Raw genomic sequence first — 54114 nt, 5'->3', positions numbered from 1 at the left:
GTCTCGCCCGCATAGGGAACGGGTGCGTTGCCGTTCCGGTAGAACGGAACCTTCTCGTGCTCCGTGCCGACGGCGAAGCTCTCGGGCGGTTTTTCGCCCTCGGCGAACCACGCGATCAGTTCGTCCCGCTTCGTCAGCGGTGTCGTGTCGGACGTATCGCGCGCCATGCGCTGCCTCGTGATGAAGGTCGTGTGTGGTGAGAGGCAGGCCGGACCGCAGCGGAGGAGCCCCTTTGAAGATGGCGACTCCTTAGTCCAGCCGCGAGCCATGAACAACGCGGCGTGGTGGGGAGCTCATCAGCGTGTGTCTCCCAGCACAGACTGCACCAAGGTGAGAGCCACCACGGCCGCCGTATCCGCCCGTAGGATCCGAGGTCCGAGGGATAGCGCGACCGTGTTGGGCCGCGCAGCGATCATTTCCCTCTCCTCTGGCGAGAACCCACCTTCAGGCCCGATCAGAACCGCCAGGGGCGGCGCCGCCGCCGGGTCGGCGGCGCTGCGCAGGGCCGCGACAGGATCGGCCACCGCGGCGTTCTCGTCGCAGAAGACGAGGAGGCGTTCGGGCGCGAGTTCCGCGAGCGCTACGGGGAGCCGGACCGCATCGGGAAGTTCGGGAATCGCCAGGATGCCGCATTGCTCAGCTGCTTCAATGGCGTTGGCGCGCAGGCGATCGAGATTGATACGCTCGCCTTGCGTGTAACGGGTGAAGACCGGCCGGATGGTGCCGGCTCCCATCTCCACGGCCTTCTGCGCCAGATAGTCGAGCCGGGCGGTCTTCAGTGGCGCGAAGAGGTAATGCAGGTCGGCACGTTCGGGTTGAGGGCGTACCTGCTCGACAACGATCAGTTCTGCGCTCTTGCGCCCGCTCTGAGCGATGCGGGTGCGCCATTCGCCGTCGCGGCCGTTGAAGACGAGGACGGAATCGTCCGGGCCACGCCGCAGGACGTTCAGCAGGTAGTTCGCCTGGGCGCGTTCCAGGGGAAGGACAGTGCCTTCACCAAGGCCGGATTCGACGAAAAGGCGGGGGGCGGTAAAGTCGTATGCTGCCATGGGTCAGCGTGGTCGCCCGCGTCCGCCGGCCTGTCAACGCCAGCGTCCGATTGCGGGTGATGCGCTGGGGCAACAGTGCTGGATTTTGTCGAGTTTCCCCAAACGCAAACCTTACCGGCCATTTACGTCTTGAAAGACGCCACATTCCTATGGCGAGACGTCAACGAGGTTCGGCAATCGCTCCGGCAGCCACGGCAAGGCACCGGTGTAGATTGGGGGAGAGGGAAATCCAACTCATGTCATCGAAGATCATCGCGGCCGTCGCCGGAGCCGCATTAGGCTCCGTTCTCATCGCTGGTCCCGCCTTCGCGCAGAACGCGGAATGCGGTGAGATCCAGAAGACGCTCCAGTCGCGCAAGGATCTCGTGGCCAAGGCGAATGCCGCGTCGAACTCTAAGAAGAAGATGACCCCCGCCGAAGCCTGCGCGCTGTTCGGCAAGCTGCAGACCAACGGCAACGAAGGCGTGAAGTGGATCGCCGCCAACAAGGAATGGTGCTCCATTCCCGATTCCTTCGCCGAAGGCTTCAAGGCCGACCATCTGAAGGTCGCCGGCATCCGCACCAAGATCTGCGGCGTCGCCGCCCAGGCCGCGAAGATGGAAGCCCAGGCGCGGGCGCAGGCCCAGAACGGCGGCGGCGGTAGCGGTGGTGGCATGCTCGGCGGGCCAGGCCTGACGGGCAGCTTGAAGATGCCGCAGGGCGCGCTCTAGGCCTTGGCTGCCATTTCGGTCCACGGTTGCGCCCGCCCATGGCGGGCGTGACCTCGCCAGACGGCGCAGACGGGAAGGTCGCGGATGCTGTCGTCGGCCACTGGGTCGATCGTCTCGCCCCGCGCGGCCTCCGTCCCTATCTCCGCCTCGCCCGCATCGACCGGCCGATCGGCTGGTGGCTACTGCTCCTGCCGTGCTGGTGGTCGGCCGCCCTGGCGGCGCTCGCCGGTCACAAGCCGTTTCCGGACCCGGCGCATCTGCTCCTGTTCCTGATCGGCGCCATCGCCATGCGAGGGGCGGGCTCGACCTACAACGACATCGCCGACCGTGATCTCGACGCGCAGGTGGAGCGCACGCGCTCGCGCCCCCTCCCCTCCGGGCAGGTGAAGACGCGGTCCGCCGCCATCTTCCTCGTGATGCAGGCGCTGGTCGGTCTGGCCGTGCTACTGCAATTCAACCCTACCGCCATCTGGGTCGGCATGGCGTCCCTTCTACCAGTGGCGATCTATCCGTTCATGAAACGGGTGATGTCGATGCCCCAGGCGGTGCTCGGCCTCGCCTTCTCGTGGGGAGCGCTGATGGGCTGGGTCGCCGCCTTCGGCACTCTCGGTGCGCCGGCCTTGGCTCTCTATGTCGGCGCGTTTGCGTGGATCGTAGGCTACGATACGATCTATGCGGTTCAAGACATCGAGGACGACGAGATTGCCGGAATCCGCTCGTCGGCCCGCCTGTTCGGCCGCGGTCTGAAGCCCGCCATCGGCCTGTGCTACGCGATCTCGGCAGCAGCCATTGCCACAGCTGCGGCACTGGCTGGCACGGGCCCTGTCGGGTTTCTCGGCGTTGCCTTGTTTGCCACCCATCTCGGATGGCAGGTTTTCCGTCTGAAACCCGGTGACGGGCGCGGGGCATTGCTGCTCTTCCGCTCTAACCGCGATGCCGGGTTGATACTTTTCGCTGGCCTATCAGCCGATGCCCTGGGGCAGGCCCTCTTCTGAGGCCGGTCCGGCTTCAGGACAGCGCGCCTCCGACGATCTCGCTCTCACCGCGATAGATGAGGGGACGCACCGGCAGCACGCCGGTCTTACGACGGACGAGGAAGCGCGGGCGGCGGCCATTGAGCAGGCCGTGACGACGGCGGGTGCGGGTCGTTCCGAGAGCGACACGGCCGATCTGGCGCGACACGGTTGCGAGGGTGCCGTCTTCCCGCACGATCATCCGCGGCAGGCCGGTCCGGGCCGAGCAATCACGCCAGATCGCGACCACATCGTCATCGCCATAAGGTCCAAGACGACCCAGCGTGGCGCCGGTCTCGTCCACGAGCAAAAGGGCGAAGCGATCCTCGTCGCAGGCATCGGAATCCTCGGAGGCGAAGGCCAGGGCGACACCGATGGCCACGGTACCACCGGCGACGCGGCCGGTGATCGGCAGAACCGAAGCAGTGAAGGCCACGGAGCTCAGCGCGACGCCATCCTGCAGGCAGTGATCGGTGGCGATGCCGACGTTTGTCTCGGTTGGATTCATGTTTGAGAAAGTGTTCATTGGTCCGACGCCCTGTTGGTGTGATCGGCCTCTGTCGGGCCGTCTCTTATGACAAGCAGATTTGCGTCTAAGCTCCTCAAACCGCCTTAATAGCCACAGTTAAGCGATCGTGGACGGCGGGGAAGCGATTGGGATGCTCAACACTTCCTTGCTTCATTCCTCAGGATCGCGGTGCATCTCCGGATTCTCGATCCTTGTGGGCATGGGATGCCCGCCCTACAACGGTATCAGTCTCTTCCCGCCGCAGGGCGCGGAAAGGCCCGATTCGCATCCCTTCTCGAGAAAACCCGAAGATTCGGAGACGCATGTCCGACACGATGTCGATCGAAGCCGCCAAGGCCCTCGTCCCTGATCTGCGGGCGGCGATCCGCGAAGCTGCCTCCCTCGCCCTTCCCTACTTCCGGGCGGACGGACAGACGACGGCCCGGACATGGTCGAAGGCCGGTGGCTCTCCGGTGACGGAAGCCGATGTGGCGGTGGATACGTTCCTGAAGATCAGGCTGAGTGCTTTGCTGCCAAAAGCCGCCTGGCTTTCGGAGGAAACGAGCGACGATCCAATTCGCCTGGGCTCCGACCTCGTCTGGATCGTCGATCCCATCGACGGCACCCGTGCCTTCCTCACAGGCCATCCCGATTGGTCGATTTCGGTGGCGTTGCTCTCGCAGGGGCAGCCTGTTCTCGGCTTCGTCCATGCTCCCGTCAGTGACAAGTTCTACGAGGCGGTGGCGGGTGCTGGCGCGACGTGCAACGGCGTTTCGCTGTCGGTCTCGCGACAGGCCGGGCTCGCTGGTGCGCGGGTGACAGGACCGAAACCGATGGCCGATAAGCTTGCACGGGGCGGCTCCGTTGACGGAAAAGCTGTCGATTTCGAGATCGTCCCGCGTGTGCCGTCCCTTGCTTTGCGGGTGGCCAGGGTCGCGGAGGGATCGATCGATATCGGCCTCGTTTCGTCCGACGCGCGCGACTGGGACCTCGCCGGGGCCGACCTGCTCCTGCGCGAGGCGGGAGGATCGGTGAGCGACCTGCGGGGAAATCGCACGACCTACAATAGACCAGATCCCGTCCACGGGGCCCTGATCGCGATGTCGGACACCCTGCGCGACGATGTCGTTGCAGCCCTGACGCGGGTCTGAAGCGTTCGTCATCGCGACGACGCGTCATTCCCTTCGCAGCCTGGCGAAGCGTCGATTGTGTGTGGATGCGGCGGTGAAATCGACCGGAATCGAGCCGGGTTTCGACCGCCATCGGCGAGGCTTTCGAGGTCTCCGGACCGATCGGCAAATCCGGTCGCGTTGCGGTGCTCCGTGGCGCCATCGACCGAGCGTTCACCCTGGTAAGCGCGGGCATCCGGCGAGGTGCGGGACACCCGATGGTCGAGACGACCGAAGGTGATTCTCCCCCGCCCCCGTGCCGGCGCGATGGGCCCGGACACGCAAACGCCGAGCCCTGTGAGGAACTCGGCGCGAAACGTCCATCAGCGCGGGGACGATGCCCTCGACGCAGGATAAGCCCGATCAGGCGTGTTCGCGAACCGCGACCACTTCGGGAGCCACTCCGAGCCGCTCGGCGAGGTGCCAGCGCAGTTCACGGGGCGAATGGTAGTTGTAAGAGGTGTCGATGAGGTGGCTGAGATCGATGTCCTGCGCATCACGCGACGTCGTCTGCTTCAGCTTTCCTACCTTGAATGTCGCCGCATCGGTGATGGGCGAACGGACGCCGCGGCGCCGGGTGTATTCGAACAACATGTTTTCTTGTGATCTTTCAGATTTTCTTGGTGTGCAGAACAACGAGCTTAGCTCCGTGTTCCGTAAGTCAGAGGTTTGATGGGTGGGAGGGATGCCATCCTCAGCGAACTCGTCTCCCCAGTAGAGATCGTCGGGATGGCGGCGGACACGGCGCTCTATGGCCGATGGTGACGCCAGCCCCGAGGGCTGGCGCCGGGGGCGTCAAGCCGCCTGGAGGTTACCAGCCGAGTCCTTGCCGCTGCGCTTGTCGGTCTGGATCTCGTAGGAGACCTTCTGACCTTCAATGAGATTGCGCATTCCCGCGCGCTCGACGGCGGAGATGTGAACGAACACGTCCTTGCCGCCGTCATCGGGCTGAATGAAGCCGTAGCCTTTGGTTTCGTTGAACCACTTAACAGTGCCGGTATTCACGAATAGAACCTCGTATCGTTCGTTGACCAAAGACGTGCATCTGCTCGAGATACCCGGCGCCGGTCCTCTTTTACATTTGACGGGATCAGCAGGTCGTGAGACGTGCGATGCACGTTGCGTTCGGCTCACTGATGCCCGCTGTCCTCCATGTAAGCTGATTGTGCGGCGGCAACAAGGCACCCGGCTCGATCTTGCCTGCCGCACCGGCACGCCGCACTCTCATGGGACTCCGAGCGGACCCCGTGTTTTTCGGTCCGCGACATGCATATATGGGACCTGTTCCAGGCAGTTAGGCGACGCAATCAGGCGGTTCATGGCGGGCATCTCGGTTTCCCTCGAAGGCGCGAACATCCAGCTCTCATTCCAGAAGGACGATCAGGCCACGGCCGTCGTCATGGATGCGCGGGCGGCCCGTGCGCTCGTGCGTGCGGTGGGACAGCTGCTGACCGCGATCGACGAGCCGGACGATGTCGACCTGCCGGACGATCTGAGCGACGAGGATATCGCCATGCTCGAAGTCACCTCGTCCGCCATCGAGGTCGGCACCGACGAGCAGGGACAGGCCGTAGTCGCCTTGCAGGCCGGAGCGCTTCCCCCCTTCCAGCTACGCCTGACGGACGAAGAGGCCCGCCACGTGGTGACGAGCCTCTCTGAAATCCTCAGTGCGCCCCGGGACGTGCGCGCGTCACACGGGGATCACTAGACCCCTCGATCACATCCTGACGCCGGGGTCGGTCGGTCCGCCCGGCAGATAATCGGGCTCGGAGCCGGGTCCCTTCGGCTCGTCGACGCCGGGATCGTCGACAGGATACGGGGTCCGTGGTCCGGTCGGGCCGATATCCGGCCCTTCATCGGGCGGCAGCGGCGGCGGTGGCAGGTCACCGGGGATTCCGCCCGGCAGCGGCTCGGGGATCGGTAGGCCTGGATTGGCCATTCAGCGTCTCCTTCGCTTCTAGGTGGATCGCGCTTCTAGGTGGATCGCCTTCCGACGTTAAGTCGGTCGTCTGTCGGACCAACCCGCCCCGATCCTCGCCAGTTCCAGCAAAGCATGAATTCGAGCCTTGTGCTGCCGCCTTGGCTGCATTGCGCCTCGGCCCGCCCAGGAACCTGCCCCAGCCGCCACCGGTTCTTCCGCTACCTCTTTGAACACATGCGGAGATCTGCCATGGCCGACATCAAGCAGTCGAAGGTTCTCATCGTCGCGACAGACGGTTTCGAGGAAACCGAGCTCACCGTTCCGCTGCAGAATCTCAGGGGGGCCGGAGCGAGCGTCGTCGTCGCATCGCCCAAATCACGCGAATCGCGGGAATCCATTCGCGGCTGGGACAAGACGGATTGGGGCAAGAACGTTGCGGTCAACAAGGATCTCGAAGACATCGACCCGGCCGATTTCGACGCGCTCGTCCTCCCCGGCGGTCAGATCAACCCGGACAAGCTGAGGCTCGAGCCGAAGGCCCTGGAGGTCATCAAGGCCTTTCTGACGTCCGGCAAGGTCGTGGCCGCCATCTGCCACGCGCCCTGGCTGTTGATCGAGGCCGGTGCCGTGAAGGGCCTGAACCTGACCTCATTCTCATCGATCAAGACGGACGTCATCAATGCCGGCGGCCAGTGGCACGACGAGGCGGTGGTGACCGACAAGGGGATCGTCACCAGCCGCAATCCGGGCGACCTCGACGCGTTCTGCGCCAAGATCGTCGAGGAGATCCAAGAGGGTAACCACGGCGCTCGCCAATTGGCCGCCTGACACCGGGCTTACGCTCCGCCCGCCCCGAAACGGGCGGGCTGTCCGACTCAGCCGCGCGATGACCCGACTTCGCCGGTGACTTCCAGCACCAGGCCGGAGGAGAGCGGACGACCATACTCGTCCTCGACATCCACGGTGATGCGGTGACTTCCGGCCGGGATGTCCCCGTCGAGACGTGCCACCCAGATATGGCTCGAAGGCTCCGCCTTCACCCAGGGTTTCTTCGCCTCGGGATAGCGGAGGTAGACCTCGTTCACGAACGGATCGGGGCGTCGCGTCCGCACCATCGCGACGGCCGGGCCGCTGCCGATCCGATAGGAGACCCGCATGCGCGGGCCGCCGTCGAAGACGTTCACCACTAGATTGGTGGCGGAGAGGCTCTCTCGCGGCACCGGCGACCGCAGGGTCTGCATCGGCCGGTAATCGCGCAGGACCTCGCCCGCGCCGCCGCGATACTGGCTCTCCAGTACGATCCGCATCCCCTCGTCCGGCTCGCCCTGGGCCGGGCGGTAGCGGGTCGTGTAGCCGGCGCCGTCCACCGACAGGACATGGAAGCCATTCGGTGTTCCGTCGCGGCTGTCGGCCGAGGGGATGCCGGTGCGGGAAGAGGGGCCGCTCCACCACGAGCCCGAGACAGCGGTGAGGACGTGGTGATGGTGGCTCCCCGCGCCGCCCGCACGGGGATAATGATGCTCCGTCGTGTGGGTATGGCCGGCGAGGCTCAATACCGGGCGGTCGCCCAGAAGGTCCAGCAGGCGCTCGCGGTCCATCACGTTCTGGCGCGGATCGTCCGGGTTGAGGTCGGTGTAGAGCGGGATATGCATCGCGATGACCACGAGGCGATCCTTGGGCGTCTGCGCCAGCATGTTGGCGACAAAGGCGATCTGGCGTTCGCCGATGCGCCCTTCGTAGCGCCCTACCCCATCGCCCGCCCCCGATGCGGCGCCAAGATAATGGACGGTGTCCAGCATCAGGAACAGCGCCTTGCCGTGGTGGAAGGCGTAGTACGGCGCTCCGTAGACCCGCTTGAAGGTCTCGCGGCTGTAGCGTGCATCGGGCGCCTCGAAATTGAGATCGTGATTGCCGCCGATATGGAACCAGGGAATGCCGATGCGCCCCATGATGCGGTTCGAGCGGCCGTAGAACGAGAGATCGTCGAACAGGATGTCGCCCGTGGTCATGCCGAAGGCGGCTTTCGTCCCCAGGACGCGCGTCACCGCCGTATCGCGGACATGGCCGAGTTCCACCGGGCTCTCGGGCTGCGGATCGGTGAACAGGATGACGTCGAAGGCATCCGGTTCCGCCTGGCGCGACAACGCGAAATCGATGGAGGCGGGAAGCGGTCCCGTCGGGTCGATGCCCCGATAGCGCAGCCGCAATTCGGGGGGCGTCCCTTGCGGTTGGTGGAGGTAGCTGAAGCGCGGGATATTGTTTTCGTCGCGCGGCAGGGCAAAGCCCGACGGCTTGACCACGAAGACGGTGTCGCCATCCGACACATCGAGGCCGTAGCGGCCCTGACGATCGGTGAGGACCACGTCCCGGCCGTTGGAGACGGCGACATCCGGGATGCCGATCCGTTCGCCGGAGACACTCTCGTAGACTATGCCCGTCGCACGCTCCGACGCCCGGGCGGAACTGGCCGACAGCGCCAGTGCGGCGGCGCCTGCCATGGTCTGGCGGCGGGTCAGAGCGGATCGGTCCATCATGCGAAAGCCTGTTGCAACGGGTCGGCCACACCGAACCACGTGCCTTTGACCATCGCGTGACGCTTCCGGCGAGCGTCGCCCGTTCAATGCGTGGCGACGGTCTTCTCGACTTTGGGCTTGGTCACGGCGGCCCCGGAGATCAACTCGCCGAGACGCTTCTGGTCGAGCCCGCGTGTCACATCCACGAGGCGATCACCGGCGGGGGATTCGACGGCTCTCACGGGGATCGACCCCGTCGCCACCGGGTCCTTCATCGCTGCCACCGGCACGGCGGACAGCGCGGGCTCGCGTTGGAGGCGCATGGCCCAATGGGCGGCGGTGGAAAGCGCGGCAATGGCGACGATCGCCTTGGTGCCGTTGGTAAGAAGGCGGCGCATGAGGAGGAGCCCGAGACTACGCGGAGGAACCTGGCCGGTTCCCCGGCCCGTCTCACTTGTGCGTGAAGTCGGTAAACCAATCCGCTCAAGCACTCGTCCGGCACTTGTCCTGAAATGGCTCGACAAGCTGAGCGCGCAATGAGCGTGGGCCATCAGCCACGGCGACGGTTCCTGTTCCCCGCACTCGTGACACACCTGACGCGACCCGGCCCACCAGGCCTCACAGGATCGACGCAGAGAACTGGTCCGCATCGCCCCGTCACGGCAAGCCCTGCAGCCACGCAAGTCCGAGAGGGTTCGCGAAACCGTCGAACGCATTAGCCGCGGGGACCGCCGATGTAGACATCCTACACCGAGCCGGCAACCGATCCGGCTGCATAGGGCCCTTCCGCCGCAGGCTCGTCCGCTGGCGGAACACGGGACAGGATGGGATCGGCCTCGGCGAGGCTCGTCCATGCCGGCATTCCCGGCTCACGCCGGGGACAGTGTCATTGCAGGTCGGAACGGTGAGGATATTCCCACCGCTCCGATCGAAGCGGGTTTCGACCGCGCTGCCTCATGGCACCGGGTTGGTGTTGGTCGTCGCTCGACGTCTCAGCTCAGCGAGCCGCAGAAGCGCTGGATGCGGGTGCAGGCCTCTTCCAGCGCGGTGTTCGACGTGGCGTAGGAGATGCGCAGGTTCGGTCCGAGGCCGAAAGCCGAGCCGTGAACGGCGGCGACACCCTCGGCCTGGAGCAGTTCCAGCACGAAATCCTCGTCCGATTCGATGACCTTGCCCGAAGGCGTCTTGCGCCCGATCGTCTCCGCGCAGGACGGGTAGACGTAGAAGGCGCCTTCCGGCGTCGGGCATTTGAGGCCCTTGGTCTGGTTCAGCATGGAGACCACGAGGTCGCGGCGCTCATGGAAAGCGGCGCGGAAACGGGCGAGATGCTCCTGCGTGCCGTCGAGGGCCGCCACCGCCGCCCATTGCGAGATCGAGGAGGCGCCGGAGGTCTGCTGGCCCTGGACGAAATCCATCGCCTTGATGAGGTGCTCGGGACCGGCGGCGTAGCCGATGCGCCAGCCGGTCATCGCATAGGCTTTCGAGACGCCGTTCATGGTCAGCGTCCGGTCGTAGAGGCCGGGCTCGACCTGGGCCGGCGTGACGAACTCGAAATCGCCGTAGCAGAGGTGCTCGTACATGTCGTCCGTGAGCACCCAGACATGGGGGTGGCGCATGAGGACGTCGGTGATCTTCTTCAGCTCGTCGCGGGCATAGGCCGCGCCGGAGGGGTTCGACGGCGAGTTGAGGATGATCCACTTGGTCTTCGGCGTGATCACCCGCTCGAGTTCTTCCGGCTGGAGCTTGAAATCATGCTCCATGTCCGTCTCGGCGAAGACCGGCGTGCCGCCGCACAGCACGACCATCTCCGGATACGAGACCCAGTAGGGGCGCGGGATCACCACCTCGTCGCCGGGGTTCAGCGTGGCGAGAAGGGCATTGTAGATAACGTGCTTGCCGCCGGTGCCGACGATGGTCTGCGACGCCTTGTAGTCGAGGCCGTTCTCGCGCTTGAACTTCCGCACGATCGCTTCGCGCAGAGGCACGATCCCGGAAACCGGCGTGTACTTGGTCTCGCCGCGACGGATCGCGTCGATCGCCGCTTCCTTGATGTGGTCGGGCGTATCGAAATCCGGCTCGCCCACCGACAGGCTGATCACGTCCATCCCGCCGGCTTTCAGCTCACGGGCCTTCTGCGTCATCGCGATGGTGGCGGACGGCTTCACCTTGGACAGGGCGTCGGCGAGAAAGCCCATGATGGTCTACTCCGATCACGTCAGATGGGCGCCGATACGCGCCTCTTCAAAAAGCGCGCGGACCCTAATCCCGGAGCTGTGAGCCGGCAAGGCTGCCGGACACGTCAAAGCGGCCACCCCTGGCGCGATGACGCTCCGGGATGGCCGCTTCGTATTGATGAGGACAGATTTGCCCTGAGGTCAGATGCCGCCGAAGACCCAACGGAGCTTCGACAGGAACCCTCCGCCGGATTTCGCAGCGCGGGTCGCCTCCGGCTCGTCCTTCTCCGCTGCGGAGGCCTTGTCCGCATGGATCAGCCCGAGGGCCGCCGTATCGGTGGTCTCGCGGTCGATGAGGATGAACCCGCCGGTATCGCGGTTCGCCGCGTAGGCATCGATGGCCACGGCGCGGTCCAGGCTCAGGGTCACGTCCGCGATGTCGTTCGCCACGAGGCGGGCGGCCGGAACGGGATTGCCGCTTTCCGGATCGATCCGCGTATGGATGGTCGTGACGGTGGCGTTCACCGTCACGGTGCCGATCTTCGCGAGCAGGGTGGCGCCGGGCAGGAGTTCGGTCTCGGCCGCCCAGAAGAGACGGGCGTCGAAACGGTCGCTCACCCGCATCGGCGCATCGGCCGTGACGATCACCGAACCGCGCGAAGCGTCGATCTCGTCGGCGAGGACGAGGGTGACGGACTGACCTTCTACGGCATGCGGCAGGTCGCCATCGGCGGTGTAGATGCGGGCGATGGTGGAGGTCCGGCCCGAAGGCTCGACGATGATCGCGTCGCCGGGGGCGACGCGGCCGCTGGCGATCAGGCCCGAGAAGCCGCGGAAGTCGGAGTTCGGACGGTTCACCCACTGGACCGGAAGACGGAACGGAGCGGCCTGCTCCTCGACCCGAACCGGCACTTCTTCGAGGTACTGGAGGAGCGGGGTTCCCGTGTACCAGGGCACGGCGGCGCCGGGCAGGACGACGTTGTCGCCGTTCTTGGCGGAAAGCGGGATGGGCCGGATCTCGGTGAAGCCGAGGGGCGCGGCGAACGCATCGAACGCCGCCGTGATCTCCTCGAACTTGCCCTGCGACCAGCCGACCAGATCCATCTTGTTCACCGCGAGGGCGACGCGCTTGATCCCGAGCAGCGAGACCAGCAGCGCGTGGCGCCGGGTCTGGCGGGTGAGACCCTGCCGAGCGTCCACCAGGATCACGGCGACATCGGCCGTGGAGGCACCGGTCGCCATGTTGCGGGTGTACTGCTCGTGACCGGGCGTGTCGGCGACGATGAACGAGCGCTTGTCGGTGGAGAAGAAGCGATAGGCGACATCGATGGTGATGCCTTGCTCGCGCTCGGCCTGGAGGCCGTCCACGAGGAGGGCGAGGTCGATCTCGGCGCCCTGGGTGCCGTGCTTGCGCGAATCGCGCTGCAGCGCCGTCACCTGATCGTCGAAGATCTGCTTGGTGTCGTGCAGGAGGCGGCCGATCAGGGTCGACTTGCCGTCATCGACGGAGCCGCAGGTGATGAAGCGCAGCACTTCCTTGCTCTGGTGAGCGGCGAGGAAGCTGTCATAGCCGAAGGCTTCGGGTGACTGATGGATCGTCATCTTAGAAATACCCCTCCTGCTTCTTGCGCTCCATGGCGCCCGATCCGTCCTTGTCGATCACGCGGCCCTGACGCTCGGAGGTCCGGGCGGCCAGGGTCTCGCCGATGATCTCGGGCAGGGTCGCGGCATCGCTCTCGACGGCGCCGGTGAGCGGGTAGTCGCCAAGCGTCCGGAAACGCACGGACAGGTTCTGCGGGGTCTCGCCGGGGTTCAGGGGAAGGCGGTCGTCGTCGACTAGGATCAACTGGCCGTCGCGCTCCACGACGGGGCGGGGCTTGGCGAAGTAGAGCGGCACGATCGGGATCTGCTCCTGCTCGATGTAGAGCCAGACATCGAGCTCGGTCCAATTCGAGATCGGGAAGACGCGCAGGGATTCACCGCGCTTCTTCTTGAGATTGTAGAGGTGCCAGGGCTCGGCGCGCTGGCGCTTCGGGTCCCAGCGATGCTGGGCCGTGCGCAGGGAGAAGATGCGTTCCTTGGCGCGGGACGCCTCCTCGTCGCGGCGCGCGCCACCGAAGGCCGCGTCGAACTTGTGCTTGTCCAGCGCCTGACGCAGGCCCTGCGTCTTCATCACGTCGGTATGGACTTCGGAACCATGGCTGATCGGGCCGATGCCCCGGGCCAGGCCGTCCTGGTTGGTGTGGACGATGAGATCGAGACCGAGCTCCTTGGCGCGCTGATCGCGGAACGCGATCATCTCCTTGAACTTCCACGTCGTATCGATGTGCATCAGCGGGAACGGCAGACGGCCCGGTGCAAAGGCCTTCAGCGCCAGATGCAGGAGCACCGACGAATCCTTGCCGATCGAATAGAGCATCACCGGGTTCTCGGTCTCGGCGACCGTCTCCCGCATGATGTGAATGCTCTCGGCTTCGAGACGCTGCAGGTGAGTCAGACGCTCGGGCAGCGTGGCGGCCAGGGCGGTGGCGGCGCTCATCGGGCCATCTCCAGATTGCTGTTGCGGGGTATGGATTCGAAAGCGGCGGCTTCCTGGCCCGGCTGAACGTTCGCCTCGGGCTGGTGCACGTGAAGGCCGCATTCCTTCTTGGATTCCTGCTCCCACCACCAGCGGCCGGCGCGTTCGGATTCGCCGACCTTGATGGCACGCGTGCACGGGGCGCAGCCGATCGAGGGGAAGCCGCGATCGTGCAGGACGTTGTAGGGGATGTAATTGTCGATCACGAAGCGGTCGACATCGGCTCTGGTCCAATCCGCGAGCGGATTGATCTTGATGAGACCACGCGCCTCGTCCGCCTCCGCCAGGGGCGTATCCGCGCGATTGGCGGATTGGCCAGCCCGCAGGCCCGTCAGCCAACCGGCGGCGCCGTCGAGGGCCCGGCCCAGCGGCTCGACCTTGCGGAAACCGCAGCAGGCTTGCCGGGCGGCGACCGAGTGGCGAAAGCCGTTGATTCCCTCGTCGCGGACGAACGCCTCTTCGGCGAGCCGCTCCGGCGCATAGGCCTGGATGCGGATGCCGTAGGCCGATTCGGTCTCCGCCCATACATCGTAGGTCTCGGGAAAGAGCCGTCCGGTATCGAGCGTGACGATCTCCGTCCTCCCTTTGGCCATGGCGAGGGCGTGGGTCAGAGCCTGATCCTCGATGCCGAGGCTGGTCGTGAAGACCAGTCGGCCGGGGATCGCGGCTTCGATCGCGCGGATCCGGCCCCGCAGATCGAGGCCGGCCATCGTGGACGCGAGGTCCCGCGCCGTTCGTTCCAGGGAATTGCTCATCTGCGGTGCTCGATACGACTGCCTGAAAGATGCCTGCTTGTCTGGCGCCTGAAATGTTCGCTATAACGAACGCTGTCAAGGCATAGCGGCCATCGCGGCGCGGCATTCCCACGCGGACGCCGCTATGGTTTGCAAAGGCGCGGCGACCGGATTGGTTGCCTGTCGAAGGAATATCCTTCTCAATTCGCCGGTCGACGTCGTGCCTCCGCGCACCTCGGCGCCGCCGATCGGAACTGCTTAGCGAGGTCAATATGGACGCGATCGATCTGAAGATCCTGGCACTGCTGCAGAACGACGCCACTCTGTCGATCGCGACGATCGGAGAGAAGGTCGGCCTGTCTCAGACGCCGTGCTGGAAGCGTATCCAGCGCCTCGAAGCCGATGGCGTGATCGACCGCAGGGTCGCGGTTCTCGATCCCGTCAAGCTGGGTCTCGGCCTCACCGTCTTCGTGTCCATCGAAACGTCGGACCATTCCCGCGATTGGCTCGAGCGCTTCGCCTCGACCGTCGCCGCCATGCCCGAAGTGCTGGAGTTCTACCGCATGGCGGGGGATGTGGATTACATGTTGCGGGTCGTTGTCGCTGATATGCAGGCTTACGACACATTCTATAAGCAGCTCATCGCCACCTTGCCGCTCAAGAACGTGACGTCGCGCTTCGCCATGGAAAAAGTGAAGTCGACAACGGCACTTCCGCTGCCGGCCGCTCCCTCGAACGGTCGTTTCACGCCAACCCTCTCGGTCGTGGCGGGAGAATAAAATTCTATATTGCGCTGCAAGGATAGGCAGCTCCTTCTACCCCGACGTCGTTCTGTAAAACGGACATCCCGTTGACAGCCGGCCTCTCAGGACGACATGGCTTACCGATGGCACGACAAGCGATCCTTCCCCAAACCGCCCCGTTCAACGACAGCGAACGCGCGAGCCTCGACTCGGTCCTCGGCGGAGCGACGCCGATCCAACGCGCTTGGCTCGCGGGCTTCCTCGCGGGGTTGGATGCGGCCGGCGGCCAGAATGCCGTGGCACCCGCAGCGCCGCCGAAGGCATCCGAGCCGTTGACGATCATCTACGCAAGTGAATCCGGCAATTGCGAAGCCCTGGCCGGCACCGTGGCCAAGCTCGCCAAGAAAAGCGGCTTCAAGCCGAAAGTGGTGGATTTCGCCGACCTCGACATCGCGACGCTGCCCGGCGCGAAGAACGTGATCGCCATCGCCGCCACCTGGGGCGAGGGTGAGCCTCCGGCACGCGCCACCCGCGCCTATAACGAATTGATGGCCGACGGCGCCCCTCGCCTCGACGGCGTGAATTTCGGCGTGCTGGCGCTCGGCGACACTTCCTATGTGGAGTTCTGCGCCATCGGGAAGGCGCTCGATGCGCGGTTCGAGGCGCTGGGCGGAAAGCGTAGTGTGGACCGCGCCGATCTCGATCTCGATTTCGACAAGCCCGCCGCCGATTGGATCAAGAACACCCTGAAGGCTCTGGCGCCCGCGCCGAGCGCCGACAACGTCGTGGCGGTCGATTTCGCCGGCCGCGCCGCCGTCGAGGACGACGATGCCGAGCCGAGCCGCGAACCGGTCGTGGTCGAGGTGGTGGATCACATCAACCTCAACTCGTCGCTTTCGGACAAGGAGACGATCCACCTCGCGCTCGAATTCCCGGACGGTGCCCCCGCCTACGAGCCCGGCGATTCGCTGGAGATCTACCCGGAGAACGATCCGGCCCTCGTGGAGGAGATCCTGAAGGCGACGAATCTCGCAGGGGACGAGAGCCTGCGCAAGGCGCTCCTCGCGGAGCGCGACATCACCACGTTGTCGGCCACCACGGTGGAGCGATTCGTGAAGGCGACGGGCCATTCCGAGGCGCAGAAGCTCATCGACAGCGGTGAGGTGAAAGCCTGGATCGAGGGTCGCCACCTCATCGATCTCATCGAGACCTTTCCCGCGACGTTCTCGGCCGAGCATCTCAACACCATCACGCGGCCCTTGCCACCACGGGCCTATTCCATCGCTTCCTCGCGCAAGGAAGTGGGCGACGAGGTCCATCTCGCCATCGTCGCCGTTCGTTACGACAGCCATGGCCGCTCCCGGTCGGGCGTCGCCTCGGTCCATGTGGCCGACCGGATCAAGAACGGCGCCAAGCTGCGGGTGAAATTGAAGCCGAACCGGCATTTCCGCCTGCCGCAGGACCCGGCCACGGACATCATCATGGTAGGCCCCGGCACCGGCGTCGCCCCGTTCCGCGCCTTCGTGCAGGAGCGCCGCGCCATCGAGGCCACCGGTCGCTCGTGGCTCTTCTTCGGTGACCGCCACTTCACCCACGACTTCCTCTACCAACTCGAATGGCAGGACGCCCTGGAAGACCGCTCGTTGACGAAGATCGACGTCGCCTTCTCGCGCGACCAGCCCGAGAAGATCTACGTACAGGACCGCATCCGCCAGCACGCCAAGGAAGTGGTGGAATGGCTCGATGGCGGCGCCAGCTTCTATGTCTGCGGCGACGCGAACCGGATGGCCAAGGACGTGCGCAACGCCGTCGTCCAGGCCTATGCCGAGGTCAAATCGCTGAGCGACACCGATGCCGAAGCCGCGGTGGCGGCTCTGGAGCGGACCCATCGCTACCAGCAGGACGTCTACTAGGGCGCGTTGTTCCTCCCCCGCTCAAATGGGGATGCGCTTGCGGCGCCCAAAAATGAATTGAACAAGACCGGATCATCGCCATGGACGACCTGACTCCTCCCCGCACCTACGAGACCCCGCCGACGACCCGTCCGATCGACGAGGCCGACGCGGCCCGCGAGGCGGGCCTCGCGCATAACGAGCACATCAAGATCGCGAGCGGCTTCCTGCGCGGCACCCTGGCGGATGGCCTGCTCAAGCATGCCACCGGGGCGATCTCGGAGGATGACGGCCAGCTCGTGAAGTTCCACGGGATGTACCTGCAGGACGATCGCGACCTGCGCCCCGAGCGCACCAAGAAGAAGCTCGACAAGGCCTACAGCTTCATGATCCGCCTGCGCATTGCCGGCGGCGTCGTCACGCCCAAGCAATGGCTCGTCCTCGACAACATCGCCACCACCTACGCCAACGGCACGTTGCGGGCGACGACCCGCCAGACCTTCCAGTATCACGGCGTCATCAAGTCGAACCTCAAGCGGACCATGGCCGCCATCGACGCAGCCCTGCTCGATACCATCGCGGCGTGCGGCGACGTGAACCGCAACGTCATGGCCTCGACGAATCCGGCCCAATCGGGTGCCCACAAGGCTGCATACGATCTCGGCAAGGCGATCTCCGACACGCTCCTGCCGAAGACCAATGCCTGGCGCGAGATCTGGCTCGATGGCGAGAAGGTGATCGGCGGCGAACCGGAATTCGAGCCCGTCTACGGCAAGACCTACCTGCCCCGTAAGTTCAAGATCGTCATCGCGGTGCCGCCGTCGAACGAAGTCGACGTCTTCGCCCATGATCTCGGCTTCATCGCGATCCTCGACAAGAAGAACGAAGTCACCGGCTGGAACGTCACGGTCGGCGGCGGCATGGGCATGACCCATGGCGAGCCGGACACGTTCCCGCGTACCGCCGATGTGATGCTGTTCTGCAAGCCGGACGAGGCGGTGCGGGTCGCCGAGGCGGTGATGACGGTCCAGCGCGACTGGGGCAACCGCAAGAACCGCAAGAACGCCCGTCTGAAATACACGATCGAGCGCTACGGCCTCGCCGCCTTCCGCGCCGAGGTGGAGAAGCGCTTCGGCAAGCCCCTCTCCGACCCGAAACCCTTCACCTTCACGGGCAACGGCGACCGCTTCGGCTGGACCGAGGGTGACGATGGCCGCCACCACCTGACCCTCTACGTCCCGTCCGGCCGCATCAAGGACGATCTGGGCGACGGGCCGAAGCTTCTGGCGGGCCTGCGCCGGATCGCGGAGATCCACGAGGGCGACTTCCGCCTCACCGGCAACCAGAATGTCATCATCGCCAACGTGCCGTCCGAGAAGCGGGCGGAGATCGAGGCGCTGGTGGACGAGTACGGGATGCAGAAGGGCGCAAGCGCCCTGCGTCGCAATTCCATCGCCTGCGTCGCCCTGCCGACCTGCGGATTGGCGCTCGCCGAGAGCGAACGCTACCTGCCGGATCTGATGACGGAACTGGAGGAGAGCCTCGCCTCGCACGGGCTGCAGGACGACGAGATCACGATCCGCATGACCGGCTGCCCGAATGGCTGCGCCCGGCCGTTCATCGCCGAGATCGGCTTCGTCGGTCGCGGCCCGGAGCGCTACCACCTCTATCTCGGTGCCGCCTTCGATGGTTCGCGCCTCGGCAAGCTCTACGCCGAGGATGTGAGCAGCTCCGAGATCAGGACCATCCTCGATCCGCTCTTCGCGGCCTATGCGCAGGGCAAGACGGCGGGCGAGCGCTTCGGCGACTTCCTCATCCGCGCCGGCTATGTCGAGAAAACCTTCAACGGACCGGACTTCCATACGAAGACCGGCGCCCTGAAGGCTGTTGCCTGAACCGAACTTCCTCCGTGCATTGCTTCGGCAATGTTGCAGTGCACGGGGGTTTGTCTTTACGGCCAAGCTCGAGTGGGGACCGAATATAAGTTCGAGACGCCTGAACTCTGACGCGGCTTAGCGGTTGATCTGGAGAATCGACCGGAGGCTGCGATGGCCAAGCACGAGATCCTGAATTTCTTCGAACATCGCCGCGACGGCGCCTGGATCTGCGTGAAGCCCTTCACGCTGACGACGAAGCAGACGAGCGTCGATATCCGACAGGGCATGCGGTTCGATTACGGCAAGCGTGTCGGCGGCGTGGACCTGGCCGAGTATCTGGAACAGCTCGGATCGCAGTTCGGCTCGTAAACCCACACCCGCTTGCTGTCGGTGTTGTGAGCGTCCGCTTCGGCCACGGCTCATGTGTATCGTGAGCCCGACATTCGTTATTGAAGTCGCCTTCGCCTCATCTCTTCGCGGGAACGGAGGCGGTCACGGTTGCCTGTCCTGAATGTCGTATCACTGACGGCACGTTGACCGCCCCGCAATCGTGGATCGTCGCCGTCAGCGATCCGTGAGCGGTAGAGACACGGGGGGCTCCGGACATCCCACGCGGTGTCCCAAGGTGCGCCGGCCGCTACTTCAAATCGTTCGCTCGTGATGGTCCGACGAGACCTTCCGCCGACCTCACCGTCTCCTGGACGAGCCGCTTCGATTCAGCGCTGGGATCATTCCTGCACCGTTCATCTGTTCCGTGCGATGATCCACTGTTCAACGCCGTGTTTTTGACGGCTGGAGGCAGGAGATTTAGGGTCCGTTTATGACAATCACCGTCGACCCGTTGCAGGCGAGCCTGGAAGACGCGGCCCCCACGACACGATGCAGGATTCTGTCGACGGCCGAGCGTTTCTTTCGCGAGATCGGCTACCAGAAGACCACCGTCTCCGACATCGCCAAGACGCTCCGGATGAGCCCGGCCAATGTCTATCGGTTCTTCGAATCGAAGAAAGCCATCAACGAGGCGGTGGTCGAACGCGTCACCCGTGAGGTCGAGGCGCTGATCGCGGGCATCGCCGTGGCTCCTGGCCTCAGCGCGGACCAGCGGGTCGCGGAAATCATCCGGGAGCTTCACCGCGACTGTATCGAACGCTGCAAGGACAACCCGCGCATCCATGAGATGGTGGAAGCCGCCATGACGGAGAGTTGGGGGGTGTGCCGGCACCATATCGACCGGATCGGCGCGGCATTGGAGCGGGTGGTGACGGACGGTGTCCGCAGCGGCGAGTTCCAGGTCGAGGATCCCGCGACCACCGCCGCGTGCCTGCACGTGGCGATCACGCGCTATTGCCATCCCGTTCTGGTCAGTCAGTACCCCAATGCGCCGGCGCCACCCATCGATGCGATGATCGCCTTCCTGTTGCGGGCGCTCCACGAACCCGCCGGGACCACCACCCCGGTCAAGGCCAGGGAACCGGCCGAGCCGCTGTAGCGCGCCGAGATCATCAGCCCATCTGAGCGAGGATCGCCTGCGCCGCGGCGCGAGGATCGGCGCTCTGGGTGATCGGCCGGCCGACGACGATGTGATCGATCCCCACCGCCATGGCGGCCGCCGGCGTCAACACGCGCTTCTGGTCGCCGAGATCGTCACCCACCGGGCGGATGCCGGGCGTCACGACCAGCCGCGACGGGCCGATGGCGGACCTTACGGAGGCTGCTTCGACGGCACTGCAGACGATGCCGCCGATCCCGGCCTCGGCCGCCTGCCTTGCGCGCAAAGCCACCAGATCCGCGATGGGCATGGCGTAGCCCGCCTCGTCCGCATCGGCCTGATCGTAGGAGGTGAGCACGGTGACCGCGAGGATCGTCGGCCCGCCCCGGCCGGCACCCCGAACGGCGGCGCGCATGGTCTGCGGATAGGCATGGACGGTGAGGAAGGTCGCGCCGAGGTCGGACAGCGCCCGAACGCCGTCTTCCACGGTATTGCCGATATCGTGCAGCTTCAGGTCGATGAAGACCTTCAGGCCCGCTCTCGAAAGCCGCTGCACCAGGGGAAGGCCGCCCGAATAGGCCAGCCGGTACCCGATCTTGTAGAAGGTCGCGGCATCGCCGATGCGGTCCACCAGCGCCTCGGCCTCGGCCACGCTCGGCAGGTCGAGGGCGACGATGAGGCGGTCTCGCGGATCGTTGGCGGCGTGGGACATGGAAGGCTCCGGGGGATCAGGTGACGGATCGCCGCCACGGCGCTCCATGTCAACGCGGGCGGCCCTGTCACCCACGCGTCATCACCCGGGAAACCTCCTCCTTCAGCACCGGCAGCAATTCGGCCTCGAACCACGGATTGGTCCGGAGCCAGCCGTTGTTCCGCCAGGACGGGTGCGGCAAGGGAAGCACGCGCGGCCGGCGCGGCTCATCGAGAATGGTTCGCCAGTTGCGCACCATGGCGGTGAGACCACCCTCGACCCGGCCGAGATGCCAGGCTTGCGCGTATTGGCCGATGACCAGGATGAGCTCCATCTCGGGCAGGCCCTCGAACAGCGTGTCCCGCCAGCGTTCGGCGCATTCACGACGCGGCGGCTTATCGCCCCCCTTCGCGTCGAGGCCAGGGAAACACGCGCCCATGGGCACGATGGCCAGCCGCGTGGCGTCGTAGAAATCCGGCTCGGAGAGGCCGAGCCACGACCTCAGGCGGATGCCGGACGGATCCATGAACGGGACACCGCTCTTGTGCGCCCGGTTCCCCGGAGCCTGGCTGGCGATGCAGAGACGCGCCGAACTCGAGCCCTGGACGATGGGTTTGGGCTCCTGCGGCAGGGGCGCGCCATAGAGCGGCGCGTCGCGGCACAGGCGGCAGGCGCGGAGGGACGCGGCGGTCGATTCGAACGAGGTCATGCGTCGTGACAGGTAGTGTGAACACGGGATCCTGGGAGTACGGGACGTGGGAACGAGAGGCCGCACCCCGCGCTTGAATCGTCGGAGGAGCCCACGACGCCGGCCTCCCCCGCGAGCACGCCCTACCGAGGAACACAGGGAGCACCCCATGGCCTTCATCACCGCGCAGGACGGCACCAGCCTCTACTACAAGGATTGGGGTCACGGGCGGCCCGTCGTGTTCCTCCACGGTTGGCCCCTCGACGCGGATATGTGGGAATATCAGATGGTGCCCGTGGCCGAGGCGGGCTTCAGGACCATCGCGTATGACCGCCGTGGCTTCGGACGCTCGGAGCAGCCGTGGCAGGGCTACGATTACGATACGTTCGCCGACGACCTGAAAGCGGTGCTGGACGCCCTCGACCTCACCGACGTGACCCTGGTCGGATTTTCCATGGGGGGCGGAGAGGTGGTGCGCTACCTGTCGCGGCACGGCAGCGCCCGGATCTCACAGGCGGTCCTGATCTCGGCGGTGACGCCGATGATGCTGAAGACCCCGGACCATCCCGACGGCGTTGATGCCAGCGTGTTCGAGGAGATCATCGACGGGCTGAGGATGGATCGGCCGTCCTTCCTCGCCAATTTCAACAAGGGCTTTTTCGGTGCCGGCATGTTCACCTCGCCGGCATCGCCTGAGATGATCGCCTGGGCCGGGCAGGTCGCCATGCTGGCCTCGCCCAAGGCCACCATCGCCTGCGTGAAGGCCTTCTCCGAGACCGATTTCCGTCCCGACATGGCGAAGGTGACGGTGCCCTGCCTGATCATCCATGGCGATGCCGACCAGACGGTGCCGATCGACGTCAGCGGAAAGGTCGCGGCCTCAGCCGTGCCGAGCGCGGAATTCGAAATCTACGAGGGGGCTCCGCACGCGATCCCGCTCACCCATCACGAGCGTCTGACGACGGACCTCATCGACTTCCTGAGGCGCTGACGCCGCCGCGATTGGCGGAGGCGCGCTCGCGGTCGAGCTCAGACCCCCTTCAACCCGCTCAGGTCGAGGGGAAGCGAGCGCAGCCTCTGGCCTGTCGCGGCAAAGATTGCGTTCGAGATCGCCGGGGCGATGACGGGCACACCCGGCTCGCCGATGCCGGTCGGGGCAACGTCGGAGGCCACGATATGGACCTCCACCACCGGCATCTCGCTCATGCGCGTCGGCTCGTAGGCGTCGAAGTTCTTCTCCTGCACCACCCCGTCCGTCAGCGTGATCCTGTTGCGCAGCACGGAGGAGAGCGCGAAGCCGACCGATCCTTCCACCTGGGCGCGGATCACGTCGGGGTTGACGGCGATGCCCACATCCACCGCCGCGACGATGCGGTTGACCTTCACATGGCTCCCATCCGCCGTGATGTCGGCCACCATCGCCACGTAGGAGCCGAAGGATTCGTGCGCCGAGATGCCGAGGCCCTGCCCCTTGCCGCTACTGCGCTTGGCCCAATCCGCCTTCTCGGCGGCGAGCTTCAGGACGGCGGAGAGGCGCGGCGCGCCGCCGAGCATCCCGAGGCGGTAAGCCAGCGGGTCGGCCCCTGCGGCATGGGCCAGCTCGTCGATGAACACCTCCATCGCCTGCGCCGTATGGGTGTGGCCCACCGAGCGCCACCACAGGACGGGAACGCCCTCACGGGCGTTATGGACCTCGAACCGGTAGGCCGGGATGGCGTAGGGCGTGTCCGATGCGCCCTCGACGGTGGTGGAATCGACGCCGTTCTTGACCAGCATCGCCTCGAAGGGCGAGCCGATCATGATCGATTTGCCCACCATCCGGTGCTGCCAGCCGGTCACGGCGCCCTTGGCGTCGATCCCGGCCTTGAGGGTGTGGAGCACCATCGGGCGGTAATAGCCGCCCGCCATGTCGTCTTCGCGGGTCCAGACCAGATGGACCGGCGCCTTGCCGCCGGTCGCCTTCATGATCGAGGCCGCCTCGGCGATGTAATCGGCCGTCGGCGTCGCCCGTCGCCCGAACGATCCGCCGGCCCATTGCGTGTGCAGCCTGACCTTGTCGGCCGTCACGCCGAGGGTCGCGGCGGCGACTGCCTGTTCGATCGTCTGGAATTGCAGGCCGGCATAGATGTCGTAGCTGCCGTCGGATGCGCGCTCGATCGTGGCGTTCAGAGGCTCCATCGCGGCGTGGGCGAGGTAGGGGAAGGTGAATTCCGCCTCGATGACCTTGGCCGAACCGGCGAGAGCGGCGGCGGGATCGCCCTTCTCCGACGCGACGATTCCGGGGCGCTTGGCCGTCTCGCGATACTCGGCGAGGATCGTGTCCGAGGAGCGCTTCTCCGCAGCGCTCTCATCCCAGGTGACCGAGAGAGCGTCGCGGCCCTTCATGGCCGACCACGTATCCTTGGCGAGAACGGCGACGCCCGTGGGGATCGTCACCACGTCGATGACGCCCGGCACCGCACGCGCGGCCTTGTCGTCGACCTTCGCCACAATGCCGCCGAAACGCGGGGCATGTGCCACCACTGCAGTCACCTGGCCCGGCCGGCGGATGTCCATGGAATAGATCGCGGTGCCGTCCGTCTTGGCAGCGGAGTCGAGGCGCGGACGCTTCTTGCCGATATGAACCCATTGGCTCGGGTCCTTCAGCTTCGGCTGCTGTGGCACGGGCACCGCCGCGGCGGCTTCCGCCAGGGCGCCGAACCGCTCCTCGCGCTTCGAGGCGAGGTGGCTGACCGTGCCGTTCGAGACCGTGATCTCGGAGGCCGGGACGGACCATTTCTCGGCCGCCGCGGTGACGAGCATCGCGCGGGCGGCGGCACCGGCCTTGCGAAGCTGGAACCAGGAATTGGCCACGGCGGTCGAACCGCCGGTCCCCTGGATCGGCCCCATCAGCAGATTGTTGTAGAGCTTCGCATCGGCGGGAGCGAAGGCCACGCGCACGCGCGACCAGTCGGCATCGAGTTCGTCGGCCAGGATGGTGGCCAGACCCGTCGTATTGCCCTGCCCCATATCCAGATGCTTGATCAGCACGGTGACGGTGTCGTCGGCGGCGATCCGCACGAAGGCGTTCGGTTGAGCCGGGGCGGAGGAGAGATCGGGCCCGGCCGCCGCGCGCACCGGCTTGGCGGGGTCGAGGGTGAAGCCGATCACCAAGGCGCCGGCCGCGACGCCGGCTCCGCCAAGGAAGGCGCGGCGCGACGGACGGGGGGCGGCCGCCTCGGATTTGGTCTGACGGACCTTCAGCATGGCTTCCTCCAGGGCGACGACGGCGGGCATTGCATGGGTTCAGGAGAGTGCCGGCCCTTGGGCCGGCCTTCGGTGCGGATCAGGCGAGGGAGCGCGCGGCTTCGTGGATCGCGGCGCGGACACGCTGATAGGTGCCGCAGCGGCAGATGTTGCCGTCCATGGCACTGTCGATCTCGGCGTCGCTTGGCTTCGGCGTGGTCGAAAGCAGACCGATGGCCGACATGATCTGGCCCGATTGGCAATAACCGCACTGGACCACATCGAGGCCGCGCCACGCGGTCTGGACCGCCTCCGCCACCCTCCCGGACACACCCTGGATCGTCGTGATCTTCGCCTCGCCCACATCGCCGATGCGGGTCTGGCAGGAGCGGACGGGCTGGCCGTCGAGATGCACCGTGCAGGCGCCGCATTGAGCGATGCCGCACCCATATTTCGTACCGGTCTTGCCCAGATGATCGCGCAACGCCCAGAGGAGCGGCATGTCGGGATCGGCATCGACTTCATGCGACGCACCGTCGACATTCAGCTTCAGCATGACATCTCTCCGACTTTAAGTTCGACTACTTCTAAATACTGAATCGACCTGGGAAATGTGCGCTTTCGCACACCAGGCGGGCAGCCGGATCGGGGCCTGCATAGGTGCCAGCGGAGTGAAGCCACGCGATTTAGAGACAAGTGTTCGAATCGCGGCAGGCCGTTCTTAACGTATCTGGCGCACCTTGGCCTTGTCGCTGCACCGACAGGCCGAGGTCCTTTCGACCTCCGTTTTCCCTCGCAAGATCCCCAAGACGGTGATGTCGGACCTGACAGCGGAGATGGTTCAGCGTGGACGCGGTCCTTCGGCACCGGAATCCGTTCGCCGCCGCAAAGTGGCCCGAGACATCCGTTCGGCACGCGAGCGGCTGACCTCGACGAACGGGCTCGAACGCGCCTTCGATTACGAGCTGCTCCGGATCTATGCCGAGTACCGTTCGGGGGCCGGGCTGACCCATGCCGTCCTGGGGCTCGTCATCGCCGGGGCGTCCTCCCTGTGGGTGCCGATTCCCGTCGCCCTGTCCTGGGCCGTCTGCCTGATCTGCGGCGTCGGCCTTTCGATGGGATTGACCAAACATTTCCTCCGGCAATCGGCGGACACCGTCTCGGTGAGACGCTGGCGCAGCGCCTTCATGCTCAGCGAGATCGTCCAGAGTTCGGCATGGGCCCTGATGATCCTCGTGGCCGCGCCCAGCGCCCGCATTTTCGTACTGTTCGGCCTCGTCATCGCCGCCGCGGTGGCCGCGATGCTGGCGGCGACACTGCCCGCCGCCGCCGCCGCCGCGCTGCTCCCGCTGATCCTGGCGGCGCTCTCCCTGCTGGCGTTCTCGCAGGACATGGACACGATCCTGCTCGTCACCATGGTGGTCGGATCGCAGATCTTCTTCCTCGGGCTCGCCCGCCGCGTCTACGCGTCGGCCGTGGGGGCGCTGAAATCGCAGGCGGAAAAGGACGCGATCTTCATCGAACTGGAACAGGCGAAGGGCAATTCCGACGAGGCGCGGCGACGCGCGGAGGAGGCCAATCTCGCCAAGTCGCGTTTCCTCGCGACCATGAGCCACGAATTGCGGACGCCGCTGAACGCCATCCTGGGGTTCTCGGAGGTGATGAAGAACGAGGTTTTCGGCGCCCACGTGGCTCCGTCGTACAAGGAATATGCCGGCGACATCCACGATAGCGGGATGCACCTGCTCAACCTCATCAACGAGATCCTTGACCTGTCGCGCATCGAGGCAGGGCGCTACGAGCTCAACGAGGAGGCGATCCAGCTTGCCCATGCGGTGGACGAGTGCCGCCACATGGTCGCCCTACGGGCGCGTGGAAAGGGTCAAGCCTTCCACGAATTCATCGATCCCGCCCTCCCCCGCATCTGGGCGGATGAGAGGGCCTTGCGCCAGATCGTGCTCAACCTCCTGTCCAACGCGGTGAAATTCACGCCGCCGGGCGGCGACATTACGATCAAGGTCGGGTGGACCGCGTCGGGCGGGCAATATGTCAGCGTGAAGGATAGCGGGCCGGGCATTCCCGAGGACGAACTCGGCACGGTCATGTCGTCGTTCGGTCGCGGCTCCCTGGCGATCAAGACGGCCGAACAGGGGTCGGGTCTCGGCCTGCCCATCGTGAAGGGGCTGGTCGACCTGCATGGCGGCAACTTCCACCTGAAGTCGAAGCCGCGCGAGGGGACGGAGGTCGTGGTGATCTTCCCGGCGAGCCGCGTGATGGACACGCTGCCGGCCCTCAACCTCCCCGAGGAAACGGATTCAGGGACGACCTTGCGCGGTCGCCGAAGCGCGGCCCGCGCAGCCTGAACCGGGCTGGAGCCGCGCGAAGTCGAGATCCGCGCGGCGGGTCGCGCCGGTTTATGCCTCGCTGCGCCCCGATACCCCCGCCTGGGCGAAGGTCGCCATGTCGCGGTGGCAGGCGAGCGCGCCTTTCAGGAGACCGATGGCGAGGGCGGCGCCCGACGCTTCGCCCAGCCGCATCCCAAGAGCCAGCAGCGGCACCAGTCCGAGGCGTTCCAGAACTTCCGCATGGGCCCCCTCCGCCGAGACATGGCCGGCGAGGCAATGGTCCAGCATCGTGGGATCGATGGCGTGGAGGATCGCTGCGGCCGACGTCGCCACGTAGCCGTCGATGACCACGGGGATGCGTTGCATCCGCGCTGCCAGGATGGCGCCGGCCATCGCGGCGATCTCGCGGCCTCCGAGGCGCGACAGCACCTGAAGCGGGTCGTCGAGATGGCCGGCATGGAAGGCCAAGGCGGCCTCCACGGCCGCGACCTTGCGCTCGATCCCGGCCGCATCGACGCCGGTGCCACGCCCGACCCAATGCGCCGCCTCGCCACCGTAAAGCGCCGCGTAGATGGCCGCCGCGATGGTGGTGTTGCCGATCCCCATCTCGCCGAGGCCGAGGCAATCCGTGCCGGCGGCGATGGCCTCCATCCCGAAGGCCATGGTGGCCACGCATTCCTTCTCGGTGAAGGCCGGGCCTTCGCAGATGTCGCCGGTGGGAAGATCGATGGCGAGGTCGAAGACCTTGAAGCCGAGGCCGTAGGCGGCACAGAGCTGATTGATCGCGGCACCGCCCGCCGCGAAATTGTCGAGCATCTGGCGGTTCACCTCCGCCGGGAAGGCGGAGACACCGCGCTTGGTGACCCCGTGACTGGCGGCGAAGACGCAGACGAGAGGGCGGTCGAGGCTGGGCTGGCCCTTGCCCTGCCAGGCCGCGAGCCATTCGACGAGGTTCTCGAGGCGACCCAGCGCACCGGCCGGCTTCGTCAGCAGCGCATCCCGCTCGCGCACCATCGTGACGGCATCCCGGTCCGCGCCCGGCACGGAGGCGATCAGGCGGCGGATGTCGGAGAACGGCGTCTGGTCGGAATGATCGTTGGTCGGGGGTGTCTGGGTCATCGCGCGAAACTTGCCTTGGGTCTCGGCGCGTCCGGTATGGCGGCCTGCCTGTGGGGCGAGCTATAACCAACGGGGCGCGAACGGTGAAGGCAGGCCTCCATGACACAAGGCCGGGATCTGGAACCGGAAGACACGTTTCCCGGCGCTTCGTTGGCCTACGATCTCGCGGCGTGCCTGCGGTTCTATTCGAGGCTACCGGTGCCGCGCCTTCCCGGCGAGGGCGACCCGCATCGCTTGCCCGACTTCCGCACCCTGCCGCGGCTGCTGCCCGTGGCGGGTCTCATCCTCGCCCTGCCCTCCGCGCTGATCCTGCTCGTCGCTTGGGGGCTGGATCTCGGGCCGTTCCTGGCGGCGACCCTCGCGGTGGCGGTGGGGACGCTGGTGACGGGGGCGCTGCACGAGGACGGTCTCGCGGACGTGGCGGACGGGTTCGGCGGCGGCGCGACGCGCGAGCGCCGCATCGAGATCATGCGCGACAGCCGGATCGGCGCCTATGGCGGCGTCGCCCTCGTCCTGACCCTCGCCCTGAGGATCGGCGCATTCGCGACCCTTCTCGATCGCACCGGGGCCATGGCGGCGATGGCTCTCCTGCTGGCCGCGTCCCTTTCGCGCAGCGCCGCGCTCGCGCCGATGGTGCTGCTCGGCCCCGCCCGTCCCGGCGGGGCGGGCGCGTCGGTGGGCGTGCCCGATCGCCGGACCATCGCAATCGTCGCGTCTCTCACCCTCGTCTTCGTCGCGATTGGCTGGATCGCCGGCTTGCCCGTCCTCGGCATGGTGCTGATGCCCGCCCTGGCGCTGGGAGCATCCCTCGGCCTCACCGCCCTGGCCCGCGCCAAGATCGGCGGCCAGACCGGCGACGTCATCGGAGCCTGCCAGCAGGTGGCGGAGATCGCGGCGCTTCTCGGCCTCGTGGCGACGGTCCCGCGCTGACCATGGCACTTTGGCGCTTGATCGCGACCCACGCCTGAGGGCATGGAACGGCCATGACCCAGCCTGTCGCCCCGAGGGCTTCGAGCCCCTGCACGAAGCTCTGCATTCTCGACGCGGCGACCGGGCTCTGCGAGGGCTGCGGACGCACGCGCGAAGAGATCGGGATGTGGGGCTCGCTGTCGGAGACGAAGCGGCAAGCCATCATGGCGACCCTCGGACATCGCCTTCGCGCCGCTTATCCCCTGCGTGGGAAGGCCGTGGCCGGGCCATGATCTACGCCGCCCTCGCGATCCTTCTCGGCATCGTCGCCTTTCTCGTCCTCTCGGATGGTGAGAGCACGGTGGCCGGGCTGGACAAGGACCAGCTCGCACGCCTCGCCTTCAGCGGAACCCTGCTGACGATCTTCCTCGCCGGGTTCTGGCATCGGTTCAGCCAACAGATCGGCACCAACCTGAAGGCGCTGCTGTTCTGGGCCGCCCTCACCGTCGCCCTGGTCGCGGGCTACGCCTACAAGGAGGAGGCCGGGGATGTCGGCAATCGCCTTGTCGGGACGCTGCGGCCCGGCAGCGCCGTCACATCCGGCGATGGAAGCGTCACGATCAACCGCCGGGCGGACGGGGCCTTCTCCGTGCGGGCAGAGGTGAACGGCCGCGCCCAGGTCTTCCAGTTCGATACGGGCGCGAGTTCCGTCGTCCTCACGGCGGAGAACGCGGCCGCCATCGGGATCGCGCCGCCGGACTCCGACTTCTCGATCCGGGTCTCGACCGCCAACGGCACCGCGATGGCCGCCCCCGTCTATCTCGACAGCCTCACCGTGGGCACGATCACCGAACGGCGCGTCTCGGCCCTGGTGAGCCGCCGCGGCGCCTTGTCGGGCAACCTCCTCGGGATGAGCTTTCTCGACAGGCTCGGCTCCTACGAGGTGCGGGGCGACCGGCTGGTCCTGCGCCCGGTCCGATAGGGCGGCCCGCGCGATATCGACTCCAGCCCTGGCTTCGCGTCAGCCGTTCGAGGATGCGGACGCGCTCGACGACGGGAATGCGTAGCGAAGGTAAGCCTGGACGAAGTCGGGCATCGACCGGGGGTCGATCTCGTCGCTGGACGCGACCGTGATGAAACCAGCCAGTTCCGGCTCGATTTCGGCGAGGCGATGGCGCTCCATGTCCTGCCGCAGTGTGTTTGCCTGATCGGGGAACGTCACGGGCCGCAGAAATGCCGCTTGGCTCTTTCCGCGAAGCAGAAGCCATTGGTTCTGCGCACCGGCCGGAAGTGCCATGCCGGTCTCCTCGACGAACTCGCGCTCCGCGCTTCCGGCCAGATCGACCGTGTCACCGTCACGCACGTCATCGAGATCCGGCGTGCCGCAGGGGAAATAAGCCTGCCCGGCATTGGCCGTGTGAGCGCCCATGACACCGAGAAGCACGACGCCATCCGACCCGTGAGGGGCAATGGCCGCGAAGGCGTTCAGAACGGTGGGGTCGTGGGAGCCCAGGTCCTTGTGGGTGATGAAGCTCGCGTAGGACGTCTCGAACAGTTCGACGGAACAGAATGCCCCCTCGAGCCGGCACGATTTCGCGAGGAGGACGCGTCCGTCGAACAGCCCGGACCGTGCGGCGCAGCGCCGACGCCAGTTCTCGGAGATGAGAGCCGCGTTGGCCTGCGCCCATTCCCATGCGAACGGCACCAGCCGCGCCGTCACCCCCTCGATCCGCGTGAGGGTGAAGCCATCAGACAAGCAGGGTCCCCTCACTCATCACCACGGCCGAACCACCGATCTCGACGGATTGGAGGGCTCCGGATTCGATGACCAGTTGGAGCGCGATCTCGCTCGGACGGCCCATGGCGACGCCCTGGCGGATCAGGACATCGTGCTCGCCGTCACCGAGAGGCTCGAACTCCATCATCACGCCGGCGAAGGCCGCGGCGGCGGACCCCGTTGCCGGGTCCTCCGTCACTCCGAGATGAGGCGCGAACATCCGGGTCTGGAAGCGGAGGCCGAGGCCCTCCGGGTCCATTGCGTAGAGGTAGAGCGCCGTCTGAGGATCCAGGGTGGAGAAGGCGGCGAGGTCCACACGCGCCGCGTCGAGCTTCGCCCGCGTATTGACCGGCACGAACAGGAAAGCCGGCCCTGCCGTGTGCCGGCTCGGCACGTGGCGCCCGAAGCCGATATCCTGCGTCTCCAACCCGATCATCTGCGCGAGGAGCGTCGCGTCCGGTCCCTCGCCATCGTATTGCGGCAGGATCGGGAGCTTGAAGCGCCCACGGCCGCGCCCCTCGCCCGCTTCGACGACGCAGGCCACGGTGCCGATCGTCTCTTCGAGACCGAAGGCGGTGGCGTCGGTGAGTCCGGATTTCGCATCGTGCAATGCCAGCAGGATCGCCGCCCCGAGCGTCGGGTGGCCGGCGAACGGAAGCTCGCGCGTGGGCGTGAAAATGCGGAGGCGGGCCTTGTGGCGTGCTTCCGTCGGCGGCAGCACGAACACCGTCTCGGACAGGTTGAACTCACCCGCAATCCGCTGCATCGCCGCGTCGTCGAGCCCTTCCGAATCCAGCACCACGGCCAGCGGATTCCCGGCAAAGGGCGTGTCGGTGAAGACGTCGAGGGTGACGAAGCGGCGGCTCATCGGCTTTTCCTTTTCGTTGACCATCAGATCGGCTCTACGGGAAACGTCTCGCTGGGTGCCACGAACTCGTCCTGCGCGTCGACGGTGAGGATCTCGCGCGAACCCGCCTCGGCCGTGCGGCGCAGGAGCCCGTAGACCGAAGCACCGGCCATGCCCAAAGCCAAAGCCGCCGAGCCGGTGCGGGCGTAATGGACGAGGAACAGGGCCGCGATGGCATCGCCCGCTCCGTTCACGTCGAGGGCGAGGCGCGGGGTGCGCAGGCGCCAGAACAGGCCGCCCTCCCCCGCCATCAGGTCGATGGACTCGGACGGGGTGTCCTCGGTGACCAGGGACGTCACCAGCACGACGCGCGGCCCCAAAGCCTGGATCGCCGCCACCGCGGCCTTGGCCTCGCCGAGGGTGCCGGTGGGCAGGCCCGACAGGAAGTTCAGCTCGAACTGGTTCGGGGTGACGATGTCGGCGGCGGGCAGAGCCTGATCCCGCAGGAATTCAGGGATGCCGGGGCGGACATAGATGCCTCGCCCGGTATCGCCCATCACCGGATCGCAGCAATACAGCGCCTTTGGGTTGGCGCTCCGCACCGCCGCCACGGCCCGCACGATGGCGGTGCCGATATCGGCCGAGCCCATATAGCCGGACAGGACGCCATCGCATTGCCCGAGCATGCCGCGCTCCGCGATACCGAGCACGAGGTCCTCGATCATCGGCCCATCGAACACACGGCCGCGCCAGGCGCCGTAGCCGGTATGGTTGGAGAACTGCACGGTATGGATCGGCCAGACCTCGACGCCGAGCCGCTGCATGGGAAACACCGCCGAGGCATTGCCCACATGGCCGAAGGCGACGTGCGATTGGATCGATAGAATTCTCATCGGCGTATTCGGCCTTGCTTCGACGGGTGCGAGCGCGACGGGCAGCGTCGTAGCCGGTTTTGTCCCACGGTGCATTCACAACCGACGTGAGGCCCCCTTCGTGACGAGATCGACCCTTGCCGGAATCGCGGCCTTCCCGCACATCGGGCGCGACGAGCAGGGGCATCCATGGATTTCGAAGCGCTGAAGACCACGATCCTGACCTTCGTGGAGACGCACAAGGAATGGGCACCCCTCATCATCGCGGTGCTCGCCTTTTGCGAATCCCTGGCCTTCCTGTCGATCCTGGTCCCCGCCACGGTGCTGCTGGTGGCCATCGGCGCGCTGATCGGTGCCAGCGGCATCCCGTTCTGGCCGATGGTGATCGCGGGCGGTATCGGCGCCGGGCTCGGGGATTGGGTGTCCTACGAGATCGGCCGCTACTTCCAGCACGGCGCCAAGTCGATCTGGCCGATGAGCCGCTATCCGCAGATGGTTGCCAAGGGCGAGGATTTCTGCCGGCGCTACGGCGCCTGGGGCATCGTCATCGGCCGGTTCATCGGCCCGGCCCGCGCGGTGGTGCCGCTCATCGCCGGCATGTTCGAGGTGCCGCGCCTGCCGTTCCAGCTGGCCAATTGGAGTTCGGCCTTCGTCTGGGCCTTCGTCTGGCTCGCGCCGGGCGCGGGCGTCATCAGCTTCTTCAACTCCTGACGCCGGATGCGCCGGTTCCCGCCCGAACGCATCGTCTGCCTCACCGAGGAAACCGTCGAGACCCTCTATCTGCTGGGTGAGGAGGACAGGATCGTCGGCGTGTCCGGCTATGCCGTGCGGCCTGCCCGCGTCCGCAAGGAGAAGCCGCGCGTCTCGGCCTTCACCAGCGCCGACCTGCCGAAAATCCTCGCCCTGCAGCCTGATCTCGTCCTCGCCTTTTCCGACATGCAGGCCGAGATCGTCGCCGACCTCGCCCGCGCCGGAATCTCGGTCCATCTCTTCAACCAGCGCGACGTCGCCGGCTGCCTCGCGATGATCCGTACCGTGGGCGCTCTGGTCGGGGCCAGCGAGAAGGCCGACGCGCTGGCCCAGGGTTACGCCCACCGCCTCGGCGCCGCCGCCCTCGACAATGCCGGCCCGCCCCGCCTGACAGTCTATTTCGAGGAATGGGACGAGCCGATGATCTCTGGCATCGGCTGGGTCTCCGAACTCATCGGCTATGCCGGCGGCGACGACGTCTTTCCCGAACTCGCCCGCCAGCCGGCGGCCAAGGACAGGATCGTCACCTCCGAACAGGTGATCGCCGCGCAGCCGGACGTCATCCTCGCCTCGTGGTGCGGCAAGCGGGTGAACATGGCGCGGATCCGCGAGCGGCCGGGCTGGGATGTGATCCCCGCCGTGGCGGCGGGGCGTATCCACGAGATCAAGTCGCCTCTGATCCTGCAGCCCGGGCCGGCGGCGCTGACCGACGGGTTCGACGCGATCCGCGCCGCACTGGCGGGCGGGCAGGCTGCCGCAGGTGACAAGGGCGGGCCGACCTGATTCCCTGGCGGACCAGTCGATTCGAGACAGCACTCTCCCCAAGCGAAGCCATTCCCAAGCGAAGCCATGTCAGCAGCCCTCGCCCATCTCGTCCTGCCGCCGGACCGCCGGCAATCGGCGACCGCGCTCCAGGTCCAGCGCGGGGTCCGCCGGCTGTTCGCCGACCTCGGCCATGTGACGATACCGGAATTCTCCCTCGCCAATGGCAGGCGGGCGGACATCATCGCCCTGTGCCCGGCCGGCCGGCTGACCATCGTGGAGATCAAATCCAGCGTCGCCGACTTCCGCGCCGACAAGAAGTGGCCGGATTACCGGGACTATTGCGACCGCTTCTATTTCGCCGTTCCCGATTCCCTCCCCGAAGGACTGACGCCCGACGAGGCCGGGCTGATCATCGCCGACGGTTACAGCGCCGCGATCCTGCGCGACCCGGTCGACCATGTGCTGAGCGGCGCCCGCCGCAAGGCGGTGACACTGCGCTTCGCCCATTCCGCCGCGCGGCTGCTTCACTCGCTCGCCGATCCGGGGGCGGTGCGGGAGGGGGCGCTTTAACCAAGCAGGAAGCTGCCCCAGTCTTGTCAGCCAGTTTCCCCCGGGATCGGCCTACCGCCCGCTTCGCCGCGCCGAGACCAGCGCCAGGGCGGCGAGATCCTTGTCGCCGTCGCCGTGGCTGACGGCGTCGATGAGGTTGTCGCGCAGCACGCTGGCGAAAGGCATCGGTACGCCGGTCTGACCCGATGCCGCGAGGGCGAGGCCGATATCCTTGAGCCCGAGCCTCAAACCGAAGCCCGGCGGTTCATAGCGCCCGGCGGCGATGGATGCGCCGTAGCCCTTGTAGACCGGCGAGGCGAACAGCGTGTTGGTGAGAAGGTCGAGGAGATCGGCACCGGCGACGCCATGTCCCTCGGCGAAGGCGACGGCTTCGCCCATGGCCTCGATGGCCGCGATCAGCATGAAGTTGCCCGCGAGCTTCACCGCATTGGCCCGATACGGCTCGGTTCCGAAGGGCCAGGTCTTCGTGCCGAGGGCGTCGAGCAGCGGTTGCGCCTTCGCGATGACGGAAGGGTCGCCGGCGACGACGATATTCAGGGCACCGTTCTGCGCCACGTCCGGCCTGCCGAAGACGGGGGCGGCGATATAGGGCACGCCGGCCCGCTCGTGGATCGCGGTGAGCTCCTGCGCGAGCGCCACCGAGATCGTGCTCATGCTGAGATGCAGGCCGGGCCGCGTGCCGGAATCGAGAAGCCCGCCCTCCACGATCACCGAACGCAGGGCCGCGTCGTCGGCGAGCATGGTGATCGCCGCATCCCCGGTGAAGGCGTCGGCCGCGCTATGCGCGACCGTCACCCCATCGAGACCGTCGGCGGCGGATGCGGTCCGGTTCCAGACTCTCACCCGGTGACCGCCCCGGACGAGGCTCTGCACCATGCCCCGGCCCATCCGGCCCAACCCGATCACTCCGACATCCATCCGAGGGCTCCCTGTGTTCGTCCCGGTTCAATGGCCGTTGAGAAATTCGAGCGTCGTGGCGTTGAAACGATCGGTCGCTTCCATATGGACGAGGTGGCCGACGCCCTCGAAGACGACCGCGCGTCCGTCCGGCATCCGGGCCGCCAGGCTCTTGGCATGGCCGGCATTGTCGCCCATGGCGGCACGCAGGTTCTCGGGTGCGAAGGGCTTGCCCGGTGCGTTGCGATCGTTTGCGCCCATGATGAACAGGGTCGGCGCGGCGATCAGCGGGATCTCGTGCACCACCGGCTGGCCCCAGATGATCTGGTAGGAATTGACGAAGGATTGGAGCCAGCGCGGATATTCGCCCGAACCCTTCATGCGCTCGCGGATCGCCACGAAGGGCTCGATCGCCGTGGAGGGCAGCGACAGCCCGTAATTCGTCATCAGCTGGCGCCGGTAGACGTCCGCGGTGACACCGCCCTCGATGCGGAGAAGCGTGTCGTTCGAAACGGGCGGGACGGTAAAGCGATAATCCTCGAGACCGATCGGCGCTTCGAGGACGAGGCTGTTCACCCGGTTCGGCGCGTTTCGGGCAAGTCGGGCGGCCAGCATACCGCCCATGGAATGCGCGACGACATCGACGCGCGGGAGATTGAGCGCATCGAGAAGCGATACGGTTTCCGCCGCCATCACGTCGAAGCTGAACGGTCCCACCGGTTTCGACGATTTGCCGAAGCCGAGCTGGTCGGGGACGACCACGCGGTAGCCCGCCCCCGCCAGGGCACCGATCACCGGCTCCCAGTAACTCGACGGGAAATTGCGGCCGTGCAGCAGCAGAACGGTACGTCCGTTCGGTGTCCCGGTCGGCGTGACGTCCATGTAGGCGAGGCGCTGCCGCTCGTTGTCCCGCGTCAGGTCGAGAAACCAGACGGGGTGGGGATAGGCAAAGCCCTCCAGGCCAATCCCCAGAGGCCCGGCATCGTCGGCTCTCGTGAGAGAGGGCGTGACCGCGAGAAGGAAGCCGAGCAGGAAGGTCGCCAGACGCATGTGATCCCCGGTGGAACGCCTCGATGATGTCTTTGCGATCGATGGGTGACATAGGGCACTTGCCGAAGCGAGCAGGGATCGTTCACGGCTCTGTGCGATGACGCACGAGGCAGACCCTCTCAATAACGGTGGAGCCGTACCGCGGCCCGGCGCGAAACCCATGGATGGTCTGCCGGTGCGCGAGCGCATGCTTGCGCTTCTCGCCATCGGACTCGCCATGACCATGGCGGTACTGGACGGGGCCATCGTCAACGTGGCGCTGCCGGCCATGGCGAAGGATCTCGGGGTCAGCCCCGCTTCCGCGATCTTCGTGGTCAACGCCTTTCAGATCGCCGTGACCGCGTCGCTGCTGCCGCTTGCCTCCCTCGGCGACATCCTGGGCTATCGGAAGGTCTATCTCGCCGGACTCGTCGTGTTCGTCGCGGCCTCCCTGGCCTGTGCGCTGTCGACCTCCCTGCCCGGGCTCATCGTCGCCCGGATCGCCCAGGGGCTCGGTGCGGCCGGCATCATGAGCGTGAACATCGCCCTGGTGCGCTTCATCTATCCGCATCGCATGATCGGCCGGGGGGTCGGCAACGTGGCGCTCATCGTCGCCATGGCCTCGGCGACCGGCCCGACCGTCGCCGCCGCGATCCTCTCCGTGGCGACCTGGCCGTGGCTGTTCCTGGTCAACCTGCCCGTCGGCCTCGTGGCCCTGGCGGTGGCCGCGCGGACCTTGCCGGTGACGCCGGTGAGCGGGGCGCGTTTCGACGTCCCGAGCGCGCTCCTCAACGCCCTCACCTTCGGCCTTCTCATCATCGGACTCGATGGAATCGGCGAAGCGAATGGGCGCTGGCTCGCCCTTGCGGAGATCGCCGCCGGGCTCGCGGTCGGCACCGTCTTCGTCCTGTATCAGGCCCGGCTCGCGACACCGCTACTGCCGGTGGACCTGCTGCGCATTCCCGCCTTCGCCCTGTCGATGGTGACTTCCATCGCCTCGTTCGGGGCGCAGATGATGGCCTATGTCGCCCTGCCCTTCTATTTCCAGGACGCGTTGCACCTCTCCGCCACCGAGACCGGTTTCCTGATGACGCCCTGGCCCATCGCCATCGCGATCACGGCGCCGATCTCCGGCCGCCTCGCCGACCGGTACGCGCCGGGTGTTCTCGGCGGCATCGGCCTGGCGCTCATGGCCGGGGGCATCGCGGCGCTGGCTTTGCTCCCCGCCGCCCCAACGCTGGTGGATATCGCCTGGCGGCTGACCGTCTGCGGAATCGGCTTCGGATTGTTCCAGGCGCCGAACAACAAGGTGATCGTCACGAGCGCGCCGCGTTCGCGCAGCGGTGGAGCCAGCGGCATGCAATCGACGGCGCGGCTGACGGGGCAATCGCTCGGCGCGGCCCTCGTCGCCGTCATCTTCGGGCTCACCCATGCCAGCGGTACGGCCGTCTCCATCGGGGCAGCGCTCTGGTGCGCCTGCGCCCTGTCAGCGGCCGGTGCCGTCTCCAGCATCATGCGGCGCCAGCCGACGGGCTGATCCCCCGAACGCAGCCACCCATCGCCTGAGGCGTTGATCGACGAGGCTGCCAACGGAGGAAGACATTCATGGACATGAATCTGAAAGGGCGGCGCGCCCTGGTGACCGGCTCGACCGGCGGCATCGGCTACGGCATCGCCAAGGCCCTCGCCGGAATGGGCGCCACCGTCGCCGTCAACGGGCGCACACCGGACCGGGTTCGGGCGGCGATCGGGCGCTTGACGGAGGAGACCGGCACGACGGCATTCATCGCGGCCCCCGGCGATATCGCCACGGCGAGCGGCGCGGAGGCCGTGGTGAAGGGTTTGCCGGAGGTCGATATCCTGGTGAACAACACCGGCATCTTCGAACCGAAGCCGTTCTTCGAGATACAAGACGACGATTGGCTTCGCTTCTTCGAGACCAACGTGATGAGCGGCATACGCCTCTCGCGGGCCTACACGCCGGGCATGGTCGAGGCCGGATGGGGTCGGGTCGTCTTCATTTCCAGCGAGTCGGGCCTGAACATCCCGGTCGAGATGGTCCATTACGGCATGACGAAGACGGCGCAGCTCGCCGTGTCACGGGGCCTCGCCGAGACGGTAGCCGGAAGCGGAGTGACCGTGAACAGCGTACTGCCCGGCCCGACCCTGTCGGAGGGTGTCGCCGACTTCATGGCGAAAATGGCGAAGGATACCGGCGAGGTCGATCTCGACAAGCTGGGACGGGACTTCGTCGCCGAGCACCGCTCGACCTCGCTCATTCGTCGCTTGGCGACGGTCGAGGAGGTCGCCAGCATGGTCGCCTACATCTGCAGTCCGGCCGCCAGCGCCACCAGCGGTGCGGCCCTACGCGTCGATGGGGGAGTGATCCGTCACATCGCCTGAGCGCAACGCTCTCGGGTCGCTAGCGGACGCGCCGGAACTGACAGAGAGCCTGCCCGGCGCTACTCGAGCGCCGGGCCGCACCGGCATCAGGCCGACTTGAGATGGGCAGCGAGGTGCTTGTTCATCTCGAACATCGTGCACTTGTCCTTGCCGAAGACCTTCTTCAGCTTGTCGTCGGCCAGGATCTCACGCTTGTTCTCGGGATTCTGGAGATTGTGCTTCTTGATGTATTCCCAAACCTTGCTGACGACCTCGCCGCGCGGAAGCGCTGCGGAGCCGACGACGGCCGCGAGTTCCTCGGAGGGCTTCAGCGGCTGCTGCAGCGCGTTGGGCTTAGCGGCGCCTTCAGCCTTCGGAGCAGCGGTCTTCTTGGCAGCGGCCGGCTTGTCGGCTGCCTTGGTGGTGGTCTTGGTTGCCATGAGTTCCTCCGGTTTTTGGCTTTGAGCGCCGTCACGCCCACGGCCAAGGGCCTCGGAGCGCATAGCTGCAACAACTAAGCGGTGCTGAGAGCGTTCCAAGAGGGAATCACGTAGACCCACCGCCCATCCACAGAAGGGACGGGGATAGCGGGGATTTTGCAAGCCCACGAAGGCGGGAGCACGGACTTCCGTCCCGATGCGATCCGATCCGCATGACGGCCGCTCCCTCTATGATCGTCATCAGGGACGACAGAGCGGCCCGGCGGCATCGGAACGGGCATCGTCCGAAAAACCTGTCGTCCGACAATGCGTTAGGAAGACGGTTGAGCCGTTCCGAGGCATTCGCTGTGCGGTTCGCGGGAGAAGCGCCGCATGATCCAGTGGTAAGGAGAGGATCGGGTCTGCGCCGGGTGGCAGGACGGTAGGTCGCCCGACGACGCCGCATCGCGGGAGCGTGCAATCTTTTTTCGTTCCTCCCCCGGAATCGTCGCATGTGCGCGATCTCGGAACACCGCCCAGACGCGCCGGGGAACGATCCCTTAAGCGCGATGAGGAACACTGAGGGCATGTTCATCGCAGCCATTGCCCTCGCCCTCGTCGCTTCCGGCGTGCTCCTCGCTGGCCTGACGGGACTCGTTGCCGCCGAAGGTCGGGTCGACACCGACACGCGTGGTGCCGATCTCGTCTGACCGGCATCGTCGCCCTCACATACGACAACGCCGCCGATGGGGGCTCCATCGGCGGCGCTTTTAGAATCCGTCAGTCGCGTCGCGCGGTTCTAGAATTTCCCGCCGAGGCCGACACTGCCGCCCGACCCCATCTGCGGGGCGAGCCCGCCGGAGCTCGAACGGCTGGTCGTTTCGCCCTCGATGTCCTCACGGCGAATCCGGCGCTCCGCCTCCGCCTGGGAGCGGGTCTGGCCGCCGGCCGATTTCGGCAGGTCCAGGCGCCGCGTCGGAGCCGTCTGGAGCGGCGCCCCATCGGGATCGACCTCGGCCGCCCGTGCGCGCTGAGCGCCGGGCACAGCACCGCGCATGGAGGGCGGAGGACCGACTTCGCTCTCAGGCATGACGCCACCGCCGCCGGACAATGCCTGGCAACCGCCCAAAGACGCTGCAAGAAGCGCCAGAGCGCAGGCTTTCGACGGGATACGCATCGACGAGTTCCTCAAAAGTATTCCACCTCAGTTCGCGCGGGTGGTTCGGCACGCTTGCGCGCATCTCTACGATGCACAAAAGGCGAAAACCAGACGATCACAGGGCTTTCGTCATACCTCACGCGGCTGACAGGGAAAAATTCCGGGTCGGCGGGCGCCGGTTCGCCTGGACAGCTTCCGCGCTGCACGCCACCATGACCGCCACGGTCCGGTTCTTGCCAATCCGTGATCGGGACGAGCCGCTCCTCTGCCGATCGGTTCGCCGTCATCCACAACTTCGCCTTGGTCCGCTCTCATACGCCTTCCCACTCCATGCCAGGCGAGAACGTCTCGGGATGGCCGAGGTCGAGCGGGAGCCGGCGACATGCTTCTTCGGGGAACGCACGTGTTCAGAACTGTCCGGCTGGTTGCCGCCGCGTCGATCACCCTTTGGGCCGCAGGAGCCGCAGCAGAGGGAACCGCTCCGGCTACCGGTGCGGCGAGCGACGCGTCTCCGGCCGCGCCCGCGGCACCCGCAACCCCTGTCTCGCCGCCGGTGCCGCCACCGCAGATCACCGCGCCGGCACAGCCGGCGGCTGCCCCCCCCGTACCGGCCACAGGGACACCCGCGACGGTTCTGGATACCCAGGATTACGAGGGCGTGCTCGGCAAAGCCGTGCGCAGTTCCACCGGCGAGGATATGGGTCGGATCATCGACATCATCCTCGACAAGGATGGTCGGCCACGCGCCGCCATCATCGATTTCGGCGGCTTTCTCGGCGTAGGCTCGCGCAAGATCGCGGTAGACTGGCGCGCCATGCGTTTCTCGCCGGATGGCAAGCCGAGCCGCCTCGTCCTTCAGCTGAGCCGGAACCAGGTTCGCGTCTCGCCGGAATACAAGCCGGGCGATCCCATCGTCGTCCTCGGCCCGGCGAGCCCGAGCGTTCCGCCCGACGGCGACGCGGCGGCCGGCCAAGCGCCTCCGCCCGCTCAGGTGGCCCCTGCACAAGTCGCTCCCGCGCAAGTTCCGGCAGCGCAGCTCCCTGCGGTTCAGCCCCCCGCCGCACCGACTCCGGCGGCTCCGGTCCAGGCTCCCGTCACGCCTCCGTCGACCCCTGCGGCCACTCCCATGCCAGACAAGCCGGCTGAGAAATCGCCGGACAAATGACGGCATCCCGCTCGCAGAATCGACGCGTCATCAAACCCCGCGAAGTGCCCCGGTCGGAATTTCGACCGCGAGGGGTTCCCCGGCGTGACGCCTATGCCGAGATGCCCGGAGAGGCTTCGACCGACATGCAGGCCGTTTCGGTGAGAAGCAGCCGCGGGCTCGACGCCTTCGCGTTCTTCGTCGCGAACCTCCAGACCGGGTTCGGTCCGTTCCTCGCCGTGTACTTCACGCAGGCGCAATGGACGCAATCCGACATCGGTTTCGCCCTCACGGTGGGCAGCCTCGTCAGCCTGCTCGGTCAGGTGCCGGGCGGTGCTTTCGTCGATGCCGTTCGTTCGCGACGCTTCGCGGCGGGGCTCTCGGTCGTGGCGATCTCGCTCAGCGCCTTCGCCCTCGCCATGTGGCCGAGCTTCCTCATCGTTCTGCTCGCCATGGCGGCCCATTCCGCCGCGAGCTGCATCCTGACGCCGGCCATCGCGGCCATCAGCATCGGGTTGGTGGGTCATAAACGTGCCGGTGAACGGCTGGGGCGCAACGCGAGCTTCTCGGCGCTCGGCAATGCGGTCGCGGCGGCGTTGATGGGAGCCTGCGGCTACTACCTGTCGAACGACGCGGTGTTCTACCTCACTGCCTTCCTCATGATCCCGACCCTGATCGCGCTCTCGTTCATCCGTCCCGGCGCGGCGCCGCTGCAGGCCCGCCAAGCCGAGGCGGTGGAGTCGGGACCGAAGGAAAGCGCGCTGAAGGTCATCGTCACCAATCGCCCCCTTCTGTGCTTTGCCGCCTGCATGACCCTTTTCTTCCTGGCCAACGCCGCCATGCTGCCTCTCGTGGGCAGCATGTTGACCCTGCGGGCCAGCGAAACCGCCACGGCGCTCATCGCCGCCTGCATCGTGGTGCCCCAGGTCGTCCTGGCGATTTCCGGCCCTGCGGTCGGGCGGGCCGCCGAGAAATGGGGCCGCCGCCCGCTCCTTCTCATCGGCTTTGCCGCCCTCCCGATCCGCGGCCTGCTCTTCGCCTATACCGACAGCCCCGAACTCCTCGTGGCGATCCAGGTCTTCGACGGCGTCTCCGCGGCGGTGTTCGGGGTCATGGTTCCCCTCGTCGTGTCCGACGTCACGCGCGGCACCGGCCGGTTCAATCTCGCCCTCGGTGCGGTGGGAACCGCCATGGGCATCGGCGCTGCCCTGTCGACGTCGCTGGCCGGAATAATGGCCGATCACCTCGGCAGCCACAGCGCCTTCCTCGGCCTCGCCATCGTGGGTCTGGCGGGCTTCGCCCTCCTCGCCCTGATCATGCCGGAGACCCGTCAGGTGGAGGCGACCTGATGGGGTTACGGCATCGAATTCGCTTGCCGCTCAAGACCCGTTCAGGTTTCCTCGGTATAAGAGCGCAAGCTTGACGGCAGCCTGCAACGCTTGGACGAGATTTGCGTTGCGACCTATAGGTTCACGGTTCCGTGCTGCCTGCTTGCAGGGTCACGTCAGAATCCGACAGTTAAGAATGAGCACCGGGATGGTCACCCATATGGAAGACCTCTGCGTCTATGCCGACAGGCCCTTCGCCTTCGTCTCCCGTTACCTGAAGCGGCGGGCCCTTCCCCATCTGGTCATCCTCTGCGCTGTCCTCGGAGCCGTCGCTTTCTCCGTGAGCACGGATTACGCGCTGAAGGGCGTCGTCGATGCTTTGAGCAAGGGGCCGGATGCAGGCCTGATCTGGGGCGCACTGGCCGTCCTCATCGCCTTCATCGCCGCCGACAACATGCTCTGGCGCGTGGCGAGCCTCGTCGGATCCTTCACTTTCGTCGGTGTCACGGGTGATATCCGCCGCGACCTGTTCCGCCACATGACCGGCCATTCGCCGTCCTTCTTCGCCGACCGGCAGCCGGGCACCCTGGCCTCGCGCATCACCGCAACCTCGAACGCGATCTTCACGGTCGAGAACATGTTCGTGTTCAACGTGATGCCACCTTGCGTCGCGGCCTTCCTGTCGATCGTCTATATCGGCACCGTCAACCTCACCATGGCGGGCGTCCTGGCCGGCATCTTCGCCGCCGTCGTCATCCTGATGTTCAAGATGGCGGCAGCCGGAAAGCCGCTCCACCACGACTTCGCGGCCAAAGCCGCGAGCGTGGATGGCGAGATGGTGGATCTCGTCGGCAACATGCCGCTGGTCCGCGCCTTCTCGGCGTTCAAGCGGGAATACAAGCGCTTCGACGGCACCATCGGCGTCGAGATGCGGTCGCGCCGCTCCTCGCTGCTCTACCTCGAGAAGCTTCGGATCGTTCACGCGATCCTCACGGTCTTCGCGGTACTCGGCCTGCTCTACTGGGCCATCACCATGTGGGAAGCGGGCCAGGCCACGAACGGACAGGTGGTCCTCGTCTGCACCCTCGGCATCCGTATCCTCGCCGCCACGCGCGACCTCGCCGTCGCCTTGGTGGATGCGACCCAGCATACGGCCCGGCTGTCGGAGGCCCTGCATACCCTGCTTCAGCCGCACGACCTGATCGACCATCCCGAAGCAATGCCGCTTTCGGGCACCGGGGCCGAGATCGAGTTCGATCACGTCGCCTTCTCGTATCCCGATGGTCGCGCGGTCTTCACGGATTTCAACGTGAAGATCGAGGCCGGGCAGCGCATCGGTCTCGTGGGCAAGTCGGGTGGCGGTAAATCGACCCTCTTCTCGCTGCTCCAGCGCTTCTACGAGGTCCAGAGCGGGAAGATCCTGCTCAATGGTCAGGACATCAACCGGGTGACGCAGGATTCCCTGCGCGAAGCCATCACGGTGGTGCCCCAGGACGTGTCGATGTTCCACCGGACGCTGCGCGAGAACATCCGCTACGGCCGGCCGGACGCGTCGGACGAGGATGTCTGGAAGGCCGCCGCGGCGGCGCATTGCACCGACTTCATCGAGGCGTTGCCGGAGGGCTTCGACACGATCGTGGGCGACCGGGGTGTGAAGCTGTCCGGCGGTCAGCGCCAGCGCATCGCCATCGCCCGCGCCATCCTGAAGGATTCCCCGATCCTGCTGCTCGACGAGGCGACCTCGGCGCTGGACGCCGATTCCGAGGAGGCGATCCGGCACGCCCTGGCCAATTTGATGAAGGGGCGGACCGTCATCGCGATCGCGCACCGTCTCTCGACGCTGAAGGATTTCGACCGGATCGTGGTGCTCGAAGGCGGGCGCGTCATCCAGGACGGCTCGCCGGACAAGCTCACCCATCTCGACGGGTTCTATCGCGAGTTGATGAAGAAGGAATCGATGTCGATGGCGCTCGCCGCCGCCTGACCGATCAGGTGGGTGGGGACACGCCGAACCCTTTGATCGCGCGGATGACCGCCGCCGCGCGATAGGGCTTCGGAAAGAAGACCGCGCCGCCTACCATCCGGGGCGGGGTGTGAGAGAAGCCGGTGGCGTAGATCACCGGAAGGGCGGGACGGATGTCCCGCGCGGCTTCGGCGAGCTGCCATCCATCCATCGCACCCGGCAGACGGATGTCCGTGAACAGGATGTCCACCGGGTCGCCACGCTGCAGAATATCGAGGGCGATTTCTGCGGTGACAGCCGGGATCACGTCATATCCGACCTCTTCGAGATGGGCGGTGATGACGTCGAGAAGCATCACCTCGTCCTCCACGATGAGAATACGGACAGCGGACGCTGGATGGTGCATCGACGACTCCGTTCGGATGAGACTCGGTTAGGATGCCCATGATGGCCACGTTCGCCGCCACCGGTCGAACCGTTGGCGTTCCCCGAGCGTCGCGGCGGGCCTGACGATCAGCCTGAACGACCCGGGTGGCATCGGGAATCACCACAACGTGGTCCGGCATCGAAGTGCCAAACCGCAACCGTGTTTCGCTACTCGACGACGAGCTTGTAGCTTTGGCCCGCCCGGATGACGGCACCCCGCTCCAGCTCGTTGAGGACGAGGAAGCGGTCGAGGGGACGATCGGGCACCACCATCCTGCGCGCCATCTCGTCGGCCGTATCGGCCGGCCCGGCGACGACGACCTGGATGCGCAGCGGGCGCAGGGACTTCACTTCGTCGGGGCCGACGCCGGACAGGCTCTCGGTCCAGCGACGGAACGCGCCGTCGGGATCCGTGCTGCCCTTGGCGGCCATGATCATGCGGAAGGTGGTCTCCCCGACCCGGACAGCGGCGAGGCGGAAGGTCCAGTCCTTGCCGCGGGACATCGCCGTGACCGCCGAGTTGCCGGCGATCATCCGGTTCTCCACCGAACTCGCCTCGATGCTGTCGCTCCAGGTTGCGCGCAGCACCTCCTCCAGGCTCTGGCCGACATGGCTTTCGACCTGATCGAACAGAAGGCGGCGGCTCCCCTCCCCGGTGGCGCCGAGGACGGCGTTCCGCGTGTTCTCGATCGTGTATCCCTCCGGTACCTCGAAGGCGATGCCGAGGCTGGGATGGAGGAAGCGGCGGCCCTTGACGATCCCGTCGCCCGGATTGTCGCCATAGGCGATGCCGTCGATGGCCGCGAGGTAGCGGGCACGCTCATCGACGCCGAGGCCGGGCGCGCCGATCAGGCGGGCGGCACGGGTGACGAGGGTGATCCGCTCGCTGGTGCCGGGATGGGTGGCGAGCATATCGGGCTCGCCGGCCATGCCCGTCCCGGTCTTCATGTTGGTGGTGCGATTGAGCGAGTTGAGGAACCGTCCCGCACCGAACGGATCGTAGCCGGCCCGCGCCAGGGTCCGGACACCGATCCCGTCCGCCTCGAGTTCCTGATCGCGGGAGAACCGGGCCAGGGCGAATTTCGACTGGTTCTGCAATTGGGCGCCGGTGGCCGGATCGTTGAGCACGTCGGCGACGACCCGGCTCACCAGCTGCGAGCGCAGGGCCAGTTCGGTGCGCGCCGTGGCATGGCGCAGGGTGACGTGGGCGATTTCATGCGCCAGCACGGCGGCGATCTCGGATGTATCGCTGGCCAGCGCCAGCAACCCCCTCGTCACGTAGAGACGGCCATTGGGCAGGGCGAAGGCGTTGATGACCGGCGAGTCGAGAAGCGTGACCGCGTAGGTCTCCTCCGGACGGTCGGTGGCCTTCACCAGACGGTCGGTCACCTCCGTCAGCAGGCGCAGAGCTGCCGGCGAACGGTATTCCCCCCCGAAGGAAGCCACGAGCTTGGCATGGTCGGCATCCGACGCGGTCCGCTCCCGGCCCGTGGTGCGGGGAGCCTCCACCGGGACCTTGATCGCGGCCGGCTGCAACAGGGCGCCGGTCTGGTCGGCGCCGCAGCCCACCAACAGCGGCAGGATGAGCGTCGACATGAGCAGGCCGCTTCGGCCAGCCCAGAATCCGCGATGTCGAGTGTGCCCCCCGCTCATTCGGTTCAGCGCCGAAGCGCCCGCTCCTCATCCAAAACTTCGATCATGTCTGCGCTTGCGATGTCGAGGGTGGGTCCGCGCCAAGACTCGACGACACCGCGAACGCGGACGAGGCGCCCGCGTAGCGTCGCCGCACTCAGACCACGTTCACGCAACTGGCGCCAAGTGCGCTTCGACACGGTGACCGTCAAGCCGTCTTCACCCCGCTTGGCGAAATCCACGTAGGTCCGGGCCGACCGCTCGCCGACATTCACGACCCTCCCTTGCGCCACGATGAAACGACCGGTCGCTTCGCGCAACGCGCCACCCTCCCGGCCCTCACGCACGCCCGTGCGCCAAAGCCCCCTCGCCGCTCCGCGAGCCTCGGTTTCGAGGCTCAGCAGCGCCGGTCTGCACAGCGTGTCGCGTTCGCCGGCATCCACATAGGCAAGTCCCTCCGCGATCAGCCCACCGGCAAGGTCCACCGCCTCGTCGAGAACGGCCGCATCGACCTGCGTGCGTCCCCAACGGTCGGCCTCGCCGCGCGGCACGAGCTCCAGCGGACGGTCCCGCTGCCGGAGGAGCCAGGCACGGGCCGCGCCATCATCTTCCACCGGCCAGCGAATGCCGCCCAGAATCGCGCGACTGCCCGATGCCAGGATCAACTCGCCGCGCTCGCCGACTCCCGTGAGCGCATCCTGTCGCGTCGAACCGGCCCGGCATTCCGGGGCGACGAAGCGCGTCGCCTCGGCCTGCGCCGAACCGGCCAAGACCAGCGCAAAGTTCGCCCATCCAAGGATGCGTCCGATCCTCACGCGCTGAACCCTCACACCGCCCGGCTCCGAACCGCCCGCCATTGTGGGGCGTCGCGGTGCGGCAAAACAAGGAAGCGATCGATGGCGACGAGCGGTTTGCCCCGTTCTGCGGCCGGTTGGCCACACCGGTAGAGCTCTCGGAACCCGCGCTCGGCGTGAACGCGACGGCGCCGCAATGCCGTCTCTTGATTACCGTCCCGGCGGTTCCCAGCTTACGGAAATCGGCTGCGGGCCCCTCTGGCGGATGCGCGTTGACGCCTTCCGTGATGTCGGAGCCGATGCTTTCCTGCGTCTCGCAAAGCATCGACGGTCCCACATGGTCGACTTTCTCTTCATCGAATGGCTCGGCAAGCCTGTCTGGATGTGGCTCGGGTTCCACGCCCTGGTCGCCGGGCTGCTCGCCTTCGACCTCGGTCTGCTACATCGGGACAAGGACCACGAGATCGGGGTGAAGGAGAGCCTCCTTCTCACCGCGTTCTATTTCAGCCTCGGCCTCGCCTTCGGCGGTTGGATCTGGTGGTATTTCGGGGCACAGCCCGCTCAGGAATACGTGGCCGGCCTCGTGGTCGAGAAGTCGCTGTCCATGGACAACGTCTTCGTCATTGCGGTCATTCTCACCTCCCTGGGTATTCCCCGCGCGGCGCAGCACCGCGTTCTCGTCTGGGGCATTCTCGCCGCGGTGGTCCTGCGCGGGCTGATGATCGGGCTCGGCGCCGCGCTCGTACACCAGGCCGCCTGGGTCCTGTCGATCTTTGCTGCCTTCCTGATTTTCGCCGGGCTGAAGATGCTGTTCGGCAAGGAGGAAGAGGCCGGCGACATTCAGGACAACGCGATGGTTCGGATGCTGCGCAAGGTGATGCGCATCACACCGGAGATGCACGGCCAACGCTTCGTCGTTCGGAAGCCGGATCCGCAGAGCGGCAAGTCCGTCCTCTGGTTCACCCCCCTGGCGCTCGGCCTGATCCTCGTGAACGGCGCGGACGTGATCTTCGCCGTCGACAGCGTCCCGGCGATCTTCGCGATCACCACCGATACGTTCGTCGTCTACACCTCCAACATCTTCGCGATCCTGGGCCTACGCGCGCTCTACTTCGCTCTCGCCGCCATGGTGGATCGCTTCGCCTATCTGAAGACCGCGCTGGCGTTCATCCTCATCTTCATTGGGACGAAGATCGTAGTGGCCGACACGTTCGACCTCGTTCATGTGCCGCCATGGGTGTCGCTTGTCGTGACGCTGGTGCTGCTGGCGGGCGGCGTCGCTTACAGCCTGTGGCGCACGCGGGACGCAGCCAAGGATGCAGCGAAGGACGAGAACAGGGACGCCGTGTCGCAACGCGCCTGAGAGTGGTCCTGAATTCCGTCACCGGCGCCTGTGCCGGTGACGTCATCGATGATTGCGAAGTCGACCCGTCTTTAGACTATGGGGCTGGACCGCTCACGTGCGGCGACGGATGCGGCGTCGAGCAATCACCGTGACGGTAATGCGGCCAGCAAGTCGCGCAAGGTCGTGATCGTCGAGGCATCGGCGACTCCATCCACGCGTGCCTGGCGAAATCGGCGCTGGAATGCCGTAACGACCGCCTGGGTTCGACGATCGAAAACTCCGGTCACGGGTATGTCGTAGCCGTAGAGGGCGAACATGGCCTGGAGCGCTTCGATCGGCTGTCCGGTATCACCCTCTGCAAAAAAGCGCCCGTCGCGGATGGGTGATGCCGGCACGTGATGTCCGATTCCGGCCGCGGCCAGTCGGTGCCAGGGAAAATGCTCGCCTGGATCTTCCTTGCGTTCCGGGGCCACGTCCGAATGGCCGAGGACTTGCCACGGTGCGATGTTCCAACGGGTAACGAGATCCTGGGACAATGCGATCACCGCGTCGATCTGCTCTGGCGGATAGGGCGGTAATCCGCCGACATGCCCGCCATTGACGATCTCGATGCCGATGGAGCGCGAGTTGATGTCTCGCTCGATTCCCGTTGTGGCGCGGCCCCATGTACCGGCCCCAGCATGCCAGGCGCGGCGTGATTCCGGCACCATCTGGATCACCCGGCCATCTTCCAGCACCACGTAATGCGCCGAGACCTCGGAGATCGGGTTAGCGAGGCGCTGCAATGCGGCGGCTGCACTCTCCATTCCGGTATAGTGCAGGATCAGCATGGTCGGCGGCCCGTCGCGGCGCTCCCCATGGTTGGGCGATGGCATGACACTGGTCGCCACCGGGCTTTCCGGTTTGGGCTTCATGCGGCAGTTCCTCCGTTCCGCCTCAACGCAAACGTCGTTCGGCGGCGATCCGGTCATAGGCGGCATTGATCGCCGCGAGCCTTTCGGTCGCGATCGTCACGGCTTCGGGGGGGACGCCTCGAGCGATGGCGCGATCGGGATGGTTCTCCATCACCAGGGCGCGATGCCGGGCCTTCACCTCGGCGTCGCTCGCCTCATGGTCTAGATCGAGGACCAGATACGGATCGTCGGCGAGTCGTACATGCCGTGCCGCAATGCGTCGGAAGGCGACATCGTCGAAGCCGAAGGTCTCGGCCACGGCACGCAGGTAGCGCTCCTCTGCTTCATGGATCGCACCATCGGCCTTCGCGATGTGGAACAGGCCGTCGAGGACATCCTCCAGCAAAGCCGGTTCATCGCGAAACGCCGTCGCCATCTGTCGCGCATAGGCCTCGAACCCGGCCGAGGTGCCCTTGGCGAGGTCGAACAGCCGTTGGACGCCGGGCCGCTCCCGCTCGCTGACCTGGATGACCTTGGCGAAGGCCTCGACTTCGGAAGGCGTCACCACGCCGTCCGATTTCGCCATCTTGGCGGCCAGCGCCACGAGGCCGGTGGTGAAGACGACATCCCTCGGCGTCGCGCCGAAGATCGCGCCTTCCCGATCCACCAGGAAGTGACCGGCGACCCCGCCGACCAGACCGCCGATCGGTCCACCGATGGCCAGTCCGATTCCGGCGCCGCCGAGCTTGCCCCAGATCCCGACGGTCATGCGGAACCGCCTTGATGGGCGTGGAGAGCAAATCCGAGGGGCGAAACGAGAAAAGCGTGAGACAGCATCGGCATCGCAGAGGATCGTCGGCCGGTCATTCGCCGGCGCAGACCCGCATACGGCAAATGCCCCCGGCCCGTCTTGTCTCCACGTCATGAAAAAGGGCCGAGGCATGCGCCTCGACCCCGATGTTCTTCCAGTATGGAAAGATCTCAGCGGCAGTACACGTCGCCGTAGGCGTCGCGATAGGTGCCGTAGGGGCAGCGCGGGGCCGTGCCGGCGCCGATGATCGCGCCGCTGGCGCCACCGATGGCCGCACCGGCAAGAGCGCCGCCAGCCCGACCGGTGGCTGCACCGCCGATGGCAGCACCGGCCAAAGCGCCGAGGCCGGCGCCGCCGAGTGCACGATCCTGCGGCGTGTTGCAGGCGCCGAGGGAGAGGGCGAGAGCCCCGGCGAGGGTAGCGGCAATGAGCTTCTTCATGGTCCCGAGACTCCCTTGTGCGTTTTCTGGCCCGGCTTATCGCCGTGGTGACCTTGCGCAACGTAGCTTAGCCATTCCTTTCGTGGAATGCACGTGATGGGGGAACGGTTCCGGCCAAGCTTTCCGTTCCGGCGAAAAACCCGTTAGTGATGCACGCCAGACACCTTGGGTCGCCCTCGCCGGATGCCCAGATGAGTTTAAACCGTTCGAGGAAGCCATGCTGCGAGCCACCGCCATCGTCCGCAAAGCCGCCATCCGCCCCGATTCCGTTGCCGATAGCGTCACGCTCGATCACGATGGTCGCCAGGGGGCGGCTGCGATCCTCAACGGCGCGGGAGGCTTGAGCTTCACCCTGGCCTTGTCGAAGCCGGCGCCCGTCGAGGACGGCGATGCCTTTCGTCTCGAAGATGGACGCTTGGTGACGGTTCGCGCCGCGGCCGAACCGTTGCTCGAAGTGCGCGCCGAGAATCCGGCGCGCTTGATGCGGCTTTCCTGGCAGCTCGGCGGTAGTCACGTCCCGGCGGAGATCGGCGCCGACGTCCTCTATATTCCCGCGACTCCGGCGAATGCGGAACTCGTCCGTGGCCAGGGCTGCGCCGCGAACCCGGTCTCACGGGCTTTCAAGCCCGAGCGCGAGGCCCACGACCATAGCCAGTGCGGGCACGATCACCATCACGATCATTCTCATGCGCACGATCATTCGCATGCGCACGATCATGGTCATGACCATGCAGATCACGGGCACGCTCATGAGCATGGGAATGACGGCCACGCTCATGTGCATGGGCCGGATTGCAAGCACGATCATTGATTGGAACAGCCGAGGCAGACGTCACTCCGGCAAAGCCGGAGCCAGTCTCTTTGATGCGGACATGATGAAACCTGACGATATCCGTTTCTCGGTTGCGCCGATGATGGATTGGACTGACCGCTACTGCCGGTCGTTCCACCGCGTCCTGTCGCGCCGTGCACGCCTTTATACCGAAATGGTAACGAGCAACGCCGTCCTGCACGGCGACCGGGAGCGTCTGCTCGGATTCTCGGATGCGGAACATCCTGTAGCGGTCCAGCTTGGCGGTTCGGTGCCTGCGGATCTCGCTGCGGCGGCCCGTATCGCGGAAAGCTTCGGCTACGATGAGATCAACCTGAATGTCGGCTGCCCGTCGGATCGGGTCCAGGATGGACGCTTCGGCGCTTGCCTGATGCGGGATCCGACTCTCGTGGGGGAATGCGTGGTCGCAATGAAGGCCGCGGTTTCGGTGCCGGTCACGGTGAAATGCCGGATTGGGGTGGACGACCAGGATACCGAGGTCGCGCTCGATTCCCTGGTCGATGCCGTGGAACGCGCGGGTGTCGATGGGCTCATCGTTCACGCCCGCAAAGCGTGGCTGCAAGGTTTGTCGCCAAAGGAGAACCGTGATGTCCCCCCCCTCGATTACGAGCGTGTGGCACGGCTGAAACGGAACCGTCCTTCCCTGCCGATCGCCATCAATGGCGGCATCGCCACGATCGAGGAGACGCTGAACCAACTGAATGCGGTCGACGGCGTGATGATGGGCCGCACGGCTTATCACGAACCCGCACTTCTGTTGGATGTGGATCGCCTGGTCTTCGGCGAGGAGGCCCCAGTCGCGGATGCCTTCGAGGCGGTGGAGGCGTTCTCGCCGATCGTCGCCGGGGCTTTGGCGCAAGGTATCCGCCTGCACTCGCTGACCCGCCATATGCTCGGATTGTTCACTGGGCGCCCGGGGGCCCGCGCCTACCGCAGACACCTGTCGACCTTCGGCACCCGGGCGGATGCCGATCTTTCGACCCTGCGCGAAGCCGTGGCTCACGTCTCCAGGGAGATTCCCGAACGAGCAGCCGCCCAGGCGGCCTGAGCCACAGGGCTCTTAACTGTCAGATGCGCGCTCGAAGGTAACGATGCTGCGGGTCTCACCTTCCTCGGCCCAGTTCGGCATGACACGCCAAGGGGTCAGGACACGAAGGCGCGTGTCGACGATCTCGAAAGATCGCGTCTGTTCGGTTCCAACCCACGACGGGTTCCAAGCGGCGTCGAGCTTGGCGGTCCACTGGTTTCCCGTGACAGTGAAACGCCCGGTGTAGGAGACCATCGTGTCGAGAAGAGCCGCGCGCTCTTTATCGGTGAAAGCGGGCTTACGGCCCTCGCCCGTCAGGTTGAAGAACACCCTCCCCTCAGGCGTGAAATAAGCGAACCCGGCGGGATGCGCGCCCATGACCGGTATCGTCTTGCCCGTGGAACGAACCTCGACCTCATACGAGACGAGCTTCCACAAACCGGTGATCCGGGCATCGCCCGCGGCCTGGACCGATCCGGGCAACAACGAGGCGAAAAGCAGCGGAAGCGACAGGCCGAGAAAGCTGCGGCGTAGGGTCGAAACTCTCATATTCAGATTCGTCCTCTCGGAGCATTGTCACCAGAGACACCCTCACGGTGATCTCGGGGTGAGCTATGCAGTGAGAACGTAGCGCGCTCAACGCTTCAAAGCCCAATCTCTCTCGC

At 66.3% G+C, this 54114-nt stretch carries 58 protein-coding genes (1 of these 58 only partly in view); 27 read left to right on the top strand and 31 right to left on the bottom strand.

The annotated features are described in order from the left end of the window. Both IPV08_RS15860 and IPV08_RS15855 read right to left on the bottom strand, forming a co-directional pair. Nucleotides 1-167, bottom strand: partial view of a glutamate--cysteine ligase gene (locus tag IPV08_RS15860; protein WP_207412553.1) — the start only. 1201 nt of this gene lie to the left of the window's left edge; only the first 167 of its 1368 coding nucleotides appear in the window; its start codon is at nucleotides 165-167; the stop codon falls past the left edge of the window. Nucleotides 168-296: 129 nt separating this feature from the next. Beyond that, nucleotides 297-1049 carry a 16S rRNA (uracil(1498)-N(3))-methyltransferase gene (locus tag IPV08_RS15855; protein WP_207412552.1) on the bottom strand — a complete coding sequence of 251 codons (753 nt, stop codon included), beginning with the start codon at nucleotides 1047-1049 and terminating at the stop codon, nucleotides 297-299. 236 nt (nucleotides 1050-1285) lie between these two features. Between IPV08_RS15855 and IPV08_RS15850 the strand changes: the two genes are divergently transcribed. Further along, entirely contained in the window at nucleotides 1286-1759 is a 474-nt protein-coding gene (locus tag IPV08_RS15850; protein WP_207412551.1) for a hypothetical protein, read from the top strand. A 38-nt stretch (nucleotides 1760-1797) separates the two neighbouring features. Continuing rightward, on the top strand, nucleotides 1798-2754 hold the full coding sequence (gene ubiA / locus IPV08_RS15845; protein WP_207412550.1) for a 4-hydroxybenzoate octaprenyltransferase: 957 nt from the start codon (nucleotides 1798-1800) through the stop codon (nucleotides 2752-2754). Nucleotides 2755-2767: 13 nt separating this feature from the next. On the opposite strand, the gene IPV08_RS15840 is transcribed toward ubiA, so the two are convergent. Beyond that, nucleotides 2768-3280 carry a DUF6101 family protein gene (locus tag IPV08_RS15840; RefSeq protein WP_207412549.1) on the bottom strand — a complete coding sequence of 171 codons (513 nt, stop codon included), beginning with the start codon at nucleotides 3278-3280 and terminating at the stop codon, nucleotides 2768-2770. Between the two features lie 323 nt (nucleotides 3281-3603). On the opposite strand from IPV08_RS15840, the gene IPV08_RS15835 reads away from it, so the two are divergent. Next, nucleotides 3604-4431: a 3'(2'),5'-bisphosphate nucleotidase CysQ gene (locus tag IPV08_RS15835; protein WP_207412548.1), complete on the top strand. Its 828-nt coding sequence runs from the start codon at nucleotides 3604-3606 to the stop codon at nucleotides 4429-4431. Nucleotides 4432-4812: 381 nt separating this feature from the next. Here IPV08_RS15835 and IPV08_RS15830 read toward each other — a convergent pair whose 3' ends face one another. Together IPV08_RS15830 and IPV08_RS15825 are read right to left on the bottom strand one after the other, a co-directional pair. Continuing rightward, the gene (locus tag IPV08_RS15830; protein ID WP_056428857.1) at nucleotides 4813-5043 is read right to left on the bottom strand and encodes a hypothetical protein; all 231 of its coding nucleotides are present in this window, start codon (nucleotides 5041-5043) and stop codon (nucleotides 4813-4815) included. Nucleotides 5044-5244: 201 nt separating this feature from the next. Next, nucleotides 5245-5454 (bottom strand): cold-shock protein, encoded by a 210-nt coding sequence (locus IPV08_RS15825; protein WP_026175704.1) that lies wholly within the window; start codon nucleotides 5452-5454, stop codon nucleotides 5245-5247. Nucleotides 5455-5767: 313 nt separating this feature from the next. Between IPV08_RS15825 and IPV08_RS15820 the strand changes: the two genes are divergently transcribed. Next, nucleotides 5768-6157: a hypothetical protein gene (locus IPV08_RS15820; protein WP_056428856.1), complete on the top strand. Its 390-nt coding sequence runs from the start codon at nucleotides 5768-5770 to the stop codon at nucleotides 6155-6157. A gap of 9 nt (nucleotides 6158-6166) precedes the next feature. On the opposite strand, the gene IPV08_RS15815 is transcribed toward IPV08_RS15820, so the two are convergent. Next, the gene (locus IPV08_RS15815) at nucleotides 6167-6388 is read right to left on the bottom strand and encodes a hypothetical protein (protein WP_056428854.1); all 222 of its coding nucleotides are present in this window, start codon (nucleotides 6386-6388) and stop codon (nucleotides 6167-6169) included. Nucleotides 6389-6619: 231 nt separating this feature from the next. On the opposite strand from IPV08_RS15815, the gene IPV08_RS15810 reads away from it, so the two are divergent. Beyond that, nucleotides 6620-7198 carry a type 1 glutamine amidotransferase domain-containing protein gene (locus tag IPV08_RS15810; RefSeq protein ID WP_207412547.1) on the top strand — a complete coding sequence of 193 codons (579 nt, stop codon included), beginning with the start codon at nucleotides 6620-6622 and terminating at the stop codon, nucleotides 7196-7198. 47 nt (nucleotides 7199-7245) lie between these two features. Here the strand turns inward: IPV08_RS15810 and IPV08_RS15805 are convergent, their stop codons facing one another. The 6 genes from IPV08_RS15805 to IPV08_RS15780 form a co-directional block, all read right to left on the bottom strand. Beyond that, nucleotides 7246-8904: a calcineurin-like phosphoesterase family protein gene (locus IPV08_RS15805; protein WP_207412546.1), complete on the bottom strand. Its 1659-nt coding sequence runs from the start codon at nucleotides 8902-8904 to the stop codon at nucleotides 7246-7248. Between the two features lie 83 nt (nucleotides 8905-8987). Further along, a complete protein-coding gene (locus tag IPV08_RS15800) occupies nucleotides 8988-9281 on the bottom strand; it encodes a hypothetical protein (protein ID WP_056428847.1) in 294 nt (97 codons plus the stop codon). A 594-nt stretch (nucleotides 9282-9875) separates the two neighbouring features. After that, nucleotides 9876-11078 carry a pyridoxal phosphate-dependent aminotransferase gene (locus tag IPV08_RS15795; RefSeq protein WP_056257735.1) on the bottom strand — a complete coding sequence of 401 codons (1203 nt, stop codon included), beginning with the start codon at nucleotides 11076-11078 and terminating at the stop codon, nucleotides 9876-9878. Nucleotides 11079-11258: 180 nt separating this feature from the next. Next, entirely contained in the window at nucleotides 11259-12659 is a 1401-nt protein-coding gene (gene cysN, locus IPV08_RS15790; RefSeq protein WP_207412545.1) for a sulfate adenylyltransferase subunit CysN, read from the bottom strand. Between the two features lies 1 nt (nucleotide 12660). Beyond that, nucleotides 12661-13596, bottom strand: a complete 936-nt coding sequence (gene cysD, locus IPV08_RS15785; protein ID WP_056428839.1) for a sulfate adenylyltransferase subunit CysD — start codon at nucleotides 13594-13596, stop codon at nucleotides 12661-12663. Further along, a complete protein-coding gene (locus IPV08_RS15780; RefSeq protein ID WP_207412544.1) occupies nucleotides 13593-14390 on the bottom strand; it encodes a phosphoadenylyl-sulfate reductase in 798 nt (265 codons plus the stop codon). Before IPV08_RS15780 ends, cysD begins: the two co-directional genes overlap by 4 nt. Before the next feature lie 251 nt (nucleotides 14391-14641). Here IPV08_RS15780 and IPV08_RS15775 point away from each other — a divergent pair, with 251 nt between their 5' ends. The 5 genes from IPV08_RS15775 to IPV08_RS15755 all read left to right on the top strand — a co-directional run bounded on the left by IPV08_RS15775 (nucleotide 14642) and on the right by IPV08_RS15755 (nucleotide 20370). Then, the gene (locus IPV08_RS15775; RefSeq protein WP_018042510.1) at nucleotides 14642-15148 is read left to right on the top strand and encodes an Lrp/AsnC family transcriptional regulator; all 507 of its coding nucleotides are present in this window, start codon (nucleotides 14642-14644) and stop codon (nucleotides 15146-15148) included. A gap of 107 nt (nucleotides 15149-15255) precedes the next feature. Next, on the top strand, nucleotides 15256-17025 hold the full coding sequence (locus IPV08_RS15770) for a flavodoxin domain-containing protein (protein ID WP_207412543.1): 1770 nt from the start codon (nucleotides 15256-15258) through the stop codon (nucleotides 17023-17025). Between the two features lie 80 nt (nucleotides 17026-17105). After that, nucleotides 17106-18899 carry an NADPH-dependent assimilatory sulfite reductase hemoprotein subunit gene (locus IPV08_RS15765; protein ID WP_207412542.1) on the top strand — a complete coding sequence of 598 codons (1794 nt, stop codon included), beginning with the start codon at nucleotides 17106-17108 and terminating at the stop codon, nucleotides 18897-18899. A 153-nt stretch (nucleotides 18900-19052) separates the two neighbouring features. Next, nucleotides 19053-19250, top strand: coding sequence for a hypothetical protein (locus IPV08_RS15760; RefSeq protein WP_056428824.1), 198 nt, complete (start codon nucleotides 19053-19055; stop codon nucleotides 19248-19250). Nucleotides 19251-19701: 451 nt separating this feature from the next. Continuing rightward, entirely contained in the window at nucleotides 19702-20370 is a 669-nt protein-coding gene (locus IPV08_RS15755) for a TetR/AcrR family transcriptional regulator (RefSeq protein WP_207412541.1), read from the top strand. Between the two features lie 13 nt (nucleotides 20371-20383). Here IPV08_RS15755 and pyrF read toward each other — a convergent pair whose 3' ends face one another. Both pyrF and IPV08_RS15745 read right to left on the bottom strand, forming a co-directional pair. Further along, nucleotides 20384-21082: an orotidine-5'-phosphate decarboxylase gene (pyrF, locus tag IPV08_RS15750; protein WP_207412540.1), complete on the bottom strand. Its 699-nt coding sequence runs from the start codon at nucleotides 21080-21082 to the stop codon at nucleotides 20384-20386. 67 nt (nucleotides 21083-21149) lie between these two features. After that, complete coding sequence (locus IPV08_RS15745; RefSeq protein WP_207412539.1) at nucleotides 21150-21770, bottom strand: uracil-DNA glycosylase family protein; 621 nt, start codon at nucleotides 21768-21770, stop codon at nucleotides 21150-21152. Between the two features lie 148 nt (nucleotides 21771-21918). Here IPV08_RS15745 and IPV08_RS15740 point away from each other — a divergent pair, with 148 nt between their 5' ends. Next, nucleotides 21919-22740, top strand: coding sequence for an alpha/beta hydrolase (locus tag IPV08_RS15740; RefSeq protein WP_207412538.1), 822 nt, complete (start codon nucleotides 21919-21921; stop codon nucleotides 22738-22740). Nucleotides 22741-22778: 38 nt separating this feature from the next. Here the strand turns inward: IPV08_RS15740 and IPV08_RS15735 are convergent, their stop codons facing one another. Continuing rightward, complete coding sequence (locus tag IPV08_RS15735; protein ID WP_056428967.1) at nucleotides 22779-24995, bottom strand: xanthine dehydrogenase family protein molybdopterin-binding subunit; 2217 nt, start codon at nucleotides 24993-24995, stop codon at nucleotides 22779-22781. 79 nt (nucleotides 24996-25074) lie between these two features. Continuing rightward, the gene (locus tag IPV08_RS15730; protein WP_056428807.1) at nucleotides 25075-25530 is read right to left on the bottom strand and encodes a (2Fe-2S)-binding protein; all 456 of its coding nucleotides are present in this window, start codon (nucleotides 25528-25530) and stop codon (nucleotides 25075-25077) included. 259 nt (nucleotides 25531-25789) lie between these two features. On the opposite strand from IPV08_RS15730, the gene IPV08_RS15725 reads away from it, so the two are divergent. Further along, nucleotides 25790-27337 carry a HAMP domain-containing sensor histidine kinase gene (locus tag IPV08_RS15725; protein WP_207412537.1) on the top strand — a complete coding sequence of 516 codons (1548 nt, stop codon included), beginning with the start codon at nucleotides 25790-25792 and terminating at the stop codon, nucleotides 27335-27337. Between the two features lie 51 nt (nucleotides 27338-27388). Here the strand turns inward: IPV08_RS15725 and cobT are convergent, their stop codons facing one another. Then, entirely contained in the window at nucleotides 27389-28438 is a 1050-nt protein-coding gene (gene cobT / locus IPV08_RS15720) for a nicotinate-nucleotide--dimethylbenzimidazole phosphoribosyltransferase (protein ID WP_207412536.1), read from the bottom strand. A 99-nt stretch (nucleotides 28439-28537) separates the two neighbouring features. On the opposite strand from cobT, the gene cobS reads away from it, so the two are divergent. From cobS to IPV08_RS15705, 3 genes are read left to right on the top strand one after another with little or no spacing between them, the layout of a single operon-like run. Beyond that, entirely contained in the window at nucleotides 28538-29368 is an 831-nt protein-coding gene (gene cobS, locus IPV08_RS15715; protein ID WP_207412535.1) for an adenosylcobinamide-GDP ribazoletransferase, read from the top strand. A gap of 53 nt (nucleotides 29369-29421) precedes the next feature. After that, the gene (locus IPV08_RS15710; protein ID WP_207412534.1) at nucleotides 29422-29640 is read left to right on the top strand and encodes a DUF1289 domain-containing protein; all 219 of its coding nucleotides are present in this window, start codon (nucleotides 29422-29424) and stop codon (nucleotides 29638-29640) included. Then, nucleotides 29637-30329, top strand: a complete 693-nt coding sequence (locus IPV08_RS15705; protein WP_207412533.1) for a TIGR02281 family clan AA aspartic protease — start codon at nucleotides 29637-29639, stop codon at nucleotides 30327-30329. Before IPV08_RS15710 ends, IPV08_RS15705 begins: the two co-directional genes overlap by 4 nt. 39 nt (nucleotides 30330-30368) lie before the next feature. Here IPV08_RS15705 and IPV08_RS15700 read toward each other — a convergent pair whose 3' ends face one another. From IPV08_RS15700 to pdxY, 3 genes are read right to left on the bottom strand one after another with little or no spacing between them, the layout of a single operon-like run. Continuing rightward, complete coding sequence (locus tag IPV08_RS15700) at nucleotides 30369-31103, bottom strand: NUDIX hydrolase (RefSeq protein ID WP_207412532.1); 735 nt, start codon at nucleotides 31101-31103, stop codon at nucleotides 30369-30371. Then, a complete protein-coding gene (locus tag IPV08_RS15695) occupies nucleotides 31096-31992 on the bottom strand; it encodes a PhzF family phenazine biosynthesis protein (protein ID WP_207412531.1) in 897 nt (298 codons plus the stop codon). Before IPV08_RS15695 ends, IPV08_RS15700 begins: the two co-directional genes overlap by 8 nt. 23 nt (nucleotides 31993-32015) lie before the next feature. After that, complete coding sequence (pdxY, locus tag IPV08_RS15690) at nucleotides 32016-32864, bottom strand: pyridoxal kinase PdxY (RefSeq protein ID WP_056428789.1); 849 nt, start codon at nucleotides 32862-32864, stop codon at nucleotides 32016-32018. A gap of 168 nt (nucleotides 32865-33032) precedes the next feature. Between pdxY and IPV08_RS15685 the strand changes: the two genes are divergently transcribed. The 3 genes from IPV08_RS15685 to IPV08_RS15675 all read left to right on the top strand — a co-directional run bounded on the left by IPV08_RS15685 (nucleotide 33033) and on the right by IPV08_RS15675 (nucleotide 34928). Then, nucleotides 33033-33554: a DedA family protein gene (locus IPV08_RS15685; protein ID WP_056257668.1), complete on the top strand. Its 522-nt coding sequence runs from the start codon at nucleotides 33033-33035 to the stop codon at nucleotides 33552-33554. 6 nt (nucleotides 33555-33560) lie between these two features. Beyond that, complete coding sequence (locus tag IPV08_RS15680; RefSeq protein WP_207412530.1) at nucleotides 33561-34376, top strand: cobalamin-binding protein; 816 nt, start codon at nucleotides 33561-33563, stop codon at nucleotides 34374-34376. Between the two features lie 66 nt (nucleotides 34377-34442). Then, a complete protein-coding gene (locus IPV08_RS15675) occupies nucleotides 34443-34928 on the top strand; it encodes an MmcB family DNA repair protein (RefSeq protein WP_056143956.1) in 486 nt (161 codons plus the stop codon). 51 nt (nucleotides 34929-34979) lie between these two features. On the opposite strand, the gene IPV08_RS15670 is transcribed toward IPV08_RS15675, so the two are convergent. Both IPV08_RS15670 and IPV08_RS15665 read right to left on the bottom strand, forming a co-directional pair. After that, nucleotides 34980-35846 carry an NAD(P)-dependent oxidoreductase gene (locus tag IPV08_RS15670; protein ID WP_207412529.1) on the bottom strand — a complete coding sequence of 289 codons (867 nt, stop codon included), beginning with the start codon at nucleotides 35844-35846 and terminating at the stop codon, nucleotides 34980-34982. A gap of 27 nt (nucleotides 35847-35873) precedes the next feature. Then, nucleotides 35874-36875 carry an alpha/beta hydrolase gene (locus IPV08_RS15665; protein WP_207412528.1) on the bottom strand — a complete coding sequence of 334 codons (1002 nt, stop codon included), beginning with the start codon at nucleotides 36873-36875 and terminating at the stop codon, nucleotides 35874-35876. A 160-nt stretch (nucleotides 36876-37035) separates the two neighbouring features. On the opposite strand from IPV08_RS15665, the gene IPV08_RS15660 reads away from it, so the two are divergent. Further along, the gene (locus tag IPV08_RS15660; protein WP_207412527.1) at nucleotides 37036-38391 is read left to right on the top strand and encodes an MFS transporter; all 1356 of its coding nucleotides are present in this window, start codon (nucleotides 37036-37038) and stop codon (nucleotides 38389-38391) included. 68 nt (nucleotides 38392-38459) lie between these two features. Continuing rightward, complete coding sequence (locus tag IPV08_RS15655; protein WP_207412526.1) at nucleotides 38460-39257, top strand: SDR family NAD(P)-dependent oxidoreductase; 798 nt, start codon at nucleotides 38460-38462, stop codon at nucleotides 39255-39257. A gap of 86 nt (nucleotides 39258-39343) precedes the next feature. Here the strand turns inward: IPV08_RS15655 and IPV08_RS15650 are convergent, their stop codons facing one another. Further along, the gene (locus tag IPV08_RS15650) at nucleotides 39344-39676 is read right to left on the bottom strand and encodes an SWIB/MDM2 domain-containing protein (protein WP_056428766.1); all 333 of its coding nucleotides are present in this window, start codon (nucleotides 39674-39676) and stop codon (nucleotides 39344-39346) included. 566 nt (nucleotides 39677-40242) lie between these two features. On the opposite strand from IPV08_RS15650, the gene IPV08_RS24950 reads away from it, so the two are divergent. After that, a complete protein-coding gene (locus IPV08_RS24950) occupies nucleotides 40243-40365 on the top strand; it encodes a hypothetical protein (RefSeq protein ID WP_281435346.1) in 123 nt (40 codons plus the stop codon). A gap of 89 nt (nucleotides 40366-40454) precedes the next feature. Here IPV08_RS24950 and IPV08_RS15645 read toward each other — a convergent pair whose 3' ends face one another. Continuing rightward, nucleotides 40455-40832, bottom strand: coding sequence for a hypothetical protein (locus IPV08_RS15645; protein WP_056428763.1), 378 nt, complete (start codon nucleotides 40830-40832; stop codon nucleotides 40455-40457). A gap of 385 nt (nucleotides 40833-41217) precedes the next feature. Between IPV08_RS15645 and IPV08_RS15640 the strand changes: the two genes are divergently transcribed. The 3 genes from IPV08_RS15640 (at nucleotide 41218) to IPV08_RS15630 (ending at nucleotide 45270) form a co-directional block, all read left to right on the top strand. Continuing rightward, nucleotides 41218-41979 (top strand): PRC-barrel domain-containing protein, encoded by a 762-nt coding sequence (locus IPV08_RS15640; RefSeq protein WP_348646137.1) that lies wholly within the window; start codon nucleotides 41218-41220, stop codon nucleotides 41977-41979. Further along, entirely contained in the window at nucleotides 41976-43307 is a 1332-nt protein-coding gene (locus tag IPV08_RS15635; RefSeq protein ID WP_207412524.1) for an MFS transporter, read from the top strand. The genes IPV08_RS15640 and IPV08_RS15635 overlap by 4 nt, the downstream gene beginning before the upstream one ends. A gap of 199 nt (nucleotides 43308-43506) precedes the next feature. Further along, on the top strand, nucleotides 43507-45270 hold the full coding sequence (locus IPV08_RS15630) for an ABC transporter ATP-binding protein (RefSeq protein ID WP_056428957.1): 1764 nt from the start codon (nucleotides 43507-43509) through the stop codon (nucleotides 45268-45270). Between the two features lie 4 nt (nucleotides 45271-45274). Here IPV08_RS15630 and IPV08_RS15625 read toward each other — a convergent pair whose 3' ends face one another. From IPV08_RS15625 to IPV08_RS15615, 3 genes are all read right to left on the bottom strand, one after another. Further along, nucleotides 45275-45655 (bottom strand): response regulator, encoded by a 381-nt coding sequence (locus tag IPV08_RS15625; RefSeq protein ID WP_207412523.1) that lies wholly within the window; start codon nucleotides 45653-45655, stop codon nucleotides 45275-45277. A 188-nt stretch (nucleotides 45656-45843) separates the two neighbouring features. Further along, a complete protein-coding gene (locus IPV08_RS15620; protein ID WP_207412522.1) occupies nucleotides 45844-47271 on the bottom strand; it encodes a M48 family metalloprotease in 1428 nt (475 codons plus the stop codon). A 62-nt stretch (nucleotides 47272-47333) separates the two neighbouring features. Further along, nucleotides 47334-48137, bottom strand: a complete 804-nt coding sequence (locus tag IPV08_RS15615; RefSeq protein WP_348646136.1) for a DNA-binding protein — start codon at nucleotides 48135-48137, stop codon at nucleotides 47334-47336. A gap of 301 nt (nucleotides 48138-48438) precedes the next feature. On the opposite strand from IPV08_RS15615, the gene IPV08_RS15610 reads away from it, so the two are divergent. Beyond that, nucleotides 48439-49464: a TerC family protein gene (locus IPV08_RS15610; protein WP_056428954.1), complete on the top strand. Its 1026-nt coding sequence runs from the start codon at nucleotides 48439-48441 to the stop codon at nucleotides 49462-49464. A gap of 125 nt (nucleotides 49465-49589) precedes the next feature. On the opposite strand, the gene IPV08_RS15605 is transcribed toward IPV08_RS15610, so the two are convergent. The 3 genes from IPV08_RS15605 to IPV08_RS15595 form a co-directional block, all read right to left on the bottom strand. After that, complete coding sequence (locus IPV08_RS15605) at nucleotides 49590-50360, bottom strand: N-acetylmuramoyl-L-alanine amidase (protein WP_207412520.1); 771 nt, start codon at nucleotides 50358-50360, stop codon at nucleotides 49590-49592. A gap of 22 nt (nucleotides 50361-50382) precedes the next feature. Next, nucleotides 50383-51108, bottom strand: a complete 726-nt coding sequence (locus tag IPV08_RS15600; protein ID WP_056428741.1) for a TerB family tellurite resistance protein — start codon at nucleotides 51106-51108, stop codon at nucleotides 50383-50385. A gap of 212 nt (nucleotides 51109-51320) precedes the next feature. Next, complete coding sequence (locus IPV08_RS15595; RefSeq protein WP_018042474.1) at nucleotides 51321-51590, bottom strand: hypothetical protein; 270 nt, start codon at nucleotides 51588-51590, stop codon at nucleotides 51321-51323. A gap of 217 nt (nucleotides 51591-51807) precedes the next feature. On the opposite strand from IPV08_RS15595, the gene IPV08_RS15590 reads away from it, so the two are divergent. After that, nucleotides 51808-52401 (top strand): urease accessory protein UreE, encoded by a 594-nt coding sequence (locus tag IPV08_RS15590; RefSeq protein ID WP_207412519.1) that lies wholly within the window; start codon nucleotides 51808-51810, stop codon nucleotides 52399-52401. 61 nt (nucleotides 52402-52462) lie between these two features. Further along, nucleotides 52463-53470, top strand: a complete 1008-nt coding sequence (gene dusA / locus IPV08_RS15585; RefSeq protein WP_207412518.1) for a tRNA dihydrouridine(20/20a) synthase DusA — start codon at nucleotides 52463-52465, stop codon at nucleotides 53468-53470. A 12-nt stretch (nucleotides 53471-53482) separates the two neighbouring features. Here dusA and IPV08_RS15580 read toward each other — a convergent pair whose 3' ends face one another. Continuing rightward, complete coding sequence (locus tag IPV08_RS15580) at nucleotides 53483-53998, bottom strand: lipocalin-like domain-containing protein (protein WP_246747980.1); 516 nt, start codon at nucleotides 53996-53998, stop codon at nucleotides 53483-53485. Nucleotides 53999-54114 lie beyond the last annotated feature (116 nt).

It is taken from the genome of Methylobacterium sp. SD274, assembly GCF_017355285.1.
Lineage (GTDB): Bacteria > Pseudomonadota > Alphaproteobacteria > Rhizobiales > Beijerinckiaceae > Methylobacterium.
This window is presented reverse-complemented; position numbering and strand designations above follow the sequence as displayed.

Coding starts and splice junctions, on each gene's coding strand:
- IPV08_RS15855 (WP_207412552.1), bottom strand. CDS start 1,049: ATGGCAGCATACGACTTTACCGCCCCCCGCCTTTTCGTCGAATCCGGC.
- IPV08_RS15850 (WP_207412551.1), top strand. CDS start 1,286: ATGTCATCGAAGATCATCGCGGCCGTCGCCGGAGCCGCATTAGGCTCC.
- ubiA (WP_207412550.1), top strand. CDS start 1,798: ATGGCGGGCGTGACCTCGCCAGACGGCGCAGACGGGAAGGTCGCGGAT.
- IPV08_RS15840 (WP_207412549.1), bottom strand. CDS start 3,280: ATGAATCCAACCGAGACAAACGTCGGCATCGCCACCGATCACTGCCTG.
- IPV08_RS15835 (WP_207412548.1), top strand. CDS start 3,604: ATGTCCGACACGATGTCGATCGAAGCCGCCAAGGCCCTCGTCCCTGAT.
- IPV08_RS15830 (WP_056428857.1), bottom strand. CDS start 5,043: ATGTTGTTCGAATACACCCGGCGCCGCGGCGTCCGTTCGCCCATCACC.
- IPV08_RS15820 (WP_056428856.1), top strand. CDS start 5,768: ATGGCGGGCATCTCGGTTTCCCTCGAAGGCGCGAACATCCAGCTCTCA.
- IPV08_RS15815 (WP_056428854.1), bottom strand. CDS start 6,388: ATGGCCAATCCAGGCCTACCGATCCCCGAGCCGCTGCCGGGCGGAATC.
- IPV08_RS15810 (WP_207412547.1), top strand. CDS start 6,620: ATGGCCGACATCAAGCAGTCGAAGGTTCTCATCGTCGCGACAGACGGT.
- IPV08_RS15805 (WP_207412546.1), bottom strand. CDS start 8,904: ATGATGGACCGATCCGCTCTGACCCGCCGCCAGACCATGGCAGGCGCC.
- IPV08_RS15800 (WP_056428847.1), bottom strand. CDS start 9,281: ATGCGCCGCCTTCTTACCAACGGCACCAAGGCGATCGTCGCCATTGCC.
- IPV08_RS15795 (WP_056257735.1), bottom strand. CDS start 11,078: ATGGGCTTTCTCGCCGACGCCCTGTCCAAGGTGAAGCCGTCCGCCACC.
- cysN (WP_207412545.1), bottom strand. CDS start 12,659: ATGACGATCCATCAGTCACCCGAAGCCTTCGGCTATGACAGCTTCCTC.
- cysD (WP_056428839.1), bottom strand. CDS start 13,596: ATGAGCGCCGCCACCGCCCTGGCCGCCACGCTGCCCGAGCGTCTGACT.
- IPV08_RS15780 (WP_207412544.1), bottom strand. CDS start 14,390: ATGAGCAATTCCCTGGAACGAACGGCGCGGGACCTCGCGTCCACGATG.
- IPV08_RS15775 (WP_018042510.1), top strand. CDS start 14,642: ATGGACGCGATCGATCTGAAGATCCTGGCACTGCTGCAGAACGACGCC.
- IPV08_RS15770 (WP_207412543.1), top strand. CDS start 15,256: ATGGCACGACAAGCGATCCTTCCCCAAACCGCCCCGTTCAACGACAGC.
- IPV08_RS15765 (WP_207412542.1), top strand. CDS start 17,106: ATGGACGACCTGACTCCTCCCCGCACCTACGAGACCCCGCCGACGACC.
- IPV08_RS15760 (WP_056428824.1), top strand. CDS start 19,053: ATGGCCAAGCACGAGATCCTGAATTTCTTCGAACATCGCCGCGACGGC.
- IPV08_RS15755 (WP_207412541.1), top strand. CDS start 19,702: ATGACAATCACCGTCGACCCGTTGCAGGCGAGCCTGGAAGACGCGGCC.
- pyrF (WP_207412540.1), bottom strand. CDS start 21,082: ATGTCCCACGCCGCCAACGATCCGCGAGACCGCCTCATCGTCGCCCTC.
- IPV08_RS15745 (WP_207412539.1), bottom strand. CDS start 21,770: ATGACCTCGTTCGAATCGACCGCCGCGTCCCTCCGCGCCTGCCGCCTG.
- IPV08_RS15740 (WP_207412538.1), top strand. CDS start 21,919: ATGGCCTTCATCACCGCGCAGGACGGCACCAGCCTCTACTACAAGGAT.
- IPV08_RS15735 (WP_056428967.1), bottom strand. CDS start 24,995: ATGCTGAAGGTCCGTCAGACCAAATCCGAGGCGGCCGCCCCCCGTCCG.
- IPV08_RS15730 (WP_056428807.1), bottom strand. CDS start 25,530: ATGCTGAAGCTGAATGTCGACGGTGCGTCGCATGAAGTCGATGCCGAT.
- IPV08_RS15725 (WP_207412537.1), top strand. CDS start 25,790: ATGTCGGACCTGACAGCGGAGATGGTTCAGCGTGGACGCGGTCCTTCG.
- cobT (WP_207412536.1), bottom strand. CDS start 28,438: ATGACCCAGACACCCCCGACCAACGATCATTCCGACCAGACGCCGTTC.
- cobS (WP_207412535.1), top strand. CDS start 28,538: ATGACACAAGGCCGGGATCTGGAACCGGAAGACACGTTTCCCGGCGCT.
- IPV08_RS15710 (WP_207412534.1), top strand. CDS start 29,422: ATGACCCAGCCTGTCGCCCCGAGGGCTTCGAGCCCCTGCACGAAGCTC.
- IPV08_RS15705 (WP_207412533.1), top strand. CDS start 29,637: ATGATCTACGCCGCCCTCGCGATCCTTCTCGGCATCGTCGCCTTTCTC.
- IPV08_RS15695 (WP_207412531.1), bottom strand. CDS start 31,992: ATGAGCCGCCGCTTCGTCACCCTCGACGTCTTCACCGACACGCCCTTT.
- pdxY (WP_056428789.1), bottom strand. CDS start 32,864: ATGAGAATTCTATCGATCCAATCGCACGTCGCCTTCGGCCATGTGGGC.
- IPV08_RS15685 (WP_056257668.1), top strand. CDS start 33,033: ATGGATTTCGAAGCGCTGAAGACCACGATCCTGACCTTCGTGGAGACG.
- IPV08_RS15680 (WP_207412530.1), top strand. CDS start 33,561: ATGCGCCGGTTCCCGCCCGAACGCATCGTCTGCCTCACCGAGGAAACC.
- IPV08_RS15675 (WP_056143956.1), top strand. CDS start 34,443: ATGTCAGCAGCCCTCGCCCATCTCGTCCTGCCGCCGGACCGCCGGCAA.
- IPV08_RS15670 (WP_207412529.1), bottom strand. CDS start 35,846: ATGGATGTCGGAGTGATCGGGTTGGGCCGGATGGGCCGGGGCATGGTG.
- IPV08_RS15665 (WP_207412528.1), bottom strand. CDS start 36,875: ATGCGTCTGGCGACCTTCCTGCTCGGCTTCCTTCTCGCGGTCACGCCC.
- IPV08_RS15660 (WP_207412527.1), top strand. CDS start 37,036: ATGGATGGTCTGCCGGTGCGCGAGCGCATGCTTGCGCTTCTCGCCATC.
- IPV08_RS15655 (WP_207412526.1), top strand. CDS start 38,460: ATGGACATGAATCTGAAAGGGCGGCGCGCCCTGGTGACCGGCTCGACC.
- IPV08_RS15650 (WP_056428766.1), bottom strand. CDS start 39,676: ATGGCAACCAAGACCACCACCAAGGCAGCCGACAAGCCGGCCGCTGCC.
- IPV08_RS24950 (WP_281435346.1), top strand. CDS start 40,243: ATGTTCATCGCAGCCATTGCCCTCGCCCTCGTCGCTTCCGGCGTGCTC.
- IPV08_RS15645 (WP_056428763.1), bottom strand. CDS start 40,832: ATGCGTATCCCGTCGAAAGCCTGCGCTCTGGCGCTTCTTGCAGCGTCT.
- IPV08_RS15635 (WP_207412524.1), top strand. CDS start 41,976: ATGACGGCATCCCGCTCGCAGAATCGACGCGTCATCAAACCCCGCGAA.
- IPV08_RS15630 (WP_056428957.1), top strand. CDS start 43,507: ATGGAAGACCTCTGCGTCTATGCCGACAGGCCCTTCGCCTTCGTCTCC.
- IPV08_RS15625 (WP_207412523.1), bottom strand. CDS start 45,655: ATGCACCATCCAGCGTCCGCTGTCCGTATTCTCATCGTGGAGGACGAG.
- IPV08_RS15620 (WP_207412522.1), bottom strand. CDS start 47,271: ATGTCGACGCTCATCCTGCCGCTGTTGGTGGGCTGCGGCGCCGACCAG.
- IPV08_RS15610 (WP_056428954.1), top strand. CDS start 48,439: ATGGTCGACTTTCTCTTCATCGAATGGCTCGGCAAGCCTGTCTGGATG.
- IPV08_RS15605 (WP_207412520.1), bottom strand. CDS start 50,360: ATGAAGCCCAAACCGGAAAGCCCGGTGGCGACCAGTGTCATGCCATCG.
- IPV08_RS15600 (WP_056428741.1), bottom strand. CDS start 51,108: ATGACCGTCGGGATCTGGGGCAAGCTCGGCGGCGCCGGAATCGGACTG.
- IPV08_RS15595 (WP_018042474.1), bottom strand. CDS start 51,590: ATGAAGAAGCTCATTGCCGCTACCCTCGCCGGGGCTCTCGCCCTCTCC.
- IPV08_RS15590 (WP_207412519.1), top strand. CDS start 51,808: ATGCTGCGAGCCACCGCCATCGTCCGCAAAGCCGCCATCCGCCCCGAT.
- dusA (WP_207412518.1), top strand. CDS start 52,463: ATGATGAAACCTGACGATATCCGTTTCTCGGTTGCGCCGATGATGGAT.
- IPV08_RS15580 (WP_246747980.1), bottom strand. CDS start 53,998: ATGAGAGTTTCGACCCTACGCCGCAGCTTTCTCGGCCTGTCGCTTCCG.